Source organism: Rubrobacter tropicus (assembly GCF_011492945.1).
GTDB classification, from domain to species: domain Bacteria; phylum Actinomycetota; class Rubrobacteria; order Rubrobacterales; family Rubrobacteraceae; genus Rubrobacter_D; species Rubrobacter_D tropicus.
On record NZ_CP045119.1, the window covers coordinates 3,527,509 to 3,585,179 of the forward strand.

Consider the following 57,671-nt stretch of genomic DNA (forward strand, 5'->3'; position numbering starts at 1 on the left):
TCGGGGCCGTATACGCCGCCGGGGGCGCCGCGATGCTCGTCCCCGCCCTCTACGCCCTGCTCGTCCGCGACGGCAACGCCCTCTCTTTCGCCGCTCCCGCCCTCGCGACCGTGGTGGCCGGGGCGGCCGTCTTCTTTCTGACGCGCAGCGAGAGGCCCTACGTCTCCGGGCGGGACGTGTACATGATCGTGACGCTCGGGTGGCTCGGGGTGGGGGCGGTCGGCGCCATACCCTTCGTCCTCTCCGGGCTTATGGGACCCGTGGACGCCTTTTTCGAGTCGATGGCGGGCTTTACGACCACCGGGGCTTCGACGATAGGGACGCCGGAGGAGGTGGCGCCCTCTCTCCTTCTCTGGCGCAGCCTCAGCCAGTGGGCCGGGGGGATAGGTATCGTGCTCCTCTTCGTGGCCGTGGCGCCCCTAGTTGGCTTCGGGGCGACGCAGCTGTACTCCGCCGAGGCCGCGGACCCGGTCCCGGACCGGATGACCACCCGCATCGCTGACACGGCCAAGATCCTCGCCCTCGTCTACGGCTCCCTGACCGCGGGCGGCGTCGTGGCCCTCTTCCTGGCAGGCATGAACCCCTTCGACGCGGTCAACCACGCCCTCACCACGGTCTCGACGGGCGGCTACTCGACCCGCACGGAGTCCATAGCCGCCTTCGACTCGGTGGCGGTCGAGCTCGCCGTCACGGCCGGGATGGTCCTCTCGGGGGTCAACTTCGCCCTGTACTTCAGGGCCGCCAGGGGCCGGCTCGGCCTCGCCGTCGGCAACGCCGAGCTGCTCGTCTTTCTCGGCATCCTGGCGGTGTCGGCCCTGATGGTCTCGGCCTCCCTCTACACCGGGGGCGCTTCCCTCCCGTCTGCCGGGCGGGACGCGCTCTTTCAGACGGCGAGCCTGCTCACGGGCACGGGCTTCGTGACCGCCGACTGGAAGGCGTGGAGCCCGTTCTGCCAGGGCCTCTTGATGCTGCTCCTCACCGTCGGCGGCAGCGCCGGCTCCACGAGCGGCGGCCTCAAGGTGGTCCGGGTTATGCTACTGGCCCGTCACGCCTGGCAGCAGGTCTTCAAAATGGTCCACCCGCAGGCCGTAACCCTGCTCAGGTTCGGCCACCGCGTGATCCCGGAGAGGCTCCGTATCGCCTTTTTGGGCTTCTTCTTCGTCTACGTCCTCGCCCTCGTCACGGGAACCCTGCTCCTCACCCTACACGGCGTGCCACTCGGAGCCTCCTTCGGCTCCATCTTCGCCTGCATAAACATCGCGGGCACGGCCCTCGGCCCCGTCGGCGACGCCCCCTTCTTCGCCGGCCTGCCCGCCTCCGCCAAGGTCCTGCTCACCTTCTTCATGCTCCTCGGCCGCCTCGAGCTGTTCACGGTGCTCGTGCTCCTCACCCCCGAGTTCTGGCGGAGTTAGCACGCCGCCCTTCGGGCAGCTTGCCAGCACGCTACGCCCTTCGGGCTCCGCTCTCGGCACGCCTCGGGCCTTCGGCCCTCGCTCTCAGCCTGTCAGCTTTCTACCGCCCAAGGCCTGGCCGCGTTTGGCGTAGCGGTTTAGATGCCGGGAGGCGTAACGTGTACGGACGACTTGCTGACCGGCTGAAGTGCTGACCAGCTCTATCCGTCGAAGAGGGCCAGGAAGCCCGCGCGCTGCTCGTTGGTGCCGACGACGCTCACGGTGTCGCCGGGCTCCAGCGTGAGGTTTGGGCCGGGGTTGGTGAAGACCTCGTCGCCCCGGACGAGGGCGACGATGGAGGCGCCCGTCCTGGAGCGGACGTCGAGGTCCCCTATGGCGCGGCCGGTCAGGGCGCAGTTCTCTGGGATCTCGATCCAGTCGCCCTCTATCATCCTGGAGGCGCGGCGGAGCCGGGCGAGCCCGGCGTCGCTCCCGTCTCTTCCCTCGTCGTCGGAGATCGGGGCGTACAGCTCGCGGCGCACGCCGTCCGAGAAGCGCTGCACCTCGACCGCCCCGAAGCCCCGGCTCATGAGGGCCTGCCGGCCGAGCTCCAGGCCCGCCTCGAACTCCGGCTGGACCGCCTCGTAGACGCCGAGCCGGCCGAGGTCTTCTAGCTGCTCCTCGCCCGCGGAGCGGGCCACGATCCTGGCCCGCGGGTTGAGCGCCTTCGTCCGCTCGACCACCAGCCGCGCCCCAACCGCGTCGGGGATGGTCAGCACGACCATCCCCGCCTCCCTGATGCCCGCCGCCTCCAGCACGGGCTCCGCCGCCGCGTCGCCGTAGACTAGGGGTATACCCTCGTCCTTCGCGGCCTCGACCTTGTTTGGGTCGACGTCGACCACCACGAACGGCTGCTCCAGCCGCGCGAGCATCCTGGCGACGAAGCCCCCGACGCGCCCGAAGCCGACGATGATCACGTGGTCCACAAGCTCCCCGGCCGGCAGGTCCACCGTCCTCGGCGCCGGCGCCGGGAACCGCTCCCGCCACCGGGCGTAAAGCGGGGAGGCCGCGCGCGCGGCGAACGGGGTCAGGGCCATCGTTACGACGGCCGTGGTCAACGCGATGGAGTAGGTGCTCGAAGAGAGGACGCCCTCGCTCCTGCCGGAACGGGCGAGCAAGAAGGAGAACTCCCCGACCTGGAAGAGCCCCAGGCCGACGGCGAACGGGACTATGTTCACGTAACCGAAGGCGCGGGAGATGCCGGCGAAGATCAGGCCCTTGCCGACAAACACGACGAGGACGACGGCGAGGACGACGGGGGCGGAGGCGAGCAGGAAGGCGGGGTCTATGAGCATCCCGACGGAGACGAAGAAGAGCATGGCGAAGACGTCGCGCAAAGGCCCTATATCTGCGAGGGCCTGGTGGCTGTAGTCCGACTGGGAGAGGACGATGCCGGCGACGAAGGCCCCGAAGGCGAAGGAGAGGCCGAAGACGTAGGTCCCGTAGCCGACGCCGAGGCCGGTCGCGACCACGGAGATCAAAAACAGCTCCCGCGAGCCCAGCCGCGCGACCCGTCCCATCAGCCACGGAAAGACCCGCGTCCCGAAGAGCGCCATCGCCCCGACGAACAGGACGGCCTCGAGCGCGGCGATGCCCAGCGCCGAGAGCCCCCCCGCGACGTTCCCGAGCTCCGGCAGCAGGATCAGCAGCGGCACGACCGCGATGTCCTGGGCCACCAGCATCCCGATGATCACCCTGCTGGATAAAGTCCCGAGTACCTCCTGCTCAGAGAGCGTCTTCAGCACGACGGCCGTGCTCGACACGGAGAGCAGGGCCCCGAACCAGACCGCCTCGTGCCACCCGAGGCCGAGCAGGGAGGCCATACCGTAGCCGAGCGCGATCGTCAGGAGCATCTGGACGGGCGTGCCGATCAGGGCTATCTTCTTGACCGGCGCGAGCGCGCTCAACGGGAAGTCGAGCCCGATGGTGAAGAGGAGAAGAGCCACGCCTATCTCGGCGAGAAGCTCGATGTCGTGGGCGGAACTGACCGTGGGGCCGCCCGTGTTCGGCCCCACGACGACGCCGGCGAGGATGTAGCCCAGGATCAGGGGCAGCCCGAGGCGGCGCGCGACGATGCCGCCGACGAAGGCGGCGACCATGATGAGCGCGATGTCCCCGGCTATGCCCACGCTTTCTCTATACCAGACGAGGGACGGTTTGGTCGGAAGCAGGATCTCTGCGGCGCGCGCTCACGATTCGTCGACGGTCTGGCGGCCCTCCATCTTCTCGCCCTTCAGGTAGGCGGCGCGGGCCACGACGTGGGCCGAGACCGGGGTCGTGACGACGAGGAAGGCCGAGATCAGGGCAACCCGGAAGACGACCGCCGGGTTGCCCGTGACCGTCGAGGCGAGAAGCAGGGAGATCACGCCCAAAGAGACGATCTTGCTCGCGGCGTGCAGGCGGGCGTAGGTGTCCGGCAGGCGGATTATGCCGTAGACCCCGACGGTCATGACGGCGACGCCGAGCACCACGAGCGCGTCGGCGAGGTAAGGGAGGAATGGGCCCACTAGAAGATCTTCCTCTCGCCGTGGTAGAGCGCCGCCGCCACCGTCCCCACGAAGGCGAGAAGCGCGAGGATGAGCGCGGCGTCCAGGTAGTAGGGCGAGCGCACGGCGGCCCCGTAGAGCGCCAGCAGGGCCACCAGCACGAGCGTCAGCGTGTCGAGCGCGAGGATGCGGCCGGCCGTCGAGCGCACGTTTATGACGGTCGCGACCAGGACCGCGGCCAGCACGGTCATCCAGAGCGCCGCCAGGTAGAACACGGTCTCGTGCAAGGGGAACCTCCTCAGGGAAAGACTCTTCGTTGGTAGCGCCGGTAGAAATCTTCGTGGCGGCGCCGGATCTCCTCCGGGTCGGCCGCGTCTATGACGTGGACGAGCATCACGCCCCGCTCCCTGTCCACGTCCACCAATACCTCCCCCGGCGAGAGCGTCGCGACGAGCGCGCTGACCGCCACCCCCGTCTCGCTCCGCTCCCCGACGGGGATGGCGACGATGCCGGACCGTCCGAGCGGCCTGACGTGCAGCGTGATGAGCGCCACCTCCCACGTCCCGACCGCCACGTCGCGCGCCACGGCGGCCGCGAAGGGGAAGAACCCGACCACGCGCCCGAAGGGGCCGCCCGGCGCCGCCTCCCCGGGCAAGACGAAGGGGCGCAACACGAAGAGCAGCACGCCGGACAGGGCCGCGCCGAGGGCCAGATCGGCCGGTGAGAAGCTCCCGACAACCAGCGCGTAGACGAGGGTGAGCAGGAGAAGCGGAAGGACTATACGGCCCATCACGGGCCCTCCAGTAGCGCGCCGGCCGCCGCCTCACCGAGGACCAGCAGCGGCTCGGGCCAGAGCCCCAACGCCAGGACCAGGCCGGCCAGAAGCAGGACGAGGGCCAGGACGGGAGATGGGCTGGCCTTGCCCTTGCCGCCCTCCGGCGTCCAGTAGGCCCGCTGGTAGACCTGGAAGGCGTAGACGAAAGAGAGGGCGCCGCCCAGGAAGATCAGGGCGGTAAGCGCCACGCTCCCGGCCCCAACGCTCGCCCGGAACATCGCCAGCTTGCCGACGAACCCCGCGACCGGCGGCACCCCCACGACGCTGAACGCGCCGACCGCGAACGCCGCCCCGACGAACCTCCCGCCGGCGCCCGCCGCCAGGAAGAGCAGGGCCTTGTTGAGGGAGTTGATCACCGCGTAGACCACCGCCGCTGTGTACCCGACGGGCCCCCCGATGGCGAGGGCCACCAGGATGTAGCCGGCCTGGCCGATAGCCGAGTAGGCCAGGACCTCGACGATCTCGTGGCGCGAGATCGCCTGCAGCGCCCCGTAGAGGATGCTCGCCGTGCCGAGAACGAGAACGGCCGCCGTTCCTAGCTCCAGCTCCCGCGGCAGGACGTCCGCCCCGAAGCGCAGCAGGCCGTAGCCCCCTATGTTCGCCAGGGCGCCCGAGAGGATGGCGGCGACCGGGGCGTGGCTCCCGACGTAGACCGCCGGCAGCCAGAAATGGAACGGGAAGAGGCCGAGCTTTAGCGAAAAGGCCACGAAGACCGCGACGGCTATCGAGATGATCGAGCTCGGCCGCACCCTTGCGGCCCTCTCGGCCATCACCTCCATGTCCAGGGTGCCGGTTACGTGGTAGAGGGCCGCGACCGCTATCAGGAAGATGACGGACCCTAGAAGGTTTATGACGGCGAAGATAAAGGCCGCCCGCACCTGGTAGTCCTTCTCCCGGTAGCCGGTGAGCGCGTAGGCCGCGGTCATGGAGATCTCGAAAAAGACGTAGAAGTTGAAGGCGTCCCCCGTCAGGAAGAGCCCCGTGAGCCCGGCGGCCATAAACGCCACGAGCGCGGGGAAGGTCCGCGAACGAACCCCGCCGAGAACCTCGTAGACGAGGGAGACCAGGATCACACCCACCGAGACAGCCGAGAACGTCACCCCGAGGGCGTCCGCCCTGAGCGTTATGCCGACGCCCTCGGGCCACCCGCCGGCGACCATCTCCACGGGCCCGTTCCCGAGCACCGCGAAGGTCAGGCCGAGCACGCAGGCGAAGCCCGCGCCGAGCCCGGCCACGGAGACCCAGCCGACCAGCGGGCGGCGCCCGTCGGCGAGGGCGAGCGCGGCGGCCAGAACCCACGGGATCAGGACGGCGAGCGGGAGTAGCGTGTCGCCCGTCACCGCGTGTCCTCCCCGAGTTCCACGTCCGCCGGGCTCTCCTTCGGCTCCTCTTCCTTTTCCGGGTCATCGCCGCGTTCCAGCGCTTCGGCCTCGCGCATCTCGGCGGCGGAGACGTCCTCGATGTCCACGGAGTCGTGGGCGAGGTAGAGACGGTAGACCAGGCTCAGGAGCAGGGCGGCGACGCTGGAGCTGATCACGATGGCCGTCAGCGCCATGGCCTGCACCAGCGGGTCGGCGACGGGACCCTCGGGCAGGGGGTAGATCGGGGGTTCCCCGCGCGTCAGGCCGGCCGAGATGATGAACAGGTTCGCGGCGTTGGAGATGAGCACTATGCCGACCACCACCCGGAAGAGGTCGCGCTGCAGGATCAAGAACGCCCCCGACCCGAAGACGACCGCGATGACGAGCGAGAGGAAGAGGATCAAAGGTCTTCCCCCCCGTCCGCGTCTTCTATGGCGCGCGAGATCGCGCTGACCGTCCCGACGACGAACCCGAAGACGAGCAAGAATACGGCACAGTCGAAGAGCACGGCCGTTATGAACTCCAGCGTCCCGAGATGGAGCACCTTGGCCCCCGGCGGCGGGTAGTGCGTCAGGACCGAATCTCCCATTAGCAGCGGCACGACCGCGAGCCCGAGCGCCGCCAGCAGGCCCACGAACGCCAGCGTCCCCGCCTGGCGCACGCCCGGTATCTTCTCGGCTTCCTCGCGGCCGAAGACCATGAGCTGCAAAAGAACCCCCAAGGAGGCCACGACCCCGGCGGAGAACCCGTCGCCGGGTTGGGTGTAGCCCTTGACGAGGATGGCGAGGGCCGTCACGAGCGTTGGCAGCAGGAGGAGCCTCGCCACCATCCGGGTCATGGCGCCCGTCACCTGAGCCGTCCGCCTCGGAGCAAGGTTACGACGGCGAGCAGGACCAGGGCGACCACCGAGATCTCGCCCAGAGTGTCCAACCCGCGGAAGTCGGCCAGGATCGCCGTTACGGCGTCCCCGGCGTGGGCGTCGGGGGTGAGCCGGAGGTGCTCTTCCGAGACGCTCCTCTCGGCGGCGGGCCTGGAGAGCGTCGCCCAGACGACGGCGAAGGTCGAGGCGCCGGCCACGGCGGCGAAGAAGACCTTGCGCCACCGCCGCTCCGTCGGAAGCCCGGCCTGGCGGTGGAGCACCTCGTAGGGAACGAGCCGTAAAGTTCCGAGAAAGAGCAGCGTGAGCACGGTCTCGACCAGGACCGCCACGAGCGCCACGTCGGGCGCCCCGAAGAACGCGTAGACGAGGGCGAGCACGAACCCGGCGCTCGAGAGCACCAGGGCCAAAGTTACGTGGCGTTTGGTGAACGTGGTCGTGAGGGCCGCGACCGCGACCGGCACGAGGGCCAGCAGCAGCGGGATGTCCCGGGCCTGTATAGCCCCCACCCTGTAGGTCCCGCCGGTCGGCGTAACAAGGATGCCTATTCCGATGAGGATGCCTCCGGGCAGGAGTATCGCGGCCACCCGGCTGCGGAGGTCCCGCGCCTCGGCCCGGTGAACCCGGTCCGAGAGCCCGTTCAAACCCCGCAACCCGAGCCCGTACAGACGCTCCGGCCCAACCATCTCCCCGAGCCGCGAGAAGGCCCCCGCCGCCCCGGACCAGAGGGGCCTTGAGAGGACTATCGCCACCCCGAGCCCGTAGGTAGCGAGCGCCATCAGGTTCTCGGGTCTGGCGTCGAGGTGGTAGGCGGCACTCACGGAGGCCGCAGATCCCAGGGAGTCCGAGCCCGCCGCCAGGGCCAGCCCCAGGTACGGCCCGACGAGGACGCCGCCGAACAGCGCCAGCGCCCCGAGCGCCGCGATGGGCCAGACGAGGGTCCAGGACGGGCGCTCCGCCGCCCCCGGCCTTCCCGCAAAGATCCCACCCCAGAACCGCCAGGCGTAGGCGAAGGTCAGGGCGGCGCCCAGGACCGCGAGCCCGGCGAAGATGGGCCCCCGCCCGAGCGCGGCGGCGAAGAACAGCTCGTCCTTGAAGAAGCCGACGGTGAGCGGCAGCGCCGCCAGCCCCGCCGCGGCTACCCCGGCGGCGCCGGCGAGAAGGGGCAGGGACCCGTACAGCCCGCCGAGACGGGAGAGCCGGTCCTCCCCCGTCGCCTCCGTAACGGTACCGGCGGTAAGGAAGAGGGCGCTCTTGCACAGGGCGTGCGCGAGGACGTAGAACGAGGCGCCGACGGCCCCGTACTCCCCGCCGAGGCCGTACATCACCACCACGTAGCCGTACTGGCTTATCGTGGAGTAGGCGAGCAGCTGTTTCAGCACGTCCCGCGTCAACGCCAGCACCCCGCCTACCGCCATCGAGAGAAAGCCGACGACCAGAAGGGAGTCGAGCAGGAACTCGCTCTTCTGTATCAGCGGGTAGACCCGCCCGATTAGGAGCACCCCGGCGGCCACCATCGCCGCCGAGTGGAGGTACGCGGAGACGGGCGTCGGGGCGGCCATCGCGCGCGGCAGCCAGAAGTGGAAGGGCACCTGGGCGCTCTTGGCGAGGCCGGCGACCGCCATGAGCCCGCCGGCGGTGGTGAGCAGCGGCCCGGGCTCGACGAGTCCGGCCAGTTCCGGCACGGAGAACGTGCCGTGGGCGGCGTAGAGCATGACGGCCCCGATCAGGAGCAGCACCGCCGTCGCCCCCGTAACGAACAGGGCCATCAGCGCCGAAGCCCTGGAGTTTGGGTCGTGGCTGTCGAAGCCTATGAGGTAATAGGAAGCTACGGCCGTGAGGTCCCAGAAGACGAAGACCAGGATCAGGTCCTGCGCCATCGCGAGCCCCACCATGGATCCCATAAAGAGCAATATGAAGAAGTAGAAGCCCGTGCCGTCGGAGGCCGGCCTCTGCTGGTGTCCGAGGTGCAGCGGCAGGTACCGCGAGGAGTAGACGAGGACGGCGAACCCGATGCCGGTCGCGAGCAGAGCGTAGAGCGTGGCGAGCCCGTCGAGCTCCAGGTGGAGCCTGAGATCCCAACTCGGCGCCCAGGCCACATCCACCACACCGCCGCCCGAGGCCCACCCCCACAGCGTCGCCCCGAAGGCGAGCGCGCAGAACGCCGCCCCGATGGGCGCGGCCAATACCGGCCTCGCGGCCCCGAAGAGCGCGGCGGCCGGCGCGGCCAGCAGGGCCAGGGCCAGCGGCAAGAGAACGGCGAGCGCGCTCAACGGTGCCCTCCGGCCCCGCCGGAAGGACGCCACCCGCGCGCCTGATTTGTACCGAAACCCTTTGTTGGGAAGATAGACACGCCCTCTAGGCCGCCGACCGGGGCCGACAGCAGAGATCAGCCCGCACCAGTATATACCCCGCCCGGACGGCTTCCACCTGCCTACAGACTCAGGATCTCTGCTCGCGCCTCCCCATCCTCTACCCTCAACAACGCGAACGTGTGCTCCGGCTGCCGCCGCCTGTCCGTCGGGCTGCCGGGATTGAGGAGCATCAACCCGTCCGAGTCCTCCAGCCACGGAATATGCGAGTGCCCGAAGACGACGACGCGGGCCCCCGGAAACCGCCGCCGCATCCTGCCCCGGCGTCCCTTCTTGGGCCCCGCGTCATGAATCATGGCAACAGAGATGCCCCCGACCTCGAACTCCAGCGTCTCCGGCAGCCGCACGTCCCACCCGTCCACGTTCCCCTTGACGGCCCGCACCGGTGCGTACGCCTCGAGCTCGTACAACACGTCCTCCACCAGAAGATCCCCGGCGTGCAAGATCAAATCGGCCGACTCGAAATACGGCGCCAGCCCCTCCGGCAGCCCCTTGGCCCGCCGGGGAATATGCGTATCGGCGACAACGACGACCAGCACCTACGGGCCCGCGGCCTCTAGCTGATGCCTGATGCCTGCAACCTGAAGCCTTCTCGTCAAGCCGCCGTCCAGCCACCGTCCACCGTGAGCACGGTCCCCGTGACGAAGCTCGACGCCCTGGAGGCCAGGAAGACCGTCGGGCCGACTATCTCCCAGACCTCCCCGAACCGGCCTTGCGGGACCCGGCTCACGACGTCGTCGTACCAGGCTTCGTCCTCCATGATCTGGCGCACCAGCGGCGTCGTGAAGTACGCGGGCGCGAGCGCGTTGACCCGGATGCCGTATCGCGCGAACTCCAGCGCCAGCACCTTCGTCAGTTGCACCACGGCGCCCTTGCTGGAAGCATACGCGGCCTGGCGTTGCATGGCGACCAGGCCGAAGATCGAGGCCATGTTGATGATCCTGCCGCGCCGCTGCGGGACCATGAGCCCCCCGAATGCCTTGGCGCAGTGAAACAACCCCCGAATGTTCACGTCGAGCACCTCGGAGAACTCCGAAGCCTCCAGCTCCAATACCGGCTTCCTGCGGTTGATGCCGGGCACGTTCACGGCGACGTCGATGGTCTCCGAACGCGCCCGGACCTCTTCGGCGGCGGAACGGACGTCCTCCCAGTCCCGCACGTCGACCCGCACCGCGTAGCCCTCGCGCCCGAGCGCCGAGACCTCGCCGGCCGTCTTCTCGGCCCCTTCGATGTCTATGTCCAGGCAGGCGACGTCGGCGCCGAAGTGGGCGAACCCGAGGGCGATGGCCTTCCCGAGCCCGGAGGCGGCCCCCGTGACGACCGTCCTCTGGCCGTCGAGCCGGAAGATCCCCGCTACGTCCCCCGGCAACCCGGCCGCCCGCGCTTCTTCGGTCATGCGTCCCCCACCCTCATAGCCGAACCATCCGCCGAAACCCTATTGCCCCCCGCGCCCCCGGTCAACCGCCGGGCGAGACTCCGGCGCCGTACACCGCCTCCAGCATACCGCCCCGCTCCGCCGCGCCGATCCTGCGCGCGGCGAGCTCGGCGTAATCCCCTTCGAGCTCCGCCCCGACGAACGAGCGGTTCAGCTCCTTCGCCGCGACCGCGGTGGTGCCCGAGCCGCAGAACGGGTCGAAGACGAGGTCGCCCTCGCGCGTGCAGGCGAGCAGCGCCCGGCGCACGAGGCGCAGCGGCTTCTGGGTCGGGTGGCGGCCGTGGCGCTTCTCTCTCCCGGACGGCGGCGGTATGCGCCAGACGGAGCCGACCTGGGAGGCGGGGTCCCTGCTGTTTATAGCGTCGTAGTTGAAGGTGTGCCTGGCACCCCTCTTGCCCGCCCACAGCAAGGTTTCGTGGGCGTGGGTGAACGCCGTGTGGAGCGCGTTCGGGGGCGGGTCCGGCTTCTCCCAGACGACGGAGTTGATGACCCTGAACCGAAGGCTCTGCAGCGCGAACCCGATGCTAAAGATCATGTGGTGCGTACCGCTAACCCAGATGGTTCCGCCCGGCTTGAGGACGCGGTCCGCCTCCCCCAACCAACGGACGTTGAAGGCGTGGTCCTTCTCGAAAGAGCCGAGCGAACGGTCCCAGGCGCCTTTGTCCACGGAGCCCAGACGTCCGTTCTTGACAGTAATGCCGCCGGTCGAGAGCCGGTAAGGCGGGTCCGCGAACACGGCGTCAACGCTTCCGGCCGGCATCAGCCGCATAAGCTCCACGCAGTCCGCGAGGTAGACCATCGCCCCGGGCTCGCCGAAGGCCCCGAGTTCCCGTAGCTCCATCCCCTGTTTGTAGTACCGGAGGCCCCGAACCTTTAGGCCCTCTCGCAAGCGGCAAGAAGCTGATGGCTGAGAGCGGAGGCCTGCGGAGCAGGCCGCAGCGGTCTGATCGCCGACAGCGCGGCCGGGGAACCCGGCCGCCTACGCGCTCTGCTCTTTGCGAACGGCGAGGCCGCCCGTGGCGAAGCTCACCCCGAACATCACCACGAAGTTCACGAAGAGCGCGACGATGCCGATGTTCGTGTCGGCGAGCGCTTGCGGGAGGAACGGGAGGAGGTCCCCAATGGTCGTGCCGGCGACGGTGACGTAGGTAACGGTCGCCACACCCGCGGCGATGCCCGCGCCCGCGCCCCACTTGGTGACGAAGTTGTTGGGGAGGAGCGAGAGGGTGGCGGCGGGGAAGAGCTGGGTCACGAGGCTGTAGCCGAGAAGGAGCAGGAGCACGACGCCCTGGCCGCTCTGCTGGGAGAACCACAGGGAGACGAGCGCGACTACCGGAACCAGGATCCTCGCGAGGAGCGCTATGCGCCGTTCCTCCGTGTTCGGCGAGATCGCCCCGAAGACGTTCTTCGCGAGCACCGTGGCTGCGACCATGAGGATGATGGAGCCGGGCACAAGCGCCGTCAGGAGGCCCGTGGCCCCTATGAGGCCGACCACGAACGGGCTGAACTCCTCCTTGGAGATGATCAGGAGCGCCTGGTCGACCCTCTCACCTTCGAGCCCCGGCACCTGCAGGATGGCCGCGAAACCTATAAAGAAAACGAAGAGCAGGACGAGCTGGTAGAGGGGCAAAAAGATCGCGTTGCGCTTGAAGATCTTGGCGTTCTCGGCCGAGAACGCGGACGTGAAGTAGTGGGGCCACATGTAGAAGCCCAAAGCCGTCAAAAGCACCGTCGAGACGAACCACGAGACGCTGTAGCCCTCGTTCGGAAGCGCCAGGAAGCCCGGTCTCTGGGCCTGGATCTCCCTGAACATGTCCCCTACGCCGCCGTAGAGGGCGAAGGGAAGGTAGATGCCGAGCGCTACCACCACCACGAGCACCATCAAGTCCTTTATGACGGCCGTCCAGGCGGAGCCGCGGATGCCGCTGATCATGACGTAAATCGTCACCGAGACGGTGCCTATGATCGCCGCGAGCAGCGGAGAGATGGTCCCGTAAGAGGCCGACGACACGATAAGCCCGAGCCCCTGAAACTGTAGCGCGAGGTACGGCACCATGGCCACGACCGCGACCACGGAGACGAAGATCCCGAGCCCCTTGCTCTCGTACTTCTTCTCGAAGAAATCCGACTGGGAGTGGAGGCGGTGCTCCTTGGCGTAGCGCCACACGGCGGGGAGCAGCCAGTAGCTCATTATGTAGGCCAGACAGCCGTAGGAGAGGATGTAGAAGGCCGGCCCGCCCTCCCGTAGGCCCAGCCCGAGCCCCGAGGAAGGTGAAGGTCGTGTAGATCTCCCCGGCCAGAAGCAGGAAGACGAAGAGCGTCCCGAACCCCCTCCCCCCTACCGTCCACTGCTCCAGGTTCATGTCCTGACCCCGCCGCGCAAGGATACCCAAGAACAGCGCGACCGCGAGAAAGAAGAAGATGACTACGAGCGCGATGTTCATTCCCCGTCCTCCCTGTTCGCCGGGTCGAGCCTGTAGACGACGGCCATGATGACCGAGGTGAGAAGAACCCACGCCACGATCCAGAAAAGGATAAACGGCATCCCGAGCACGAACGGCTCGACCCTGTTCGCGAACCCGACTCCTACGAGTATTCCTAAGAACGGCAGCGCAGCCAGGACGTGTATGAGCTTCACGAAGTGCCTCCTCCTTTGCCGAGCATCCTCGTCGCGACGGCGAGGTGCATCTTTAGCCCGACCTCCAAAGCGTCCTCGTCTATGGTGAACCTCGGGTGGTGGTGGGGTGCCGTTATTCCGAGGCTCTCGTTGCCGGCCCCGACCAGGTAGAACGCCGCAGGGACCCTCTGCCCGTAGGCCGAGAAGTCCTCCCCGCCCATGTTCGGCGGCATGACTTCCACGTTCTCCTCGCCGACGACCTCGCGGGCGGCCCTCTCGATCTCTTGTGTCAGCCCGTCGTCGTTGACCACGGGCCTGTAGCCCCGGTCGTAGGAGAACTCGTAGCCGGCCCCGTGGGCCGAGGTGACGCCTTTTATTACGCGCTCCATGATCCCGGGCATCCGGTCCCGGACGGCCGGGTCGAGGGTGCGCACGGTCCCCTCCATCTCGACCGTACCCGGGATCACGTTGTGCGTCGTGCCGGCCTCGAAGCGCGTTACGGAGAGGACGACGTTCGCCAGCGGGTCCGTCTCCCTGGCGACGACGTGCTGCAGGTTCGTCACCACCTGCGCCCCGACGGCGATGGAATCGACCGTCTGGTGGGGCATGGCCGCGTGGCCGCCTTTGCCCTTCACGGTAACGTTGAAGATGTCGGGAGCCGCCATCATCGGGCCGTAGGTTACGCCGACCTTGCCGACCGGCGTCTGCGACCAGAGGTGGATGCCGACGGCGGCGTCGACGCCGTCCATGACCCCCGCTTCGACGAGTTCTTCGGCGCCGCCGGGGTAGAGCTCTTCCGCGTGCTGGAAGACGAAGCGGACCTCGCCGGCGAGCTCGTCGCGCATGCTGGATAAGACCTCGGCGGCCCCGAGAAGCATCGCGGTGTGCCCGTCGTGGCCGCAGGCGTGCATGGCTCCCGGGTTCTGGGAGGCGAACTCGAAGTCGTTCTCTTCCGTGATCGGGAGGGCGTCGATGTCGGCCCGGAGGGCGAGGGTGCGGCCGGGTTTGCCGCCGGTGAGGCGGGCCACGACGCTGTTTTCGGTCGGGCGCGAGATCTCCAACCCCCCGAACGATTCGAGCGTCTCGCGGATAAACCTCGCCGTCTGCTCCTCGTGGAAGGAGACCTCGGGGTTGCGGTGGAGGTGACGCCTCCACCCGACCATGCGAGCCCTCGTGTCTTCTACGAGCGAATCCAGCGTTGCGGTTGCGATGTCGTACCCCCTCAGGCCGAACTATGCCCTCTCTGCCAGGTCGAGCACTGTCAAATATAGGATCTTGCAGCCGGCTTCGCAATCCTCCCGGCTGCTCCACTCCTTCGGGTTGTGGCTGATGCCGTCTTTGGAACGGACGAAGATCATGCCCATGGGGCACAACTCCGCCACGTGCATCCCGTCGTGCCCCGCCCCGCTCGGCAAGGAGTGGGGCTTTATGCCTTCCTTCTCGCACGCGGCGGCTATGGAAGCCCTGATCTCCTCCGAACACGGCGCGGGCGGAAGCCGCTGCAACTCCTCGAAGGACAGGGCGACGCCGCGCCGCCCGCAAACCTCCCCGGCCCGCTCCCTGATGCGCCCCTCGACCCCGTCGCGCACGGCCTCGTCTATGTCGCGCAAGTCGAGCGAAAGCTCCACCCCGCCCGGAATTATGTTGATGCCGCCGGGCCTCGCCTCTATCTGCCCCACGGTCCCGACGGTCGAGCCGGTCGCGGATGCCTCCTCTTCCACGACACCGACGACTTCGGCCGCCGCGGCCAGGGCGTCGCGCCGTGCCCCCATCGGCGTCGTCCCGGCGTGTCCGGCCTCCCCGGTGAACGAGAGCCGCAGCCACGCGGGGCCGGCTATACCGGTCACCACGCCGACCGGCAGGTTCTCGCCTTCGAGCACCTTGCCCTGCTCGATGTGAAGCTCCAGGTACGCGGCCAGGGAATCGGGGGATCTCACGGCGTCGCCGATCTTCCCCGGGTCCAGGCCGGCGTCGCGCATCGCCTGTTCGATGGAGACGCCGTCCCTATCCTCGTGGCGCAGGTCTTCGGGCGAGAGCGTGCCCGTAAGCGCCCGGCTGCCGATCATGCCCAGCGAGAACCGCGCCCCCTCCTCGTCGGTAAAGGCGACCACCTCGACCGGACGCTCCGTCTCGACGCCCTCTTCGTTCATGGTTTGAAGTACCTCGATCCCGCCGAGCACCCCGAGCGGCCCATCGAAGTCGCCCCCGTTCAGGACGGAGTCGACGTGGGAACCTATCAGGACCGCCGGGACGTTCGGGTCCCTTCCCTCCCTGCGGCCGAAGAGGTTGCCCGCGACGTCCTCGCGGACCGAGAGGCCGGCCTCCTGCATGTACGAGGCGACGAGGTCCTTGGCGGCCCGCTCCTCCTTCGTAAAGGAGAGGCGGGCGACGCCGCCGTCTTCTTGTTTGCCGATCTCCGCCAGCTCAGAGAGCCTCTTCCACAAACGCCCGCCGTCTACCACGCCGTGTCCCTCCCGTTCGATCAGCCCGCCAGCCTTCACATGCTAACGTGGAGGGCCGGCGGTTTTCGGCTCTTTGTCCTTCTGGCCCTTGGTCGGCCTACGGATCGGACCGCGCGGGCCTCGCCCGTCCGGCCAGGGGCCGGGCCTCGTCCAGCGCGTCGAGGAGAGCGTCGGGCGCGAGGCCGCGGGCCGTGATGCCGTCGCGGCCCGTCACGGTGCCCGCGGCGAGCAGGGCGTTCAGGATCGCGGCTTCGGTCGCCTCGGCCGCCGCGTGGAAGAGCGGGGTCATGCGCTCGTTGGGCAGCATGCGGACGGGGACGGTCTGGGGCACGTCCTGCTCCAGAACGGCCCTTGGCAGGCCGCGGTTGCCCGTGGCGAAGGCGAGGAAGATGTCGCCGCTGCCGTCGTCCAGGCCGCCGCCCATCCGGGAGAGGCCGACGCCGGCCCGGATCGCCAGCCTGTCGCACTGGATCGGCAACAGCGGCGCGTCGGTCGCCAGGATCACGATGATGGAGCCGGTGCCGGGAGGCTGAGCGTTCTCCTCCTCGTCGAAAGGCGACGGCACCCGGTCCGTCGTCAGCACCCGGCCCACGGGAAGCCCGTCCACCCGCAGCGTCGGGCGGCTCCCGTAGTTGGCCTGGACCAGCGCGCCGACGGTCCATCCGCCCTGTTCGGCGGGGATCATCCTCGATGCGGTGCCGATGCCGCCCTTGAACTCGTGGCAGATCATGCCCGTCCCACCCCCCACGGAGCCCTCGGCCACGGGCCCGCCGGACGCGTTCTTTAGCGCCTCCCTGACGTGCTCGGCCCGGACGTGCTGGCCGTTGATGTCGTTCAGGGTCCCGTCGTAGGTCTCGGCCACGACCGGCAGGGACCAGTACTCGTCGGGGCTTTCTTCGAGCTCGGCTGCTATCAGGGCGTCGCGGACCACGCCGACGCTGTGGGTGTTCGTGATCGCCACGGGCGTCGTGAGGGCTCCCGCCTCCCGGATCCACTCCAGCCCCGTCATCTCCCCGTTGCCGTTGAACCTGTGGCACCCGGCGAAGACCGGCTCGTCCCGCGCGAGCCCTTCCCTGGGGCAGACGACCGTGACGCCGGTCCTGACGGGACCTTCCCCGACGACGAGCGGCCCGTCGCCGCGGATGATCGTCGCGTGCCCGACCCTTACGCCCTCGACGTCCGTGATCGCGTCGTTCGGGCCGGAGGGCAGGACGCCTATCTCGATGCCCAATTCACGCGCGCGCACGGAATTACCTAACTGCGGAGCGCGGAGACGCGGTCCATCTCTTCGTCCGAGAGCTCGAAGTCGAAGACGTCGAGGTTGGCGCGGAGGTGGTCCTCGCTCGTGGCCTTGGGGATGGCCGAGACCTTCTCTTGCTGGACGAGCCAGCGGAGGGCGACGTGGGCGGCCGTCTTTCCGTGGGCCTCGCCTATCTCGCGGAGGGTTGCGTCCTCCTCGACGCCGCCGCGGGAGAGGGGGCGGTAGGCGACGAGGAGGTAGTCCATCTTGCGGGCCTGATCCAGGACAGAGTCCTGCCCCCTGTAGACATGGTACTCGACCTGGTTGCAGAAGACTTCCACGTGCCCCGACGCTTCTTCGACCAGGTCCGGGGAGAAGTTGCTGACGCCCACGTGCCTGACGCTTCCCTCTTCCTGCAGCTCCCTCATCGCGCCGAGCGTCTCTCCGAGCGGGACGCCGTCCCCGGGCCAGTGCATCAGGAGCAGGTCCACGTAGTCCGTGCGGAGCTTTTGCAGGCTCTCGCGGGTGCGCCGGATCACACGCTCGTGACGGAAGTCGTTGGGCCAGACTTTGGTTGTCAGGAAGACTTCTTCGCGGTCCACGCCGGAGCCCTCGATCCCCCGCCCGACCTCGGCCTCGTTGCCGTACATCTGGGCCGTGTCCACGTGCCTGTAACCCATGGAGAGGGCGAGGCTCACGGCCTCCACGCACACCTCCCCGCCGAGCCGGTACGTGCCCAACCCGAGAGACGGGACCTTCTCACCCTTTATGTTCTGGTGCTCCACCACGGCCTCCTTCCGGGACAACCCGCCCCCACCGTAGCACGTCCGGCGTAGCGAAGGACTGCGCCCTTCCCCTCACGCTGTCAGCTTTCAGCCATCAGCTTTCAGCAAGGACAAAAAGCTGATAGCCGAGAGCGTAGGCGAAGCCGGAGCGGGCCGACAGCCGACAGCGCGGAGGCTAAGCCTCCGCGTCCCGCTCTAGCGCTCGGGTGGGGCGAAGTCGTCTTCCGGGCGGCCTTCGAGGGCTGCTACGGTCGAAAGAAACCAGTCGGGGCGGGGTTGGACCGCGTCTTTTACGGGGTCGAAGAAGACGTGGGCGGCGAAGCCTTCGGAGACGGTCTCGCCGGCTTCGAAAGACTCTCCGGTGCGGAGTTCGAAGTCCATGGCGTAGGAGCGGTTACCGACCCAGGGGACGGTCGCGGCGCCGTGGAGGGTGTCGCCGAAGAAGATCGGGGCCTTGAAGCGAACAGTCGTCTCCGCGATGACGTAGCGGGCGCCGGGGACGTCGCCTGCTTCCAGGTTCGTTATGCCCGCGAGGTCGGCAAGGGCGCGCCAGTAGGCGACACGAATCTGCTCGAAGTAGGCGAGGTAAATCGCGTTGTTGACGTGGCCGTAGGGGTCGAGGTCGGCGTAGCGGATCTCGAGCCGCGCGGGCGCGGGAGGGTTCTTCAATGCGTGGCGCCTTTCCTGTTCGTGTGCGCGGGGGATTGTACACACCCGTGGGGTTTCGAGGCTTCAGGTTTCGGGTTACAGGCATCGGGGGCGCGGCGGATCCTCGATTCCCCACCCCTGAAACCCGAGAGCCTCCGAAGGAGGCGACCCGATGCCTGGCGGTCCGCGGGCGGTCCGCGGTTTATCCGCACCGCTGTGATTTAATGGAGAGATGGACTACGAGGAGTATCTCGAGCAGGGCGAAACCCTCGCGAGCGAGGGCCTTATAGAAGAGGCCCTCTCCCGCTTCGAGCAGGCCCTGGAGGCCGCGCCAGAGAACCCGGAGGCGATCGAGGCGGTCGGGCGGGCGCTCCTGAACCTGGGACGCCTCGAAGAGGCCGAGGCGAGCTTTTTGGACGCTTTAGAGATCGACCCCGAGTGGGTGGCCCCGCGTATGGGCCTGGCGCTCGTGGCTTTGGGCAGGGACGAGCCGTTCAAGATAGTCCACCACCTGGAGCGGGCGATCGAGGCCGACCCGGGCTACCCCGAGGCCTACGTCGAGCTGGGCCGCTACTACGGCTACATGGGCGAACCCGCGCTCGCCAAGGCGACCTTCGAGCGCTGGACCGGGCGTCACCCCGAGGACGCGGACATGCTCATAAACGCGGGCCTGACCCTCTTCGACGCGGCCGACTTCGCAGAAGCCTACGCCTTCTTCGAGAAGGCGGTCGAGGCGGCCGCGGAGGTGGAGCAGCGCAGCGGGGCGCTCACTTTCAGGGCGAACGCGCTCGACATGCTGGGCCGCTACGACGAGGCCGTCGCCGCCTACGAGGAGGTCATCGCCGAGACGCCCGAGTGGTGGGAGGCCCACGCCAACCTCGGCATCTGCCACGCCCGCAACGGCCACCTGCAGAGGGCCGAGGCCGCCTTCAGGCGGGGCCTCGAAGATTGCCCCGGCTCGCCGGAGATAAGGGATGAGCTCGCGGCCCACCTGCTGTCGCAGGGCGGGGACCTGCAGGAGGCGTTGAAGCTCTCGGAAGAGGCGGTGGCGCTCGGAAGGGATGAGATCCGTCATCTCGTCACTTTAGGCGAGGTACGTCTCGCCCTCGGCGACGACGAGGGGACCGCCGAGGCCTACAGGACGGTGCTCTCGCTGGACCCCGAGAACCCCGACGCCCACCTGGAGCTCGGCATCCTGCACGAGCGGCGCGGCGAGACGTCGGAGGCCGAGGAGCACTTCATAGAGTCCCTCAAGGCCGACCCGGGGAACCCAAGGGCCCTCTACTCCTACGCGAGCCTGTACTACACCGCCGACGATCTGGAGACGGCCGAGGAGATCCTGGAGCGCGCCGTCGCCGCCGACGCGGGCTACTCCCCCGCCCTCTCGGCCCTCGCCAGCATCCGGGCCAGGCGCGGCGAGTACGGCGACGCCCTGGACTTCATAGAGCGGGCCGTCGAGGCCGGCGAGAGCGACGCCGACCATTTCAAGAGCGCCCTAGAGTTCGCCCCCCTCCACTCGGACCCCCGCTTTCGCACCCTGCTCTACCGCATGTCCCACGCGGGGAGCAACGGCGCAGAATAGTCCTCATGCAACCAACCATCGCCTTCGGCATCCTCCTCTCCCTCGTGGGCCTCGCCGCCCTCTCATTCTCCGTCTACGCCCTCCTCCGCGGCGGCAAGGGCCAGCGCGGCGGAATCGGGCCTATCTCCGAACGCGGCATCCACGTTATCGCGGGCATAAGGATGCTCCTGATAGGCCTCGCGAGCCTCGTCGCCGGCGTGTACCTGCTGTTGAGCTAGCCACACGCTACGCCTTTCGGGCTCCGCTCTCAGCACGCTCGGGCATCGTCTCCGCGCTCAGCCGTCGGCTTCTTCCTCTTCGCGGCCCGCCCCGTGGCGCCTGGCTGGAGCGAGCAGCGCGGCCTCGATCGAACGGTCCTCCGCGGAGCCTGCTTCCTCCTGGACTCTCTCGCTCCCGCACAGCGCCGCCCGTTGGGACCCGAGCGCGGCCTTGTGAAGCCGGTACGCCTCGGACACGGTGATCCCTGGCCGGTCGGCGGCTTCTTCGACCTTGAGACCCTCCCAGGATCGCAACCGCAGGGTCTCTTGCTTCCTCTGCCAGAGGGAAGAGAAGCTCGGGGGAGGCGCGCGAACTCCGGGCCGAGCTCGGCCACCCCAGTCTACCGGCGGCGTTCGCGCGGCGCATACGCCGAACGGGACAGACCGATCGACGCCGTGGCCGGCGTTCCAGAGGCACCTGGGGGCCTCCGGGTGGGGATCGCGGGAGGAGCGACTTCCCGCGTTCGGCGGAGGTACGCGGGGCCTGCCGGGAGCGGAAGAGCCCCGTCAGGTGAGGCAAGGCTCGCGGGCCCGTGCGGGAGGCGGGACGGGCGCAAACGGCGGCCCCGGCCGAGAACATCGGGCCGTCCGGCGGGGGCCGGGACCGTTATCTGTTAGATTGACGTCATGCACCGGAAGGCGGGGGACAGCTCGGCGTACAGGTGGGAGGTGGGACCGTGACCGTGCGCGGCGGAGGCGGGGCCGGGGAAGACCGCGTCAGGCTCCTCAGCCTGGTGGACGTCTTCGAGCCCCTCTCGCGGGAAGAGATAGACAAGATCAACTGGCAGAACCTCAACACCCGCCTGGAACCCGGCGAGGTCTTCTACACACCGATGGACCTTTGCGAAACCCTCTTCGTGCTCCAGAGCGGGCGGGTCCGCATCTACAGGGCGCTCCCGGAGGGGCGCGAGCTCACGCTGGCCGTGCTCGAGAGCGGGACCGTCTTCGGGGAGATGGCGCTCACCGGCCAGCGGCTGCGCGCCTCCTACGCCCAGGCCATGGAGGAGTCGGAGATCTCCGCCATGTGCCGCAACGACGTCGAGCGCCTGGTCCTCGACAAGCCCGCCGTGGGGCTTCAGCTCGTGCACCTCTTGAGCGAGCGGCTGGCCGCCTACGAGACCCGCATGGAGGGACTCGGCCTCAAGGAGGTGCCCGCGCGGCTGGCGGGTTTGATCCTGGAGCTGGTCGAGACCCAGGGCATCAGGGACAGCGCCGGCTACAGGATACCCACCCGCTACACCCACCAGCAGCTCGGGACCATGATCGGCGCCAACCGCGAGGCCGTCACCCGCGCATTTGCCCGGCTCCGGGAAACAGGGGCCGTGGAGGTGAGGCGCCGCTACGTCCACGTCGAAGACCTGGAAGCCTTAAAAGTGGCGGCGGCGGGTACCGTCCCGGAGTAGGCCCTGCACGTTTAGACCACGGCGTCACGCCAAGGAGATCGCGAGGAACGATGGAAAAGCATCTGCTAAGGCAGTTCCAGAGGGAAGTCGAGCGCCAGTGCCAGTTCACGATGATCGCGTTACAAGACATGGAAGAGGCGTCCACCAACGGGGACGGCAAGCTCTTCTGGTACTCGGTGCAGAACCTCGTGGTGGCGGTGGGAAGGATCTCGCGCCTCCTGTGGCCCTCCGACCCCCTCTTCCCGAAGCGGGGTGACGAGCTGCGGGATAGCCTCGGCGTCGGCGAGGACTCCCCCTTGAGGGCGCTGGGCTTCGTCGAGCATTTCGAGCACTTCGACAAGCGCCTGGAGACCTGGCAGGTGACCTCCGAGCACCACAGGTTCTTCGACTCGTACACGGAGCCGCTCGACGTGCTCGCCGAGACCGCCCCCGAGGACCGGATGCGCGGCTACGACATGGACAACGACGCCCTCCTCTTCAACGGGGAGGCCTTCGAGCTCGGGCCCGTCTCCCGCGCCGTGGAGGACCTGCAGCGCCGGGCGGAGGCTGAGATGATGAAGCCCCGCTTCCAGCTCGACGTCTGACCCAGTCCGGCATCCCGCCTTCCCGACGCTCCCGGCGTTCGGTGTCATAAGACACACAACGCCGGCGCAGGCCCGCGCTTCTCTGGCCAATCACCGTCCGACTGTGTCTCAGGACACCGTAATCGCTGCTGCAAAATCGCTTTCCAGGGTAGGGTCTTAGCAACCCGTTCGGCAAGGCCGCGGGCACAAGATCGTAGCAAAGCGAAACAAGGAGGCAGAGCGATGGAGAACCGCAGCGACGGTTTCACGGCGATAGAGGACAGGTACGCGGGCTACACCGTCTACGACAACTCCGGGAGCAAGATCGGCAAGGTCGACGACCTGTTCCTCGACGAGAACGACCAGCCCGAGTACTTCGGCGTGAAGATGGGCTTTCTGGGCACCAGCTCCACGCTGATCCCGGCCGACATCGCCACCACCGACGAGGCGAACAGCACGATCACCGTCTCCTCTGACAAGGACGCCGTCAAGAACGGCCCCGCCTTCGACGACGACCGGGAGATCACGCCCGAGTACGAGAACGAGGTCCGCTCCTACTACGGCCTCGGCGCCGCCCAGACCCAGAGCACCGGCTCCTATGACACCTACGAGGAGCCCCGTTCCGAGGTAACGCACGACGACGAGCTGAGGGTGCAGCGCTCCGAAGAAGAGCTCCGGGCGGGCACCCGCGAGCGCGAGGCGGGCGCCATGAGGGTCCGCAAGCGCGTGCGCACCGACCGCGAGCGCATCGAGGTCCCGGTCAAGCACGAGGAGGTCAGCGTCGAGCGGGTGCCCGTCTCCGGCGAGGCGACCGAGGCCCAGATCGGCGAGGAGGAGGTCTCGGTGCCGGTGACCGAGGAGGAGGTCGTCACCGACAAGCGGGCCGTGGCCAAGGAGGAGGTGCGCTTGCGCAAGGACGTGGTGGAGGACACCGAGGTCGTCGAGGACGACGTCCGCCGCGAGGAGATCGACGTCGAAGACGCCACCACGCGTCGCAACGTCTAAGGACCTCTCAGCAAATCTACCCGGGTTGGGCCCAGGTTTTCGCAGGCCCAACCCGGCTTTTAGTACGACGGAGTGGGTGTCGGCAAGCGTCTTTGCAGAGGGGCCAGTAGCCCCGTGGGCACGACGAGCGGCACGCATGAGAACCATGCGCGGGGCCTTCGGGTTCCGCCGACGAGGAGGTAAGAGGTGGCAGATAGAGGAAACCAAAACGCGCCGAAGGTCGACGAGCACGACGCGCGCTCCGGCGGAGGGACGGAGTCCGGCCCGCGCAGGGTGGGCGAGGCGCGCCGGGACCACGAGGCGGATCGGAACCGCAGGGAGAGCGAGCTGGGCACGAGTTGGACCAGCGTCGTCTTCGGTTGGCTCGCCGCGCTCGGGGCCGGCCTGATCCTGAGCGGCATCGTCGGCGCCATAGTCGGTGGCATCCTTGGCGCCATGGGCGTGCAGGGCGGCACCGAGGGCGGCGTCGCCGGCCTCGTGGGCCTGCTCCTCACCCTGCTTTTGGCCTTCCTGATCGGCGGCTACGTGGCCGGCAGGATGGCGAGCCGCTCCGGGCTCAAGCACGGCATCCTCGTGCCCGTCCTCTCGCTGCTCGTGATAATCCTGCTGGCCATAATCGGCGCCGTCGTTGGCGCGAGCTTCATCGACCAGCTCTCCGGCGTCGCGCTGCCGCAGGTTCCCGGCAGTGCCCAGAACCAGGTCCCGCAGCAGGGCCTCGGCACCATCCTCACCACCACCGGCATCGTAGCCCTGCTCGTGCCGTTCGTCGGCGGGGCGCTCGGCGGCCTCTGGGGCGCGAAGACCGGCCGCAAGCGGCCGTAACGTAGGCGAAGGAAGCGGGCGGGGGCCAAACCCCCGCCCGCCGTCATTCCGAAGCAAACCCAAAAGAACGGGAGAGAATCATGCAGTCTGTAACGCAGTCTTTGTCGCAGGGGCTCGGTGCCATAATGGGGGCCTTGCCGGCCCTCATCGGCGCCCTGTTAATACTCATCATCGGCTACATCATCGCCAAGGTGCTCCAGGGCATAACCACCAGGGTGCTCCAGAGCATGGGCTTTCAGGGCTGGATGGAGCAGGGCGGCATAAAGCAGTTCTTCGATAGATCCCAGACCCGGCAGACCCCGCTCTCCATCCTCGGCAAGCTGGTCTTCTGGCTCGTCTTCTTCATAGCCATCACGATGGCCGTAGACACCCTTGGCATCTCGGCGATCTCGGACGTCTTGGCGCAGTTCATAGCCTACATACCGCAGATCATCGCCGCGATCCTGATCCTGGTCCTCGCGACGCTGCTGGCCAACTTCGTGGCCGGGATAGTGCGGGGCGCCACCGGCAGCAGCGTCGCGGGAAGCGTCGCCCAGTACGGCATCATCGTGTTCGCGGCGTTCGCGGCGCTGACGCAGCTCGGGATCGCCGAGGAGCTGATAGCCCCGACGTTCCTGATCCTGCTCGGATCCGTGGCGCTGGCCGCGGCCCTGGCGTTCGGGCTGGGAGGCCAGGGCGTCGCCCAGCGGATAGTCGAGCAGGGCTACGAGAAGAGCGGCGAGGCCCGCCAGCAGGTCCAGCAGCAGCAACAGCAGAACCAGCAGCAGGACGGTTCCTCGAGCGGCTCCTCCTTTACGAGGGTCGACTCGGGCGGGGAGCCGACCCGGAGGCGCCGCTAGAGCGCCGCAACGGCGACCCCGAAGACCCGGACGACCGTCCCCCGGTGGGCCACACATCGCGGGGGCGCGTGCAGGCCGCGCCCCCGCGGCGCGAGTCACCACGAAGGAGCACGACCCGGACAACTCGATGTTAGGGAGGGATCACCGCGGGTGCTTCGCGGCCCGATGGGCCGCACCCCGGGCCGCGTGCAACAGGTCCTCGTCATCGGGGGCTACGAGCCGGAGTACGTGGAGGTTAGCCCGGGTCTGCTCGGGTTCCGGTCGGCCCTCACCCCGGTGCTGGGCGTCGCAGTGGACGACGAGAGGCGGGTGCTCACGCTTCAGTAGCCCGGGACCCGCCGCCCCGGAAGACGGCACGCGCCCCGAAGGGGCCTACGTGCGGCGCGAGCCGCATGGCAAAACACACGACGAAACCGGAGGACGCCAGTGAGCGACTTGCAAGGCAGACGGATACCCGGCGAGGAGAACTCGGGCCGCAAAAGGCCCGTACTCTGGATAGTCCTCGGCCTCATACTGCTGCTCCTGCTGGCCGTCCTGATCCCCTTCGCATGCCAGTCCCTGACGGGCGGCTCCGGCCAGCAAGGCGACGGCTCAGGGGCCCAAGGCGACGCCCGGGGTGACGCGCAAGACGGCGGACAGGACGTCCGGAACGGCGACGAAACCCAAAAGAACGACGCGGCGCAGGACGACGGGACCGGGAGCGCGGGGAACCAGGGCGGCGGGGACGACGCCGAACGATCCGGGACCGGCGAGCCGGGGGGCTCCCAGGGGGGCTCCGTGACGCGGCTGGAGGTCCGGGATCAGAGCGGGAGCGGCGCCGCGGTGACGGTGCCCGCGGCCACGCTCGAGGGCACGAAAGGATGGTTGGCCGTCCGCGCCGACGACGACGGCAAGCCGGGAAGGGTGCTCGGCCACGCGCCCCTGAAGGCGGGCGCGAATAGCGACGTGAGGGTGGAGCTCGACCGGCCGGTGGCCTCCTCGCAAAGGCTCTACGCCACGGTCCACGCGGAGGACCCGGCCGACGGGAGGTTCACCTTCCCCGCCGACGATCCGACCGCGACGCAAGGCGGGCGGGCGGCGGCCGAGCCTATCTCCTACACGGTGGAAGACGGCGCCCCCGGTCGGGAGAGCGCCGGCATCCGGGACGACGAGCTGCCCGAGAGCGGCGGGGTCCCCCCCGGGGCCTTGCTTGCGGCCGGTACGCTCCTGCTGCTGTCGAGCGCGGCTTGCCTGTCCCTGGCGCTGCGCCGGGGCGCCGCGGACGGAAGCTGATCGAGGGGGTTTTCGTGGAAGGACGGGGCGGACACAGGGCGCGCCTGGACCGCGGCGAGCGGGAAGGCTGGGGCGTGAGGCTGCCCGCCGCCGTGGCCAACGACCCCGCCTTCGGCGCCTGGGCCGGGGTCCGGTCTCTGACGGTCGTGGTGGGCAAGGGCCGCGTCGTCTTCCGGCCCGCCGCGCTCCCGGGAGGCCAGGCGGCGAACGACGCGGGGGACGAGATCGGGACGGCGAAGGAGGCCGGGCGCCTGAGATGGTTCGACGAGGAAAAGGGCTACGGGTTCATAGAACTGCCCTCGGGCGAAGACCGCTTCTTCCACCGGTCGGGCCTCTCGTGCGACCCCGACGAGCTCGAACCGGGCCTTCCCCTGGCCTTCGAGACGCGACCGGGGGCGCGCGGGCCCTTTGCCGTGGGGGTCGAGCCGCTGAAGTTGCGGCGGCCCGGGGATCGGCCGGCGTGAAGCGCGGGGCACGTCTCTCCCAGGCGCGCGCCGATCCCGAGCGTCCGGCCCGAGCACCGGGCCGCGCCCGGGCGCTTTGGCGGCCGTGCTCGTCGTCTGCTCCTTCCTGGTCTTCGTGCCCATCCGCCACGTGTACCCGACGCGCACGGTCGTCTTCCGCAGGATCTCGCTCACCCTCACCACGCTCTGGCCCGGGAGCTACGCCGTGATCCTGTGGCAGGTGCCAGATCCGCACCCCGCGACCCTGACCTTCTCGGTCCTCTACCTCTCGGCGAAGGCGCACATCCGCCCGAGCGCGGCAGGGGTCGAAGGGAAGGAAAAGTCGTGAAAGACGGGCACCGCATTCAGGTCGGTACGGTCGAATACGAGGACGGCCGGATAGTGTTGAGCGGCGAGTTCGACCTGCGGGTCCGGCAGGCATTGCGGGAGGTCCTCCGCGCTACACACCGGCGAGGCCGCAGGGTGCTCCTGGACCTCTCGGGCGTGACCTTCATGGACGTGGGGTGCGCCAAAGAGTTGGCCTTCTGGTGCCTCCTCGACCCCGAACTCCTGGTGCCCTTGGATCCCTCGTGGCAGGCGCGCGCCAGCGCCGTCGCCTGCGACCTCGGGGGAGAAAGGCACCTCAGGGTCGGCGAAGACGCGGGGACGGGGAGCGGGCCGTGGCCCGTCTAAAGCGGCGCCGGCAGGCTCTTTACGCAACGGGCGTCTCCTGCCGCGGGTTGCTGTGGCATTCCGGCACGTCGAAGGGACCGACGCGGTCTCGCTGCGCGCCCCGCCCACCGGGGGCGCTGAAGTCCGGGGTGGCCCAGAAGATCGTGCGGGTGCTCTCGGGGGACCGCCCCCGCTCTCCGGTCAACGAGCCGGCCGGGAGGGGACCCGACGGCTGAGGGCACGGCGGCGCCGGACCGGCGGTAAGTGACTTGTCGAGGGCAAGGACGATCGCCGCTCGGCGAACCAGCCACCGAAGAGGTCCGGGCAAGAACGATTCAGCTTGATCCCTATAACGCTCGATAATGGGATGCGAAGGCTTTGTCCTGTTAAGGAGTCCTAAAACTATGTAGGGGCGTCCCGAAACTCTGTCCTGTTCGAGCAGTCTCGGTAAACGGTGGCTGGAAGGTTTCGAGACGTGGTAGCTGTCGTGGGCCGCTAACCGGGCTTGCAGGGCCACGCGACGGACCCGGCGATCCTATTCATCGTAGTTCGGGGAGCACCCCTTCTCGGAAGTTCACTTGCAGGATCCTGCATAGGTACGGCCGCTACGGCCGTCGAGGGTCGGTTTTCGGGACGCCGGCGAGGAAGGACAGACCACAACATATCGTGGTGGCGGATAGAAATGCGTGTTCTTGCATGGTAATTGGGCGAATCTTGGTCAGACTCCGGCGGCGATGATGGGAGAACGCCGGGGTTCTGCAGAGGGATTGTACGGGACGGGCACGGCGTTCCTGACCCCATAAGCGGGGTGCTGGCGCGAGTCTGGCGTACGCGGCAAAATCAGGGGACGCGCAGTGCGATCGTGGCAGCGCATTCGTATAGAGCGTGGTGTGAGAACGGATCAGGTTCGGTAGGAGGACGCATGGCGACCTTCGCTAAGACCTTGGTCGAGGAGTGGATGAACCGCCGGGGGTACTTCACCGTACGCGGGACCAAGGTGGAACTGCTAAAGATGGACCTCCTGCGCGTCAGGTAACGCCTGATGCCCGACGGCACACGCCGGAGGATGGGCGGATGATATATAGGGAGGGATCGTGGATGACGAGGTGAGGCTGGGGACTGGTGGGGAGGAGGCTGGAACCGTCGCGAAGCGACGCCTCGTCCCGATGCGCGTGGGCGAGGCGTCGGTGTACATCGAGGTGGCTGGCGAGCCGCCAAGCATCGAGGGGGACGAGGAGATCTACGCTGCCGCTACAAAAGACCCAGTCGACGCCTTCAGATCTGCGGGCGAGGTCCTACAAGAGGTCGTGCGCACGGTAGGCGAGCAGGTAGCGGCGTTGGGCGAGGAGGTGAGACCCGATCAGGTGAGTGCGGAGTTTTCCCTCTCCTTCGAGGCGGGGGGCAAGGCGCAACTGATCCCAGTGCTGTTCACGGGCGAAACGAAGGCTGTCTCCGGGCTCAAGGTCACCGCTGTGTGGGAGACCTCTTCGCTAGGTCCCCGGGATGGTTGAAGGGGTCTAAGCATAACTGCCCACTCTGAGCGCGGCTTGCAAGCGGCACGGAGTGCCACCGTGGCCGTGTGCAGACCCCACGGCGAGCACAAGGGGCAGGGCCTGTTGCTCCGGCTTGGCGGCGCGGAGGGCAACGTGGTGCTTACCTGCCATCACGTCGTCGCGGCTGTGGAGCGCGAGGATCTGCGGGTGAGGATACCTTCTGCCGATGGGACGCTTGGGGAGCCGGTGGGGGTCACCTACGACGAGCAGCGCTCCAATCCTGAGCGGGACGCGGCTGTGCTGAGGGTCCGAAAGGATGCGAATCCCGTCGCGTCAGCGATGCCCCTGTTGCACGAACTCGACTCCGACACATACGAAGGCTCCCTCAAAGCGACGGTGCTTACGCACCTTATGCCCAACAGTTTCGACGCCATGGTGAGGCTGGGCACGATGATCGACCGCCGGGCTGACCCCGCTGCCCGTTGGCCAGAGGTCCCCGAGCGCTATCGCGTGCGCGCCTTCCGCCTCGCCAGTGCGACGTACTCCAAGCCAGGGTTCAGCGGCGGGGTAGTCTTCTGCGAGGGTGGTGTACTCGGCCTCGCTCACTTCGGCAGGAGAGAGACGGAGGAGCAGGCCCGGGAAGACTATCTAGTGCCGCTCTCCGAGTGGGCGGAAGGGTGGCCCGCTCTGAATGACGCGATAGAGCCCCTCGTCGACAGAAAGCTTAAGGGGTCCGCGACCGTAAGGCGCGCCGCGCACCTGTCCGCGGGGCTCGCGGCGGACGTAACCGTCGCCGGCTACCGCCCTGAGGTGTACTCAGAGCGGGAAGTGGACAGGTTGGCTCGGCGCACCCTAGAGGAGCGCGGGGGCGTGGTCGTGGTCGGCCGACCCCTGTCCGGCAAGAGCAGGCTGGTCGTAGAACTCCTCCGCGAAGATCCGCGCGCGGTGTTGGTTGTTCCGAGGCTCGACAGCCAGGCCCCTCCAGAGAGTTTCGAGGCGTCCGGGTTCCGCGGCCTCGATGTAGTATTGCTTTTCGACGATCTACACTACACCGCGCGCAGCTCGCGGCCCCTCGCCTGGGTTCAGGCTTTCGAGGAGGCAACGGGACGCCGATGCAAAGTGGTGTGTACGTCTAGGGACGGCGCGGAGTGGAGTACGCTGGAGGCCGAGCAGCAGCTCCTGCTTGAATTCTTGGGCAAGGAAGAGGCGAAGGTCTTCACTAGCAGGGTCGAAGGGTCGCGCCGCGTGACGGGCGAAGACCTCTCCGAGGAGCAGGGATGGGAGCTCGCGCAGGATCTGGGCATTGGGATGGCGGAGTTCGACCGGCGCTTCGACGGTACCCCTGGCTCCCTGCTCCTCGACCTCGACGAGATGGGCCGGCGTTACCGGTCGCTGCGCGACGAGCACCGCGGAGGGGTGTCCATGGGTCGCCTGCTCGACTCCGCAAAGATCCTCCTCCGGGCACGCCACCTCGGCTTCTCTCACGATCTGGTACGGGCCGTGGCCGAGCGCGTGCGCGGCAGGACCCCTATGGACGAGGAGACGTGGGAAGCCTTGATCCGACGGACGAGAGAGGAGGGTTTCGCTCAGCTCGACGAGGAAAGCGGGAGCATACGCTACTACACACCGTACCTCGAGCGGTGCGTGGATTACGAGCCCCGGCCCGCCGACTTGCACGTGCTCGAAACCCTCCTTCAGGAGCAAAAAGACGGCTTGGGTCTCTTCGCCCTGGTTGCGGTCTACGGCGAAGACCTGCGTGACCCCGAGCGTGCCCTCTCCTGCGCCGAGAAGGCGCTGGAGCTGAATCCCGACTCCGCCGGAACCTGGTACAACGAGAGCTACGCGCTGAACGGCATGGGCCGCTTCGAGGAGTCCCTCTCGGCCATCGAGCGGGCCTTAAGCCTGGACCCCGGGTATCACCCAGCTTACTATTCGAAGGGCTTCGCCCTAAGCGGGCTGAAACGGTATCGGGAGGCCGCCGAGGCCTTCCGGGAGGCCATACGGCTAGGCCAAGGCACGCACGAAGGCATAGTCAGCATGTACTTCCACGGACTCGGAAACGCCCTAGCGGACCAGGGCCTCTTCTACGAAGCTGTGTGGGCTACCATGCAGTCGCTACACCTCTACCCCCCTTACAAGCCCGCGCCGCGTCTCTTGCGCCGACTGCTGCTAGGGGAAGCAAGGTTACACGGATTCGCTCTGGAGGTTTGTGACTTTCTGTTGTCTCAGGACTCGGAGTGGGCGGAAGCTTGGTGCGCCAAGGGGCACGTTTTTCGGGAGATGGACCGGCAGAAGGAGGCCCTCGCCGCTTACGAACGCGCCATAGGGATACAGCCAAGCCTCACCGAGGCTTGGGCCGGTAAAAGCTTGGCTTTGCTGGAGACGAGCGACTCTGCGAGGGGCTCGGACAAGCTGGCGAAGTATTTGACCGAGCAGGGCGCGAACGAGGTGGCAAACGACCTTGCTTCGCGGGGATTAGAAGCGCTCGACAAGGCCATAAACCTGGGCGAGAACACCTTAGGCAACTACTCCAATAGGGCCGTTATGCTCTCCCGACTAGATCGAGACAGGGAAGCCCTCCAGGCCCACAACGTGGCCGTGGATTTCGACCCTGGGTCTACTCAAGCGCTGCACAACAGGGGCATGGTCCACGTCAAGATGCGCCATTATGGCGATGCTCTGAGAGATTTCAGGGAAGCGGTTCGCCTCGATCCGGACTTCGCGCCTTCTTGGTGGCAGATTGCTTCGCTGGCGAGCGGTCACTTCGATGAGCAGTGGGAAGCGCTTTTCGCAGCCGAGCAGGCGATCCGCCTTCGGCCGGGCGACGCGGCATCGTGGTTTGCTAAGGGGTGCATCTATACGAAGCTCGGCCGGCCCGACCTGGCGCGTTTCTGGTTTCGGTGCGCCAAGAGCCACGGAACCCTCAAGCGGTGGTCCCTCCTCGGGGGTCCAAGCGGGGGGCGACTGTCGTTCTTCGACTTTGCCGGCCCTGTGGAGCCCTGCCCAGACAAAAGATACCGAAGTATTGGGTCTCCCACTGTAGACCCGATGCAGGCGATGCGGAACTGCTTCCTACTAACGCTGGGCCCTAAGCATCAGGACGTGATGCGGGCGTTGAAGTTGCTTGCATTCGCGAGTATAGCGGAGCCGACATACCGCCAGCTACGGGCCGTGCTCGAGAGCAACCGCCTCTTCGGCCTGGAAGGTATCGAGCTAGGTGACCTCCTCAACACCCTCGCCCGACAAGCATTCGTCAATCTTGCTCCCGGCCAGAATCGGGTCCGGCCGGAGTACGCTTGCCTGTGGGAGGCGGTGAGCTACCGGACGGGACGGCGCATCGAACAGGACTTGGACGCTCTGTCGGAGGTTTTTTATACGGAGTTGGCCGATCACGAGGCCCTGTCCCAGTTAAGCGGCGCCTACGCTCAAGCTGTACGAGACTACGCCGCCGCCCTGGCCTGTGCGGACCGTGCCATCGCCCTCAAGCCGGACTACGCACCGGCGTGGGGCAACAGGAGCGCCGCGCTCGGAAACATGGGACGAGATGCCGAAGCTCTCGAAGCCATAGAGGAGGCCGGGAGGCTTTCGTCAGGGCACCCGACCGCCTCATACAACAGGGCCGTCGCGCTCAACAAACTCGGCCGCCACACCGACGCTCTGGCGGTTTTCGACGAGATGGTCGGGATCTGGCCTGACAACCCCGACGTTGTATTCGGTAGAGCCGAAGCTCTCGCTGGTCTCGGCCGCAAATCCGAGGCAGCGGCCGAGGCCGTCCGTGCGGGCGAACTGCGGCCCATCGACCCGGACCTCGCGTTGCGCGAAGGCCTGACGCTACTCGGGTACGGGAATCATGAAGGGGCGTTGCGTGCCGTCGATCGCGCCTTGAGTATAAACTCTGAAAATCACATCGCCTTCTTTGTGAAGGCAACAGCGCTCATGGCGGCAGACAGGAAGGACGAAGCAGTGGCTTGGCACCTTCAGGCGTGGTCCATGCGCCATAGATTCCCGGACGAAGGGGCCATGATCGCGGAGATGCTCGGAGACCTGGGCCACGATCCGCAACAGGAGGAGTCCTAGCGGTACCGCAACGAGTGCCGTACCAGTACAGACATTGCTCTGCGGCTCTTGGCAGCCTTTGTAATTCTACGTTCCTCGTGTTGCGCGAGACGTCGCAAGATGAAACACTTCGTTCAGTCATTTCGCTTCAAGGCAGCGAATAGCTCAGTGCGGTTCAACGGAGACAGGAGTGCGATATGGACCCCGTAACCATAGCCATACTAGCCGCCGTGGGCAGCACGGTAGCGCAGGGCGCGGGCCAAGCGGTCGGAGAGAACGTCGTCAACGACATCTACGCGAGACTCAAGCAAGCCCTTGCCAGCAAGTTCGGCCGCGACAGCGACGTTCTCAAGTCGGTCGAAACCATCGAAGCCAAACCCGACTCGAACGGCCGAAAGGTGATGCTCAAGGAGGAGGTGGAGGCTTCCGGGGCGAACCGCGATCCGGAGATCCAGAAAATATCCCAGGAGTTGCTCGACGCGGTAGCCGCGCAGCCTGGCGGGGAGCAGCATATCCAGAACGCGGAAGGGAACTACATAGCGCAGGCCGACCGGAACTCCACGGCCGAGGTCAGGGTCAACCGGCCTGACGAGGAGTAGGGTCGTGTCGGGACAGCAGGGGCCCCACCAGCACGGACAAGGAGACTACTGGGCACAGGCGGATCGGGGTTCTACCGCCATAGTGAACGTGATCCGGTACGAGCATGTTCGCCCGCAAGAGCCGGATCCCGCGCTGCTAGAAGATTGCAGGGCGCTCCTGGAAGACCTGCCGCTGGACCACGTGCCCGCGGCGGCCCCGCCTCCCCCCGGCTCGAAGGAGCCGCCCATCGACCCAAATCCGCTCTTCATCGGCAGGGAGGAGGACTTGAAGGCGCTCGCTGCGGAGGTGAAGGCCAGCTCCACCGCGGCGGGACCGGTGAAGACAGTCTGCGTCAGCGGCATCGGCGGCGTCGGCAAGACCCAGCTCGCCGGCGAGTTCGCCCACCGTTACGGGCGGTTCTTCTGCGGCGGCGTCTACTGGCTCAACCTCTCCAGGCCGGACGCGGCGGCCGAGGAGATCGCCAACTGCGGCGGGGCGGGGGCAATGGACCTTCGCGGCGACTTCGACCGCCTGCCGTTGAACGATAAGGTCAGGGCCGTCAAGGCCGCGTGGCTGAACGAGCTGCCGCGCCTCCTCGTGCTCGACAACTGCGAGGACGCGGAGGCGTTGCGGGCGTGCCGGCCGACTACGGGGGGTTGCCGGGTGCTGCTGACGAGCCGGGGGGTGTTCGGGGATCCCGCGCTCGCGGTCGTTGCTCTGGAGCTAGAAGTTCTGGATCGAGAGCAGAGCGTGGAGTTGCTCCGTAGCCGCTGTCCCGGTCTCGAACTAGAAGAGGACGATCTGGTGGCGGTGGCCAAGGAGCTGGGCGACCTACCGCTTGCTCTGGATCTCGCGGGCCGATTCTTGTACGAGTATCGGGACATCGTTTCCCCATCCGGCTACGTCGAGCAGTTGCGCGCCGTCGAGCCCGTAAACCACCCTTCCCTACGCCGGACCGAGGGCTACTCTCCCACGGATCACGAACTGGACGTCGGGCGGACCTTTGTCGTGAGCTACCAACGTCTGGACCAAGAAGACCCAACCGACCGCCTAGCGATCCGGCTGTTGGCGAGGGCCGCGCGTTTTGCACCAGGAGAGCCGATTGAGCGGGACCTCTTGCTGGCGACTTTGGGGGACTCCAACGGGTCGGATGAACCAACCGAGGGAGCGTCCGACGCCTACCGACGGATCGACGCCCTGCGGAGGCTCACGGGGCTCGGCCTCGTGAGGGAGTCCGAGGCCGGTCTGGTGAGTATGCACCGCCTGGTCGCCTCCTTCGCGCGCCGCGAGGTCGAGGACGGGGAGGCCCAGGACGACGTCGTACGGGCGGTCGCGAGGGAGGCAATCGACGCCGCCGAGGCCAATCGACCCTCCGTGCTGACGAGGCTGCTCCCACACCTGAGGCACGTAACCGGGGTCTTGGAGGATCGGCAGGACGAGACGGCGTACATGGCCCGCTTCGCGCTGGGTGCGTCCTTCCTCAAGTTGGGATCATACGCGGAGGCCGTGCCCCTTCTGGAGGGCGCCGTCAAGTACAACACCGCCCACTCCGGGCCCACGGCCTGGGTCACCATGCGCCAGCGTAGCGACCTCGGCGTAGCGATGAATAGGTCAGGAGATATAGACGGTGCCCTAGAAGTTTTCAATGCGGTCCTTACGGATCAGGAGAGAGAGCTCGGACCGAACCACATCGATGTGGCTTCGACGCTCAACAACATCGGCGCGTTGCTTAGGGATCAGGGCCGCTTTGATGAGGTACTGCCGATATACGAACGGGCGCTCGACATACGCATGAACGCGCTGGGGCGAGAGCATCGCGACACGGCGGAGAGCCTCCACAACATGGGCGCGCTGATGATGGATCTCGAGCACTACGAGGAGGCGTGGCCCTTCCTGGGTGCTGCCCTGGAGATAAATGAGAACGTTATGGGCCGGGATCACCTCGACAACGTCGGCCCACTGTTGAAGATGGGCTGGCTGTTGAGAAGAGCCGGGGATCTGAACAGGGCCCGTACTTTCTATGAGCGGGCGTTGAGGATCCGTGAGAACGAGCTAGGACCAGAGCATAGCCACGTAGGGGCGACACTCCATGACCTGGGATCACTACTGGCGGAGCGGGGCTCCCATGATGAGGCCCGCCCCTACCTGGAGCGCGCGCTCCAAATATCGCTCGACACGAACGGTGAGGACCACGCCGCCACCGGCATGAGGCTGGATTCCCTGGCCGAGGTCCTGATGGCCCAGGGTGACCTCGAGTCGGCGCTCTCCCTCTACCGCAGGGGATTAGCCGTCGCCGAAAGGATACTAGGCGACGGTGACCCCCAGACAGCGCAGTGCTTCGGCAACGTGGCGAACGTCCTCGTGCTACAGGGCCGCTACCCCGAGGCGCGTCCGCCTTTGGAACGGGCCCTGGCGATCTTCGAGGGTACGTTAGGAGAAGTCCATCCCGCCACGGCGCGCGCCCTAGACAGCCTCGCCAACGTGCTCAGCGCGCAGAAGCTTTTCGAAGAGGCCCGTCCCCTCTACGAACGTTCGCGGAACATTCGCCTGCAAATATTCGGGCCCCAACACCCCGAAACCGCTACCAGCGAGAATAACCTCGCCAACCTGCTGAGAGAACAGGGCAAGATCGACGAAGCGTTAACGCATCAGGAACGGGCCGTGGCCGCGTTCCGGGACACTTTAGGGGACCATCATCCGAACACGTCCACGAGCTTGCATCATCTCGCCGCCCTTCTGCGGATGCAAGGGCGTGACGAGGAAGCGCGTCCATACCTAGTACGTGCGTTTGCCGCGGCCGAGGCGGTCTTCGGAGCGGGACACCCGTTCACACAAAGAGTGCGGCAGGACCTGGAAGATTTGGACTTCGGGTAGGAAGAGAGTCGCGTAGTTTGCCGTGATGTCGGCAGCGCGGGCAGCTACGATCCAATATATGCGAACGTTCCGAACTTCGCATAATTGGCCTTCTGAGACCGTCTGAGAATTCCTACGCACGTGCCAACCTCCTCGCCATGAGCCGTGTCATCGCCGCGTGGATGAAGGCCTCCCCGGTGGCGCACAACCTTTCGTGGTCCTTGCTCATACGGCGGTTGTGGCTTATCCACGCGAAGGTCCGCTCCGCGACCCAGCGACGCGGCAGCTTCTCGAAGGCGGGGCGTTTCGGTAGCTTGCCGAGGTCCATCTCGTGCCCCTCCTTGAACCATTCCCTCGCCCAGATCCGCGAGACCTTCTCCGGCGGCGGCTTGGGGGTGCGGTTCACGACCTCGACCTCCACGCCGAGCGACTCCTCCGCCCAGTCCTTGCCCCTACCCCGGTAGCCCGCGTCGACCCACAGGTAGGAAAGGCGGCCTAGTCGTGAACGGGCCGGGTCGAGAAGACGACGGATGCCGTCCTGGTCGGGAACCCTGGCGCTGTGGACACGGGTTTCCACCAGCAGTCCCTCCGTGTCCACCAGGATGTGGCGCTTCCTGCCCCTCACCTTCTTGCCGCCATCGAAGCCCCTCTGCTCGCCCCCGACTCCCGTGGTCTTCACCGACTGCGCGTCGACGATGCCCGCGCTCGGCTCGGGATCGCGGCCCAGCCTCCCCCTCAGCCTTCGCCGTAACCCCCGGTTCATCCGTTCCCAGGTGCCGTCGATGCGCCACCTCCTGAAGTAGTGGAAGACCGTCTTCCACGGCGGGAACTCGTGCGGGAGCATCCGCCACTGGCATCCTGTCTTCAACACGTAGAAAACGGCGTCGAGGATCTCGCGTGGGCTGTGGACTCGCGGGCGTCCCCGTCGCTTCGGGGCCGGCATATGCGGCTCCAGCAGCGGCCACTCGGCGTCCGAGAGGTCCGTCTGGTATCTCTTGCTCGCCATGGGCCGGACCGTAGGCGATCCGGCGGCGCTTTTTCAGACGGTCTCTCTCGGCAGTCAACACCGTGGGCTTCGGAAACGTGAAAACTGCAGGGGTGGATCTCGCTGCCTAAAGAAGCTTCAGACCGGCCGTGGCGTTTCTGAGGTCCTCCATGAACTGGTCGGTCTCGTGGCCGCGGCGGTGGGCTATGTCCTTGCTCGTTTCGAGGATGAGGAGGTCGGGGATCTGGCGCCTCAGGCTCTCGGCGTGCCAGACGGCGGCACGAATGTCCGCCACGTCTTCCTCGGTGCCTACCATGGCGAGCACGCGGGAGAGGCCCACGACGCCGAGGTAGTCGAGGGCGACGGCGTCCTTGAGTAGGGTGGCCTCGGCCCCCGGGTTGGGGGCCGTGCCGGGCGGGTGGGCCTCGATGGCCTCCATGGCGGTCTTCGTGGCCTGCGGAGGGAAGTCCGCGTCGTTCAGGATGCGCTGGGCGACGATGGCCGAGCGCTTGGCGTGGTCCGCCGGCTCGCGCATCGCGTAGGCCTTGTACAGCCCGATGTCGTGGAGGAGCGCCGAGACGCGCAGGATCTCGGCGTCGTAAGAGATCCCCTCCGCCCGCGCCAGCTCCTCGGCCAGCGCGTGGACGCGCACGCAGTGGCCGTAACCCCAGACCGGGTGCGTCCCGACCCTGGCGACGAGCGCCTCGACCTCTTCGATGAGCGACTTCATCGGACAGAGTCTAGCGAACGCCGCGGCGCGGCGCGAGCCTCCCCGGCTACCGTGGCACCACGGACAGGCGCGAAGCGCTTCCGGCCGCGGGCGCGCCAGGGAACACCCCGGGGTGAAGGATACGGGCCAGGATCTCGACCCCCTCCACGAGCCGCGGCGCGGGCCGCGAGAAGAACGAGTTAGCGTCCACAATCCACACGCGGTCGTTTTTCACCGCCGGGAGTTCAGACCAGCCGGGCAGGGACGGGAGCGTCTTCGCCTCCCCGGCGGCGCGCGCCGCGTCGAAGCCGCAGGGCATGAGTATCAGGACCTCCGGCGCGGCCTCGAAGACGGCTTCCCACGTCAGGCGCACGGAGCGCTCGCCGGGGCCGGCGAAGAGCTCGCGTCCTCCCGCCAGGCGGACCATCTCGGGCACCCAGTGGCCGGCGGAGAACGGCGGGTCGAGCCACTCGATGCACCCGACGGCGGGGGGCCGCAACCCGGCGGCGGTCCGCTCGACGTCCCCCAGTCGCCTACGGAGGGAGTCGACGTCCCTCCTGGCTTCGTCGCCGCGGCCGACGGCCTCGCCGATCCTGATCGCGTCCCGCAGAACGTCCTCGAGGGAGGTCGGGTTGAGCACGAGGAGTTCAGGCTTGCTCCGTAGGCCGGAGACGGCTTCTTCCACGAGGCTCGTCGAGACGGCGCAGACGTCGCAGAGCCCCTGCGTTATTACGAGGTCGGGGGCGAGGCGCTCCAGGAGATCCACGTCAAGCGCGTAGATGCTCTCCTCGTCGGTGACGAGCCGGTTGACGGCGGCGTCAATCTCGGCGCCCGACTGGGTGGGATCTATTCTGGAGCTCGTGAGCCTCGGCAGCTCCTCCACGCCGGCCGGATAATCGCACTCGTGCGTGACACCGACGAGCGTCTCGGCTGCGCCCGCGAAGTGGACCATCTCCGTGGCACTCGGCAACAACGAGACTACGCGCAACCCGTCACCCTCCCAGAACCCCCACTACGAACACACTTCTGAAGCCTGAAACCTGAAACCTGATGCCTCTCCCCTACCTGCCTGGTTTGCGGAGGTTGCGCAGGAGGGCCGCCTGGCCGACGTCGTCGGTCGTGAGCATACCTACCAAATCGCCGTCCTTTACGACGGGGACGGCGCGGAGGCCGCTCTCCTGCAGGATGCGGTTGCCGTCGGTGAAGAGGTCGGCGTCCGGGGAGACGGTCGGAAACTCCGTCTTCATCAGGTCGCGCACGCTCGAGAAGCGCTCCGGGGAGTGGGCCGCGGCCATGATCTCACCGCGCGTAAGGATGCCGACGAGCCGCCCGTCCTCGTCCACCACCGGGAAGTCTTCCTGGTAGCCGTGAAGTACGGCCTCGAAGACCTGGCCGAAGTTGTGGTAGGGCGTGACGGTCTCCGTGCGGCGCTTGGTGCCCATCACGTCGGAGACGAGCAGCCCCCGCATCGTCTCCCTCTGGCGGACCATCTGGGCCTCGCCGCTCGCCCCGAAAAAGATGAACAGGGCGACGAAGGCGAGCAGGAAGTTGTTGGTGGTAAAGGCGAGTATGAAGAAGCCGACGGCGAAGACCTGTCCCACGGCGGAGGCGATGTCCGTCGCCCGCACGGCGCCGAGGTTCGTGGCGAGCAGGCCGCGCAGGATGCGGCCCCCGTCCATCGGGAAGGCCGGTATGAGGTTGAAGACCGCGAGCGCCACGTTCATGAGGCCCAGGTAGGCGAGCACCTGCCCCACGGAAGTGGCCCCCTGCAAGACGTTCACGGAGCCCAGGAGGTCCGCGCCGAGCAGGAGGGCGGCGCCGAAGAAGATCGGGGCCAGAACCACGTTGACCAGAGGGCCGGCGATGGCGATCTTGACCTCGTCCCACGGGTTCTCCGGCAGCGTCTTGAGCCGCGCCAGGCCGCCTATGGGAAGGAGCGTTATGTCAGGGACCTCGATGCCGAGCCTCTGGGCGACCAGCGAATGACCGAACTCGTGCAGCAGCACGCAGAAAAAGAGCGCGACGATGATCCCGGACGTCACGAGCGCCGCGCCGACGTTGCCGCCGCCGCTGAGCCCCAGGTAGAAAAAGAAAGCGAGCAGCAAAAAGAAGGTCCAGTGGACCCTGACTTCGATCCCGAAAACCCGGCCTATCTTGAAAGATCCGCCCACGGTTTGGATTTTACCCCACCCCGGTCTCCGCTACGTGATCCCTGTCCCACCCCTGCTAGAATCCGACGATGGAGGAAAAGACCGCGAACTACACGCTCGTCACGGACCCGAAAGAGCTCCCCAGGGTCGTAAACGCGCTTGAAGAGGCTGGGGCCGTCGGCGCCGACACGGAGACCACGAGCCTCTCCCCTAGAGACGGCGAGGCCCGTCTCCTCCAGCTGGCAACCCCGGACGAGACCTTCATCATCGACCTCTTCGAGGTCAGGGACATCTCGCCCCTCAAGGAGGTACTCGAAGGCGGCCCGGTCAAGATCTTCCACAACTCAAAGTTCGATTTTCAGTTTCTGAAAGAGCTGCACGGCATCTCCGCAGCCCCCGTCTTCGATACGATGCTCGCGGCGCAGCTTCTGGACGGTGGCCGGCAGGGCGCGGCCTACGGGTTGGATGCCGTCGCGGAACGCTACCTGGACGAGTCGCCGGACAAGTCCGAGCAGCGCAGCGACTGGTCGGGGAAGCTCACGGGGCGCCAACTGGAGTACGCGGCGCGCGACGCGGCCGTGCTCTTGCCGCTTCGCGAGAAGCTTTTGGAGGCGCTCGAAGCGGAGGAGCTGGTACGGGTCTCGAAGATAGAGTTCGCGGCGGTCTCGTCCATAGCGGAGATGGAGCTTGCGGGGGTCAAGCTCGACGTCGGGCGGTGGAAGGAGTTGGAGAAGACCGTCAGGGAGCGGCGCGACGAGGCGGCGCTGGCGCTTGAGGCCCATTTCCCCGAGCCCGAGGGCGTGTTGCCGCTTGAGGGGTTGGGGCCCCGGCTCAACCTGAACAGCCCGCAGCAGATCACGGACGCTTTCAGGTCCATCGGCATCGAGCTGGCCGACACGAAGGTCTGGACGCTCCTGAAGGTGGACCACCCGGCCGCGAGGGATCTTCTCCGCTACCGCGAGCTCCAGAAGAAGCTCGGCACCTACCTCGAGACCTACCCGAAGTTCATCCACCCGAAGACCGGGCGCATCCACGCCAGCTTCCTGCAGTGCCGGGTGCCCACCGGGCGCCTCGCGTGCGCGAGCCCGAATATTCAGCAGATCCCGCACGAAGAAGAATTCCGCCGCTGCTTCGTCGCCGAGAACGGCTACACCCTGGTAATAGCCGACTACTCCCAGATAGAGCTTCGTATCCTGGCGGAGGTCTCGGACGACCCGGCCTTCGTGAGCGCCTTCCAGAAGGGCGAGGACCTGCACAGCCTCACGGCGGCGACGATGTACGGCGTGTCGATGGAGGAGGTAACCAAAGACCAGCGCTCGGACGCCAAGCGCATAAACTTCGGCCTGATGTACGGCCGCGGCGCCAAGAGCCTCTCGGCCCAGCTCGGCACCGACGAGGCCCGCGGACGCCAGCTCATAGACGAATACTTCAACAACTACCCCAAGGTCCAGCGCTACCTGCAACGCACCGCCAACCGGGCCACCAGGGACAGAACCTTGCGGACCCTCGCCGGGCGCGTTAGAAAGTTCAGCAACGACCCCGTCGAGGACGACCGCGGCGCGATGAGGCGCGAAGCGATGAACTACCCGATCCAGGGTAGTTCAGCCGACATAGCGAAGCTCGCCCTCGCGTACATAAGCCGCGATCTGCGGGGCCTGGACGCCCGCCTCGTCAACTCCATCCACGACGAGTTCGTCGTCGAGTGCAGGGAGGAGTTGGCCCCGGAAGTCTCGGAGAAGATGCGGGGCGCGATGACGCGCGCCGGGGAGCGTATCCTGGAGAAGGTGCCGGTGGAGGTCGAGGTCGTCGTCTCGCGGGAGTGGACGAAGTAGCCGATAGCTAACCCCGTTCCGGCACGGTCTCCGGTCTTCTTCTCGCTTTGGTCGTGAAGAGCAAGACCACCAGGGCGCACACCGCGCAAAGGGCGCCGGTCCACCCGAGGGTGGCGAGCGAGCCGTGGCCGAGGGCCAGGGCACCGAGGCCGGCGCCAGCTCCCTGTCCGAGGTAGATGGCCGAGGCGTTGAGGGACAGGGCTATGTTGCGGGTTCGGGGCGCGAGCTGGGCGACGCGGTACTGCTGCAGGGGGTTTAGGGCGAAGCCGGCGACACCCCACACCGCGAGCGCGGCGATTGTGGCGGGCAGGACGAGCGCGGTACCGGCGAGCGCGACGAGGAGCGAGAAGCCGAGCAGGGAGAGGGCGAGCAGGGCCAGTATCGTCGCCATGAGCGGGGCGTAGCCGATGTGGTCCGCGCCGTAGCCCCCGAGGCCGTTTCCGAAAAGGGCCGCGACCCCGAACAGGAAGAGGAGTCCGCTCACGCCGGCGCCGCCGAAGCCCGTGATCTCGGCGAGCAGCGGGCTCACGTAGGTGAAGACGACGAACCCGCCCATGAGCCCGAGCGTCGTCAGGCAGAGGGCCGCCACGACGGCAGGCTGCTTCAGCGCGTCGATCCTCTCGCGCAGGCTGACGACCGTCTGGGCCTCGACGGGCGGCAGAAGAGACCGGATGCCGACCATGGCGACGACGCCGAGGGCCGCCACCATCACGAACGTCATCCGCCAGCCCGCGTAGGTGCCTATGATCGAGCCCAGAGGAATCCCGAGCACGAACGACACCGTGAGCCCGCCCGTTATGAACGAGATCGCCCTCCCCCGCCCCTCCGGCGGGGCCAGACCGGCCGCCACCGCGAGCGCCGTCGGCGTAAAGACCGCCGCCCCGAACGCCGCGAGCACGCGGCAGGCCAGCAAGAGCCCGAAGGTCGGGGCGAAGACCGCGGCCGCGTTCGCCAGCGCGAACACGGCCATCGCCGCCACGAGTATCCGCCGCGGCGCCACGCCGCCGGCCAGGGTGACGAGCACCGGCGAGCTTACCGCGTAGGTCACCGCGAAGACCGTCACCAGGTTGCCCGCGGCGCCCACGGAGACGGAGAGGTCCCTGGCGACGCCTTCGAGCAACCCCGCGAAGACGAAGCTCCCCGTCCCGAGCGCGAACGTCCCGAGCGCGAGCACGAGCAGACGGAGCCTCACGCGGGTAGTCCTTTCCCCCGGTTCGGACGAAAAGCCGCGGGCCTAGACGGCATTCTACTTCCGCTTCTTCTTTGTTCTCGGTCCGCCGCCGGCGTCCATGCGCACGATCTTCGGGTGAACCTCCCGACGAGATCCACGAGATCCCCTGCAGCGAAACGACGGTCTCGACGTCCTTGTACGCCATCGGGGCCTCGTCCAGGGAGCCGCCAACTAATGTGATCCCACGCTCCGCCAGATACCCCCTCCAGCGCTCTTCGGAGAGCGTCTTGAACGCCCGGGTGCGGCTCATGCGCCTGCCGGCGCCGTGGGCCGCGGAGTTTATGGAACGCTCGTCCCCCCTGCCGCGCACGACGTAGCCGGAATCCCCCATCGAGCCGGGGATCACACCCATGACCCCCCTGCCCGCCGGCGTCGCCCCCTTGCGATGGACGAGCACCTCCTTGCCGCGCCACTCTTCTACCCAGCAGTAATTGTGGTGGTTCTCGACCTTCGCCAGAACCTGCTCGCCGAGGGCGCGCGAGACCTTGTCGTGGATGACGGCGTGGTTGGCCGAAGCGTACCGGCCCGCGAGTTGCATGGAGAGCCAGTATTCCTCGCCCTCCTCGCTTCTGAGGTCGAGCCAGGCGAGGTCTGCGACGCTCTTGTCGAGCGTCGGGTGCCTGTCTTTGGCTATCCTGGAGTAGCGGTTGGCGATCCTGAACCCGACCCCCCGGCTCCCCGAATGCGAGAGCAGCGCCAGGTACTCCCGCCCCGGCGCAAACACGCCCCCATCGTCCTCTTCGAGCGCCTCGAAGGCCCCAAACTCCACGAAGTGATTGCCCGACCCGGAGGTGCCGAGCTGCGCCACGCCGGTGTCCTTCAAACCCCGCAGAAAAGACGTGGCCTCCCACGCCGGGTCGTCGAGAACCTCGTGCTCGGGACGGCGCCCTTCCTCGTACTTGGAACCGGCCCCGAAGTTAGTGTTGCGGAGCAGCACGTCGGTGAGGTCGTCCCTTCTGTCTTCGATGAGGTCGGACGATATTTCGTATACGGACAAACGCATGCGACATGCGATGTCCACGCCCACGGCCCAGGGTATGACGGCGCCCTCGGTGGCGAGGACGCCGCCGACGGGGAGGCCGTAGCCGAGGTGGGCGTCGGGCATGAGGGCGCCGCCGACGGAGACGGGGAGGCGCATGGCGTTCTCCATCTGGGCCGCGGTGCCCGGCTCTATCAGGCCTGCGCCCCAGACGCCGTAGGACAGCGGCTCGTCCCGCAACTCGTCGTTCGAAGCCCTGGTCTCGGCCTCCTGGAGCCCGATCAGCTCGCGGGCCAGTGGTTCGAGGGCGGGGTCCGTGGCCGCGTCGGGGGCGGCGCGGGTCTTCTCCAGCTCGCGGAGGATGGAGTCGTCGTCCATGCCGGCCGCGCGGAGTTTTTTGGCGGCGGCGAGGGCGAGGCCTATGGCCGGCCCCTCGGGCCAGCCGAGGTCTATCAGGCTCTTTCCGCTGATCATGATCCCCCTTTCGCGAAGAGCGAGGCCCCGGCGGCGGCCACGGTGACGAGCCCGATGGCGACGACGGCGCGGATGCCGAGCAACTCGTCGAGGACCAGGAAACCGACGAGGGCGGCCACGGCCGGCTCCAGGCTCATCAGGACGCCGAAGACGCGGGTCGGGAGTTTTCTCAGGGCTTCCAGTTCGAGGGAGTAGGGAACCGCGGAGGAGAGGAGCGCGACGCCGAGGCCCGCGAGCAAGAGCTTCGGGTCGAGGAGGGCGTATCCGCCGTCGGAGATGCCTATGGGAAGAAGCAAGAGCGTTCCTACGCACAGTGAGATCACGAGCCCCGTACCGCCGGGGAACACCCCCCCGACTCTGGCGCTCAGAAGTATGTAGGAGGCCCACAACACCCCGGCGAGTAGCGCGAAAGCGACGCCCACGGGGTCGAGGTCGTTACCACCTAGCACGTCGAGGGGCGCGAGAAGGACGATGCCCGTGGCTGCGAAGACTACCCAGAGCCCGTCGAGCAGGCGACGCGACCCGGCGACGGCCACGCCCAGGGGACCCAAAAACTCCAGCGTAACGGCTACGCCGAGCGGTATGCGGTCGATGGCGAGATAGAGCGAGAGGTTCATCCCCGCGAGCACGACCCCGAAGAGGGCGGCGAGCGCGTACTCCCGCCCGGCGTAGCCGCGCAGGTTCGGGCGCCACAGGAGGAGCAGGACGAGGGCTGAGAGTGAGATCCTGAAAAGCACCGTCCCGCCGGGACCTACGGCGTCGAAGAGCCCCTTGGCGATGGCGGCCCCAAACTGCACCGACCCGACGGAGAGCAGCACGAGGACCGTCGGCGGGATGCCCCGCGACCGCTTCGCAGGGTCGGCTGTCGGGTCCTTCTGCAAGACGGGGTGGGCCTCTCGGATCGCTTCCGTGAAACGGAGAGTCTAGCACCGGCGCAATAAACGTCCCCCTATCCGGGTAACGTAGACCCCAGGCCAGATGAGAGGAGATCCAATGACGGACCAGACCAACCCGCGGGGCGAGGCGGAACCCCTGAACTGGGCCTGCACCAACTGCGGCTACCGGGTCGAAGGCGAACCTCCCCCCGAGAAGTGCCCCGACTGCGGCGCGGACAGGGAGATGTTCGACGAGGTGCCCGTACCAGGGTTCTAGTCAGCACGCTGCGCCCTTCGGGCTCCGCTTGTCAGCCCGGCGCTTCGCGCCTCATCAGCATTTCAGCCTGTCAGCTTCTCTCGGGTGTGGCGGGGATTTTAGGCGGTCACGAGGACGGTTGTACTGGGTTTGCGCGTTGGATAGGATGGGGCTGTGGATCTGGTGACCCTGGCGCAGATCGTCACCGCGGTGACCAACGGGTTCTTCGTGATCGTGCTGGCGGCCGGCTACTATTTTACGTGGCGGGTGAGCCAGCAGACGCTTCGCGAGATGCGGGAGCAGCGCACGGCGATGGGCCGGCCGCTCGTGATCGTGCAGGAAGACTACGACGGCCTGCCCGAGCTCGACGTGACGATCCGGAACGTCAGCGAGGGCGCGGCCAAGGACATAACCTTCGAGTTCTCGGCCCCGATAGAGAACTCTGGCGGTTTCGTCATCTCTGAGTTGCCGTACTTCAGGGACGGCCTGGACTTCCTGCCGCCGCACGGCGAGATCTCCTGCTACTGGGACGACCTGGACGCCCTGATCCCATACCTCAAAGAGAAGGACCTCGGCGCCGGCATCCACGTAATCGTCCGCTACAAGGACCTCTCCGGCACGCCCTACGAAAGCCGCTGGCGCCTCAACCCCTTCCTCTACAAGGACACCCGCCTGGTAAAGCGCAAGGGCATGGCCGACCTCGTAAGGGCCGTGGAGAAACTGCATCGCCCTTCGGGCAGCTAGTCGCCCTGCGGGCAGCTTGTCAGCTTTCAGCCGTTCAGAACCTGACCGGGCCGCGCACCGCGCGGCGGTGCGGGTACCGGAAAACGTGGCGCGTTCAGACGACTGGCTGACTGCTGAAAGCGAGGGCCGAAGGCCCGAAGCGTGCTGACGAGGCGCGAAGCGCCGGGCTGAAAGCCTGCGAAGCAGGCGCGCGGCGAGCGAAGCTCGCCTAGAAGCTCCAGTCGCGGGCGAGGCGGTCGCGGAAGACGTCCGCGTCGCCGCCGCCGGCCTGGGCGTCTTCGAGGCGGGATATGACCTCGGCGACCGTCTCGTCCGTCTTCGCCATGCGTTCGGCGAGGGTGCGCCCGATCTCGAAGACGAGCTTGCACGCGGCGGGCGAGTCGTCGTCGAGCATCTGGAGCAGCCTGTCCCTGTCGATACCGTGGGCCTCGACGGGCGTAACGGCCTCGACGGTGGCGGCGGCCCGGGGCTCGGTGAGGAGGCCCATCTCGCCGACCACGGTCGGCGCCGGGACGGTCGCCAGGTGCTGGCGACGCCTGCGCAGGATCTTCTTGTGGACCTCGACGGTGCCCGACGTGATGACGTAGAGCCTCTCCTCCGGGCCGCCCTCACGGAAGATCTGCTGCCCCGCGTCGAAGTACGCGGGCTCCATCAACCCTTCGAGCTCGGCCCTCTCTTCGTCGTCCAGGTGCCGGAAGACCGGCACCGCCCCGAGGTCTGGCGTCTCCTGCACTCCCACTCCTCCCCTACACGGACCAGTCTGTTATCAGCCTGTCGCGGAAGGCCTCCACGTCGGTCTCCCCCCGCCGCTCCAGCTCCCTTATCGCCTCGACTACCTCCTCGTCCAGGCGCGTGAGCCTACGGGCAAGCGTGCGGGCGATGCGGTAGGAGAGCTTGAAGGCCGCGGGACGCCCCTCCTCCACCATCCGGCGGAAGGTCTGGCGCGGGATCTTGACCCCCCTCACGTCGCCCACGGCCGTCACCGTCGCAGACGCCCCGCTCTCCCCGAGCAATCCCCTCTCCCCGACCACCGTGGGCTCGTCCCCCGCCTCTATCTCGGCCAGCAGCCGGTCCCGATCCCCCGCCAGGCGTTTCCTTACCTCGACCTTTCCCGAAGAGAGCACGTACAGACTCCCAGGCTCGGCCCCCTCAGAGATGATCGTATCCCCCGCCCCGAAAGACACGGGCTCGGAGACCTCGGCGAACTCCTCCCTCTCTTCTTCGGTCAGGAACTCGAAGAACCTGACCCCCTGCAACCCGTCGTCCACCGTCCCTCACCCTTTCCGAAGCCTCCGCCTGCGCATTATATGCCCGCCGCCACCCCGGCGAAAATACCGCAACCAAAAAGGGAGGGAGCGGCGATATCGCCGCTCCCTCCCGGGAACCTCGGATGGTTCGAGGCCCTACCCGATGACCTGAACGTCAACGTAATCCACGCCGGCGTAGGTCAGGCCGATCTCATCGGCCGCCGCCTGTGACAGGTCGAGCTCCCGCCCTCCCGCGTACGGCCCGCGGTCGGTGACCTCCACGACCGTGGAATAGCCGCCGTAGCTGACGAGCAACTCCGTACCGAACGGGTACTGCAGCGAAGCAGCCGTGTACTCGGTGTACGGCTCGAAGACGTCGCCACTCGCGGTGAGGTTGCCTTCGAGGCCCGGCCCATAGTAGCTCGCGAGCTGGGTGTCGGCCGCGGCACTGTCTTGCAGGGCAGCCAGCGAAACAACCATCACGCCAGCCACCATGATCATCTTGAGAAAAGACTTCACTAGGAGTCCCCCTCCAGATTGCTTGCACAACAGCCCAAGACCCTACTAGCAATAGTCAGAGTTACAAGCTAGTACAAGTTGGTTTTAATCTGATTTAGGGGGTATTTGTGAACTCTTTACATCACCCGCATAGGGTATTTTCGAGGCTTCTGACACTACATGTTGTGGTTTTTCGCGGGGCTCCCCGCGCGTTTCCAGACGCGAGGGTCACGAGCAATCGGCGGGGGTATGGGGGTTGTGGCCAAAGCGGTCTGCAAACAGGGTGAACCTGTCTGTGAAGCTCTCAGTTCTCAGCCGTCAGCTTTCAGCCATCAGCTTTCGGCCGAAGACAAATTGCTGACGGCTGATAGCGAAGGCCGTAAGGCCGAAGCGGGCTGACTGCTGACGGCGCGGTTTTCAGAAGCTGATTGCGCTCCTGAAAACCGCTCTAGGCGGGGTTCCGGTAGCGGTCGGCGCGGGCCTGTATCTCGGGCGTCTTGCGATCGGCGCGGCGTTGGGCGCCGCGGGGCATCTTTCCCGAGGCGGCGAGCCTCAGGAAGGCTTCGCAGACGCGGAGGGCTTCGGCGTGGTCGCGGCGGCGCTCGTAGATGGAGGCGAGCCGCTCGTAGGGGTGGCTGCCCACGAAGCCCTCGGCCACGCTCTTTTCGTAGAGGGCGATTGCCCGCTGGGGGTCGCCGTTCTGTTCGGCCCGCTCGGCCTCCTCGTTGCGTTGCATGGCCGCGTCGAAGTTGCGGAGGGGGTCGTCTTCGGTGCCGATCCTGGCGCGTTCGTCGGGATCCAGGCCGTACAGGGGCGAGGGCTCCTTCTTGGCCGGCTGTTCTTCGCCGCCGAAGATCTTTCGCAGGCGTCTGAAAACCAGGGCGTACCTCCGGATCTCTTGTCCGCCAGTATAACCGGGTTCGGGTGGTCCGGGCTGTGCTTTAATCCGGCTTCCGTGGAGTAAGAAGGGAGACGCTTTGGCCTACGAGTTCGGCAGGTATCTGAAGATCCGGGGCGCGTGGGGCGCGAGCTGGTCGCCGGACGGCCGCAGGGTCGCTTTTTTGACCGAGATCACGGGCATCCCTCAGGTATGGGAGGTCCCCGCGAAGGGCGGCTGGCCGGAGCAACTCACCTTCCACGAGGAACGAGTCTCGGGCGCCGAGTACTCCCCTACGACGAACGGGCTCCTCTTCGGCATGGACGCGGGCGGCAACGAGCGCTCCCAACTCTTCCTGCTGAACGGCGGCGAAGAACGCGACCTCACGCGGGACCCGGGCGCCATCCACTACTCCGGCGGCTTCTCCCCCGACGGAGAACGCGTTGCCTTCGCGGCCACCCGCCGCAACGGGACGGACTTCGACGTCTACGTGCAGGGGCTCCCCGATGGAGATCCCGAACTGGTCTGGGAGGTCTCCGGCTACCACACCGTCTCGCGCTGGAGCCCGGACGGCTCGTTTCTAATAGTCTCCCGCCACCACTCCAACGTGAACAACGACCTCTACAGGTTGGATCTCGCAAGCGGCGAGGCGGCGTTGTTGACGCCGCACGAGGGCGACGCCCGCTTCGGGTCGGCAAACGTCACACCGGGCGGTGATTCACTGTACCTGGCGACGGACCGGGACGGGGACTTCGTCAGGCTCGCGCGGCTCGACCTGTCCACGCTCGGCATCGAGTACCTCACCCCCGACGACCACGACGTCGAGGAGGTCGAGCTCTCGCGGGACGGGCGTTACCTCGCCGTGACCCGCAACGTCGGGGGCTACTCGGACCTACTGCTCTTCAACGGCCGCGGCGGGCGGATGCCAGACCCGGACGTCCCGCGCGGCATCGTCGGCGGCCTCGCCTTCTCGCCCGACTCGAAAAAGGTGGCCTTCACGCTCACGGGGCCAGCCCGCAACCCGGACGTGTGGACCCTGGAGCTCCCGGACGGGGAGGCCAACCGTCTGACCCGGTCCTCCACGGCCGGTATACCGCCGGGAAGCTTCCGCCGGCCCGAGCTCGTGCGCTACCCGAGCTTCGACGGGCGCGAGATCCCGGCCGTCTTCTACGAGCCTGACGAAGCCGGGGAGAACGCGCCCGTGATCGTAAACGTCCACGGCGGCCCCGAGAGCCAGTCGCGGCCCGCGTTCGCCCCCGTTACGCAGTACCTGCTCGGCCGAGGCCACGCCGTCTTCTCCCCCAACGTGCGCGGCTCGACCGGCTACGGCAAGGCCTTCACGCATCTCGACGACGTGGGGCTCAGGATGGACTCCGTGAAGGACCTCGCCCACGCCGCACACTGGCTGCGGGGGAGGGGGCACGAGAAGATAGCGGTCATGGGCGGCTCCTACGGGGGTTTCATGGTGCTCGCGGCGCTCACGGAGTACCCGGATCTGTGGAGCGCGGGGGTGGACATCGTGGGCATCGCCAACCTCGTCACCTTCCTGGAGAACACCGGCTCTTACCGAAGGGCGCTGCGCGAGCCCGAGTACGGTTCGCTGGAGAGAGACCGCGAGTTTCTGGAGTCCATCAGCCCCATTCACAAGGCCGACAAGATCACGGCCCCCCTCATGGTCATCCACGGCAAGAACGACCCGCGGGTGCCGGTGGGCGAGGCGGAGCAGATCGTGGAGAAGGTCCGCGAGAACGGCGGCGCCGTCGAGTACCTGCTCTACGAGGACGAGGGGCACGGCCTCGCCAAACTAAAGAACCGCCTCGACGCATACCCGAAGATAGCCGCATTCCTGGACGATCACCTCAAGGCCCCGGTATGAGCTGACACGGCGGGGCTTTCGACCACCGTAGACGCGAGGACGGGACAGCCGCGATCCCCCACGGAGGCCGCCCCACTGCACGCATCTTCAATCACATTGACTCACAGAACACGTGTCTGTAGACTTTGCGCTTACCTTTACAAATCTCTCGGGGGAAAGGTAAAGCATGGTTTCTAGGTTTGGCCCTCTGGGCGTCTGGTCCGTGGCGGGTGGGATGCTTTTCGGGTTGCTGCTCGTGGCGCTCGCGCTGCCGGCGGGGGCGCAGACGGGACCGGTAGACGACGGGCCCTCGCTCTCCGTAAGCGATCGCCTGGAGGACCGCCGGTACGTGGCGACGGGGTCGAGGGGGTACGTCGTCGGGACCGAAGACGGGCGGTTCCCGGCCATGGGGTTCCATACCAGGGGCGAGATGGGCGGGGTGTGGACGCCCCCGATCAAGCTGCTCGACGGCCTCTGGTTCGGTATAGGAGAAGACTGGATCGGGCCCGCCGAGAAGTTCACGGGCGGCTACGGCCACGTCGAGATGGAGCTGCCGGGCCCGGACGGCCTCTCGATACGGAGGACGGACTTCGTCCCCGACGGCAAACGCTCCGTCCTCGTCGGCCTCACCTTCGAGTCGGAGGGCGCGCGGACCGTCGACCTCAAGATGGACGCCCACTCCGAGCTGATGGGCGCCTACCCCTGGGGCGAGACCACCCCGAACCAGAAGACGTTCAACCTCCAAGACGAGGTTTCCGTCGAGGGCGGCAGGCTCGTCTTCCGCGAGCAAGGGACGCCGCCGGCCGAGAACGCGCTTCCGCACGACTGGGCGGCCGTCGTCGGCTCCAGCCTGACGCCGACGGGGAGCGAGACCGGCGAGGACTACAGGGGACCGCAGGACCCGGCCGAGGTCTGCCCCGCCCCGCCCGCCCCGAACGCGGAGCCACCGGGCGGCTGCGACGACACGGAGTTTGGCAAGGGCAAGGGCGGCCAGCTCCGCTACGAGGTGGGGCTGGCCGCCGGCGAGGCGAGGACCGTCTGGTTCGCCGTCTCGGGCGCGGACTACGACGGTGAAAACCCGGCCGACGCGAAGGCGGCGGCGCTCTCGGCAAACGAGGCAGCGCTGGCCGACCCGGACGCCCTGCTCGAGGAGAAGGTCCTCTCGCGGACCGGGCTGGCCGAGAACACCAGGCTCTCGTTGCCCGACGACCGCAGGCTGCAGCGGAGCATCGAGTGGAGCAAGCAGAACCTCGCGGACTCCGTGCAGACGGCGAGGGACCTGGAGATCCGGGAGACCAACGCGGGCGCAAACTACCCGGCGCCCGAGGGCGACCTCGAGAAGATGCGCTTCCTCGGGGCGGGCTTCCCGGACTACCAGTGGCTCTTCGGGACGGACGGGGAGTACACCGCCTTCGCGAGCGTCGGCGTCGGGCAGTTCGGGCCGATCAAAGACCACCTCAGGGCCCTGCGGGACGTAAGCCTCATAGACAACGGCCGCTCCGGCAAGGTCGTCCACGAGGTAGTCACGGACGGGACGGTCTTCTTCGGGTCGAACGCTGACGACGGCAACACCGACGAGACCTCCAAGTTCCCGAGCGCGGTCGCCCTGCTGTGGCGCTGGACCGGCGACGACGCCTTCCGCGACGAGATGTACGGTTTCACGAAGCGGAATATGGAGTACGTGTTCCGCGAACTCGACGAGGACGGGGACCTCTGGCCGGAGGGCCTCGGCAACGTCGAGCGGGCCGGGATGGGCGAGGAGAAGCTCGACAACGCCGTCTACACCATCCGGGGCCTCTATGATCTCGCGGACATGGCGAGGAGCAAGGGCGACGGGGAGACCGTGAGGTGGGCGACCTCGCGCGCAAGAGTCATGGAGCGGCGCTTCGAGGACGCCTGGTGGTTCGGGCGGGAGGGTGCTACGCAGTACGCCGACTCGCTCGACCGTTCGCCCGTCGGCGGTGCCAACGAGAAGATCTTCCAGCGGCACTGGATCGGGGGCACCCCCATGGACGTGGAGTTCCCGTCGGGCAGAGGGGAGGTCCGCCCCGGCCTCGCCTCGCGCGCCCACGGCAACGCGGCCCTCGACGAGCGCGAGCTGGACTGCTACACGGGCCGCTTCGGCATGTTCCACACGGGCACTGGCCCAACCAGCGCGGAGGGCGGCAACAGGGGCGCGAGTTGCGACAGGCACCTCTCTGAGGTGCAGAGCGAGCGAAACATCTTCACGCTCAACACCGCCATCATGGCCGTCGGAGAGGGCAACTACGGCAGGCTCGGCGAGGACCAGCAGCAACACTACGCCGACGCCAACGCGGATCTGCAGCTCATCCCGGACGAGCAGCCGGGCGCCATGCCAGAGATAGCGCCCTCCCCGGACTACGCGGCGGGCGGCTCGAAAGACAGACCCTTCAACGAGCGGGCGATGGTGCTGCAGGCGTGGGGTGCCTACGGCACGATCTGGCCCGTCGTCCACCAGTGGCTCGGCGTCCGTCCGGACATGGGCCGCGGCGAACTCGCCGTCGTCCCCCAGGTCCCACCCGGCTCCCCCGCCATCTCGGGTAGGAACATAAGGCTCGGAGGCGGCTCCGTCCGCGTCGAGGCAGAGGCCGAAGGCAGGACCTACCGCACCACCGTCCGCCCGAACGTGGCGCTGGACGGGCTGACCCTCGGGCATACCGTCCCGCGCTCGGAGTCGGTCCGCTCCGTCACCCTGAACGGTGAGAGGGTCCGCTACAAGGTAAACACCACAAACCGCGGCAAGGAGGTGCTAGCCGGGGCCCCGACGCGCGGGGAGCAGGAACTGATAATCAAGACGTCCAGGTAGGGCTAGACCGGGGGCGGCCCGTTCGGGCCGCCCCGCCGACCGTAGATTTAACGCAGAGTTTTCTGGCCTTTAACCTATGCATGAAGATGCCTCCCTATACTTCTGCCGGTCGTTAGGTAAGCGGGGCCCCAGCCTCGCTGCGGAGAAACGGAGGGAAGCGTCTTGGACGTAAAGGGCAAACCGGGTCGGGTCAGCCGCAAGCAATTTCTCGGGGCAGGAGGGGCGGGCGCGGCGGCGTTCGTGCTGGGCGCTTTGGGCACGCAGAGCGGGCCTCTGGGCGCCCTGGGCGCTCGCGGCGCGCTGGGGCAGGAGGCACCGCGCACGGAGGGCTACGGGCCGCTCGGGCCGTCCAACGGGCCGGATCTCCTGCTGCCCCAGGGCTTCCGGTATAGGGTGATCTCCCGCCAGGGCGAGCCTATGAGCGACGGCAACCCGACGCCTGGCATCTTCGACGGCATGGGGGCGTTCCCCGGGCCGCGGGGGACCACCATCCTGATCCGCAACCACGAGAACCGGCGGCGTCCCGGGGAGATCCCGGTCGTCGTGCCGGCGGACAAGCGCTACGACGCCGACCCGACCTACACGGCCGGGGACACCAAGGTCGTGCTCGACCGCAGGGGCAACGTGACGAGGAGCTTCGCCATCCTCGGCGGCACCGACACCAACTGCGCCGGCGGCGAGACGCCTTACGGGACTTGGATCACCTGCGAGGAGGTGGTCAACCGCTCGGCCGCGGGCGTCAAGCACGGCTACATCTTCGAGATCGACGCCTACGCCGAAGGTCCCGTAGACGCCGTGCCGATCCGGTCCGCCGGCCGCATGTCCCACGAGGCGGTCGCCTACCTCGACGGCATCCTCTACGAGACCGAGGACCGAAGCATCTCCCGCGATGGCGGCGCCTGCTTCTACCGCTACATCCCCGAGGGCGACGACGGTGACGACCGCGGCCGTGGCAGGGACGACGATGATCGCGAGAGGCTCCCCGACGGGGGCAGGTTGCAGGCGCTCAAGCTGAGGGACGAGGACCGGGCGAACATGGACACGGGCAGGCCCGTCGGGCAGGCGTACCCCGTCGAGTGGGTGGACGTGCCGGTGCCGGACCACGACGACGACACCGACCAGCTCAGGAGTGGGCCGGACAACCTGCTTCCGACGCGCTTTCAGGCGCAGAACCGGGGCGCGGCCCTCTTCGACCGCGAGGAAGGCATCTGGGTCGGGGACGGCAAGATCTACTTCGACTGCACCTTCGGCGGCGCCCAGAACCTCGGCCAGGTCTGGGAGTACGACCCGAACGAGGAGACCATCACCCTCATCTACGAGTCCTCCGACCCGACCGCGCTCCAGAACCCGGACAACGTCGTGATCGTGCCGAGGACCGGCGACATCTTCCTGCAGGAGGACGGCCCCGACGAGGACGGCCAGTTCGTCCGCGGTCTTACGGAGGACGGCGAGATCTACGACTTCGCCCGCACGGTGACGAATAGCACGGAGTTCTGCGGCGGCTGCTTCTCCCCGGACGGCAACACGTTCTTCCTGAACCAGCAGGGCGAGCGTGGAGGCCCCGTCAGCGACGGCGGCCAGCCCGTCCCGAACGCCGTCACCTACGCCATCACGGGCCCGTTCGCCAGGAGGAGGCGCGGCGGCAACGGTCGCAACGACGACTAGAAGCGCCCGGTCCCGTACGGATCGCGCGGTCGGCGCCCTCTGCGCAGAGGGCGCCGACCTGTTTTGCGTCTTTGTAGTGGCGCTCCCCGCCGCGCGCCTCTGGGAGCCTTGCCCTGCCAACCGGCCCGCGCCGCCGAAGTTCGGCGCGTTTTTACGCAAAGTTTACCCGCGTGTAACCCACGCCCTTTCACTTGCCCGTAAGCTCTACGACGGTTGTCCGGCGGTCATTCGGAGGAGAGATTAGGTTGGGTCTCTACAGACGCAAAGTCCTGACGACAGGGTCCGCGGCAGTAATCGGCACGGCCGCCCTGGCCCTACTCCTGGCAACCTCCGCGGCGCTCTTCGTCTTTCAGGACCAGGCAACCGCCGCCCGTCCGGGCGCAGAGACTCCAGACTGCGCCGCCGGGGTGGACTTCCTCGGCTTCTCGGACGCCCTGAACAAGCAAGCCTACGAGGGTACCAGCGTCGGTGGGCTCTCCGCACTGGCGTACACCGGACGCCGGGACATCTACTACAGCCTCGTGGATAACGGCCCGACCACCACCTCCGAAGCCCGCTTCTACACGCTGCAGATCCCGGAAAAGGATCGACTCGGCAAGCCCGAGATCGTGGACGTCACCACCCTCAAGGACGCCTCCGGCCAGCCCTTCACGGCCTCCGACTTCGACGGCGAGGGCCTGACGCTAACCCGCCGCGGCGACCTCCTCGCCTCCTCCGAGACGGAGCCCTCGATCCGGCGCTTCGACCCCGAAGGCAACCTCCTCGAGAAGCTGCCCGTGCCCCGGAAGTTCATGGTCGCGCCGGAGGGCCAGGCGCAGCGCAACCAGACGTTCGAAAGCCTGGCCCTCGCTCCCAACGGGTGGAGCCTGTTCACGGCGGTCGAGGGTCCGCTCGCGCCCGACGGCCGGACGGCCGAGGGCGAGAACCGCATTCGCATCCTGCGCTACGAGGACCGCGGACCGGGCGGCTTCGAGCCGGTCGAGGAGTTCTTCTACCTGACCGAGCCGGGCCAGGGCGTCGTCGAGATCGTGGCGCTCTCCGAAGACGAGCTGCTGGTGCTTGAGCGGGGCTTCCAGTCCGGCGTCGGCAACACGGTGCGGGTCTTCAGGGTCTCTCTCGACGGCGCCGAAGACGTCTCCGGCGAGCCGAGCCTCGCGGCGCCGGGACTGGAGCCGGTCGAGAAGGAGTTGCTGGTGGACCTCGCCGACTGCCCATCGGGCGGCGCGACGACGCCGGGGACGCAGCCGAACCCGCTGCTGGACAACTACGAGGGCCTGACGCCCGGGCCACGTCTGCCGGGCGGAAGACGGGCGGTGCTCTTGCAGAGCGACGACAACTTCAGCGCCGGCCAGGTTACGCGGGTGGTCGCGCTGGGCGTGGAGAACGGGCGTCTGCGGTGAGTCACGGGGCGCCGAGGACGGAGGGGCCACGAGGTCCCTGTCCCGAAACTAACAGAGAGTACCTGTAAAGCGACGCGAGAGGATGGAAACATGCGAAGGGAACACACCACGGCCGCGCGGGTTGGCGGGGCTTCTATCATGGTCGGCTTGCTCGCGGCAGGGCTCGCTGCGCTGATGGCGCTGATGACGCTCGTCGCCCCTGCGGAGGCGGCCAAGAAACCGGCGGAGACCGCGCCGGTGTTGAACGTCGGGCACAGGGGGGCCTCCGGGTACGCGCCGGAGCACACCATCCCGGCGTACGACCTGGCGCTAAAAATGGGCGCGGACTACATAGAGCAGGACCTCCAGTTGACCAAGGACGGCGTGCTCGTGGCGCTCCACGACGAGACGCTCGACAGGACGGCGCGGCCGACGGCCGAATCCGCGCCGGGCGACTGCACGGGCCTCGTGCGGGAGAAGACGCTCGCCCAGATCAAGACGTGCGACGTCGGCAGCTGGTTCAACGAAACGTATCCCCAGTACGCCAAGCCGGAGTACGTGGGGCTCAGGATCCCGACGCTCGAAGAGGTCTTCCAGAGGTACCGCAAGAGCACGAACTACTACATCGAGACCAAGAGCCCCGAGTCCGCGCCCGGTATGGAGGAAGAGCTGCTGCGGCT

The 57,671-nt window shown here is 67.5% G+C and carries 54 protein-coding genes and 2 pseudogenes (2 of these 56 only partly in view); 26 read left to right on the plus strand and 30 right to left on the minus strand.

Features of this window, described 5'->3' with window-relative positions; genetic code table 11:
* Nucleotides 1-1,412 carry the 3' portion of a TrkH family potassium uptake protein gene (locus GBA63_RS17760; protein ID WP_166178246.1) on the plus strand. Its footprint begins 28 nt before the window's first position, so the window shows 1,412 of its 1,440 coding nt (coding positions 29-1,440); the start codon falls outside the window, past its left edge; the stop codon is at nt 1,410-1,412.
* A gap of 200 nt (nt 1,413-1,612) precedes the next feature.
* On the opposite strand, the gene GBA63_RS17765 is transcribed toward GBA63_RS17760, so the two are convergent.
* The 18 genes and pseudogenes from GBA63_RS17765 to GBA63_RS17850 form a co-directional block, all read right to left on the minus strand.
* Nucleotides 1,613-3,580 carry a cation:proton antiporter domain-containing protein gene (locus GBA63_RS17765; RefSeq protein WP_166178248.1) on the minus strand — a complete coding sequence of 656 codons (1,968 nt, stop codon included), beginning with the start codon at nt 3,578-3,580 and terminating at the stop codon, nt 1,613-1,615.
* A 60-nt stretch (nt 3,581-3,640) separates the two neighbouring features.
* A complete protein-coding gene (gene mnhG / locus GBA63_RS17770; RefSeq protein ID WP_166178250.1) occupies nt 3,641-3,958 on the minus strand; it encodes a monovalent cation/H(+) antiporter subunit G in 318 nt (105 codons plus the stop codon).
* On the minus strand, nt 3,958-4,224 hold the full coding sequence (locus GBA63_RS17775; protein ID WP_166178252.1) for a monovalent cation/H+ antiporter complex subunit F: 267 nt from the start codon (nt 4,222-4,224) through the stop codon (nt 3,958-3,960). The genes mnhG and GBA63_RS17775 overlap by 1 nt, the downstream gene beginning before the upstream one ends.
* An 11-nt stretch (nt 4,225-4,235) precedes the next feature.
* Nucleotides 4,236-4,727, minus strand: a complete 492-nt coding sequence (locus GBA63_RS17780; RefSeq protein WP_166178254.1) for a Na+/H+ antiporter subunit E — start codon at nt 4,725-4,727, stop codon at nt 4,236-4,238.
* On the minus strand, nt 4,727-6,112 hold the full coding sequence (locus GBA63_RS17785) for a complex I subunit 5 family protein (protein ID WP_166178256.1): 1,386 nt from the start codon (nt 6,110-6,112) through the stop codon (nt 4,727-4,729). Before GBA63_RS17785 ends, GBA63_RS17780 begins: the two co-directional genes overlap by 1 nt.
* Nucleotides 6,109-6,537 carry a sodium:proton antiporter gene (locus GBA63_RS17790; RefSeq protein ID WP_166178258.1) on the minus strand — a complete coding sequence of 143 codons (429 nt, stop codon included), beginning with the start codon at nt 6,535-6,537 and terminating at the stop codon, nt 6,109-6,111. Before GBA63_RS17790 ends, GBA63_RS17785 begins: the two co-directional genes overlap by 4 nt.
* Entirely contained in the window at nt 6,534-6,983 is a 450-nt protein-coding gene (locus tag GBA63_RS17795) for an MnhB domain-containing protein (protein WP_228282157.1), read from the minus strand. Before GBA63_RS17795 ends, GBA63_RS17790 begins: the two co-directional genes overlap by 4 nt.
* A complete protein-coding gene (gene mbhE / locus GBA63_RS17800) occupies nt 6,980-9,283 on the minus strand; it encodes a hydrogen gas-evolving membrane-bound hydrogenase subunit E (protein ID WP_228282158.1) in 2,304 nt (767 codons plus the stop codon). The genes GBA63_RS17795 and mbhE overlap by 4 nt, the downstream gene beginning before the upstream one ends.
* A 161-nt stretch (nt 9,284-9,444) precedes the next feature.
* A complete protein-coding gene (locus GBA63_RS17805) occupies nt 9,445-9,921 on the minus strand; it encodes a metallophosphoesterase family protein (RefSeq protein ID WP_166178260.1) in 477 nt (158 codons plus the stop codon).
* A 56-nt stretch (nt 9,922-9,977) separates the two neighbouring features.
* Nucleotides 9,978-10,778 (minus strand): SDR family NAD(P)-dependent oxidoreductase, encoded by an 801-nt coding sequence (locus tag GBA63_RS17810; protein ID WP_166178262.1) that lies wholly within the window; start codon nt 10,776-10,778, stop codon nt 9,978-9,980.
* 61 nt (nt 10,779-10,839) lie between these two features.
* Nucleotides 10,840-11,706, minus strand: coding sequence for a DNA-methyltransferase (locus GBA63_RS17815; RefSeq protein WP_228282159.1), 867 nt, complete (start codon nt 11,704-11,706; stop codon nt 10,840-10,842).
* Between the two features lie 90 nt (nt 11,707-11,796).
* Nucleotides 11,797-13,261: pseudogene (locus GBA63_RS17820) on the minus strand (sodium:solute symporter family protein).
* The gene (locus tag GBA63_RS17825; protein WP_166178264.1) at nt 13,258-13,455 is read right to left on the minus strand and encodes a DUF3311 domain-containing protein; all 198 of its coding nucleotides are present in this window, start codon (nt 13,453-13,455) and stop codon (nt 13,258-13,260) included. The pseudogene GBA63_RS17820 and the gene GBA63_RS17825 overlap by 4 nt, the downstream one beginning before the upstream one ends.
* The gene (locus GBA63_RS17830; protein WP_166178266.1) at nt 13,452-14,597 is read right to left on the minus strand and encodes a M20 family metallopeptidase; all 1,146 of its coding nucleotides are present in this window, start codon (nt 14,595-14,597) and stop codon (nt 13,452-13,454) included. The genes GBA63_RS17825 and GBA63_RS17830 overlap by 4 nt, the downstream gene beginning before the upstream one ends.
* Before the next feature lie 69 nt (nt 14,598-14,666).
* Nucleotides 14,667-15,896 carry a Zn-dependent hydrolase gene (locus GBA63_RS17835; RefSeq protein ID WP_166178268.1) on the minus strand — a complete coding sequence of 410 codons (1,230 nt, stop codon included), beginning with the start codon at nt 15,894-15,896 and terminating at the stop codon, nt 14,667-14,669.
* A gap of 97 nt (nt 15,897-15,993) precedes the next feature.
* Complete coding sequence (locus tag GBA63_RS17840; protein WP_166178270.1) at nt 15,994-17,142, minus strand: DmpA family aminopeptidase; 1,149 nt, start codon at nt 17,140-17,142, stop codon at nt 15,994-15,996.
* 8 nt (nt 17,143-17,150) lie between these two features.
* Nucleotides 17,151-17,921 carry an aldo/keto reductase gene (locus tag GBA63_RS17845; protein WP_166180356.1) on the minus strand — a complete coding sequence of 257 codons (771 nt, stop codon included), beginning with the start codon at nt 17,919-17,921 and terminating at the stop codon, nt 17,151-17,153.
* A gap of 195 nt (nt 17,922-18,116) precedes the next feature.
* Entirely contained in the window at nt 18,117-18,590 is a 474-nt protein-coding gene (locus GBA63_RS17850) for an acyl-CoA thioesterase (protein WP_166178272.1), read from the minus strand.
* A gap of 211 nt (nt 18,591-18,801) precedes the next feature.
* Between GBA63_RS17850 and GBA63_RS17855 the strand changes: the two genes are divergently transcribed.
* The gene (locus tag GBA63_RS17855) at nt 18,802-20,151 is read left to right on the plus strand and encodes a tetratricopeptide repeat protein (RefSeq protein WP_166178274.1); all 1,350 of its coding nucleotides are present in this window, start codon (nt 18,802-18,804) and stop codon (nt 20,149-20,151) included.
* Nucleotides 20,152-20,156: 5 nt separating this feature from the next.
* On the plus strand, nt 20,157-20,369 hold the full coding sequence (locus GBA63_RS17860; protein ID WP_166178276.1) for a hypothetical protein: 213 nt from the start codon (nt 20,157-20,159) through the stop codon (nt 20,367-20,369).
* A 57-nt stretch (nt 20,370-20,426) separates the two neighbouring features.
* Here GBA63_RS17860 and GBA63_RS17865 read toward each other — a convergent pair whose 3' ends face one another.
* Nucleotides 20,427-20,663 (minus strand): hypothetical protein, encoded by a 237-nt coding sequence (locus GBA63_RS17865; RefSeq protein ID WP_166178278.1) that lies wholly within the window; start codon nt 20,661-20,663, stop codon nt 20,427-20,429.
* A gap of 422 nt (nt 20,664-21,085) precedes the next feature.
* On the opposite strand from GBA63_RS17865, the gene GBA63_RS17870 reads away from it, so the two are divergent.
* The 15 genes from GBA63_RS17870 (at nt 21,086) to fxsT (ending at nt 36,429) form a co-directional block, all read left to right on the plus strand.
* Entirely contained in the window at nt 21,086-21,811 is a 726-nt protein-coding gene (locus GBA63_RS17870; protein WP_166178280.1) for a Crp/Fnr family transcriptional regulator, read from the plus strand.
* 50 nt (nt 21,812-21,861) lie between these two features.
* The gene (locus tag GBA63_RS17875) at nt 21,862-22,395 is read left to right on the plus strand and encodes a hypothetical protein (RefSeq protein WP_166178282.1); all 534 of its coding nucleotides are present in this window, start codon (nt 21,862-21,864) and stop codon (nt 22,393-22,395) included.
* A 222-nt stretch (nt 22,396-22,617) separates the two neighbouring features.
* Complete coding sequence (locus GBA63_RS17880) at nt 22,618-23,379, plus strand: DUF2382 domain-containing protein (RefSeq protein ID WP_166178284.1); 762 nt, start codon at nt 22,618-22,620, stop codon at nt 23,377-23,379.
* A 186-nt stretch (nt 23,380-23,565) separates the two neighbouring features.
* Nucleotides 23,566-24,201 (plus strand): hypothetical protein, encoded by a 636-nt coding sequence (locus tag GBA63_RS17885; RefSeq protein WP_166178286.1) that lies wholly within the window; start codon nt 23,566-23,568, stop codon nt 24,199-24,201.
* 80 nt (nt 24,202-24,281) lie between these two features.
* Complete coding sequence (locus GBA63_RS17890; protein WP_166178288.1) at nt 24,282-25,040, plus strand: mechanosensitive ion channel family protein; 759 nt, start codon at nt 24,282-24,284, stop codon at nt 25,038-25,040.
* Between the two features lie 150 nt (nt 25,041-25,190).
* Nucleotides 25,191-25,367, plus strand: a complete 177-nt coding sequence (locus GBA63_RS17895; protein WP_166178290.1) for a hypothetical protein — start codon at nt 25,191-25,193, stop codon at nt 25,365-25,367.
* A gap of 99 nt (nt 25,368-25,466) precedes the next feature.
* Nucleotides 25,467-26,312 (plus strand): DUF7282 domain-containing protein, encoded by an 846-nt coding sequence (locus GBA63_RS17900; RefSeq protein WP_166178291.1) that lies wholly within the window; start codon nt 25,467-25,469, stop codon nt 26,310-26,312.
* Between the two features lie 14 nt (nt 26,313-26,326).
* Nucleotides 26,327-26,776, plus strand: coding sequence for a cold shock domain-containing protein (locus GBA63_RS23355; RefSeq protein ID WP_207956889.1), 450 nt, complete (start codon nt 26,327-26,329; stop codon nt 26,774-26,776).
* Between the two features lie 76 nt (nt 26,777-26,852).
* Nucleotides 26,853-27,104 carry a hypothetical protein gene (locus tag GBA63_RS17910; protein ID WP_207956890.1) on the plus strand — a complete coding sequence of 84 codons (252 nt, stop codon included), beginning with the start codon at nt 26,853-26,855 and terminating at the stop codon, nt 27,102-27,104.
* A complete protein-coding gene (locus GBA63_RS17915) occupies nt 27,101-27,448 on the plus strand; it encodes an STAS domain-containing protein (protein ID WP_166178295.1) in 348 nt (115 codons plus the stop codon). The genes GBA63_RS17910 and GBA63_RS17915 overlap by 4 nt, the downstream gene beginning before the upstream one ends.
* A complete protein-coding gene (locus GBA63_RS17920) occupies nt 27,436-27,663 on the plus strand; it encodes a hypothetical protein (RefSeq protein ID WP_166178297.1) in 228 nt (75 codons plus the stop codon). The genes GBA63_RS17915 and GBA63_RS17920 overlap by 13 nt, the downstream gene beginning before the upstream one ends.
* A gap of 858 nt (nt 27,664-28,521) precedes the next feature.
* Nucleotides 28,522-28,938, plus strand: coding sequence for a CU044_2847 family protein (locus GBA63_RS17925; protein WP_166178299.1), 417 nt, complete (start codon nt 28,522-28,524; stop codon nt 28,936-28,938).
* 60 nt (nt 28,939-28,998) lie between these two features.
* Nucleotides 28,999-32,997, plus strand: coding sequence for a tetratricopeptide repeat protein (locus GBA63_RS17930; protein ID WP_166178301.1), 3,999 nt, complete (start codon nt 28,999-29,001; stop codon nt 32,995-32,997).
* Between the two features lie 176 nt (nt 32,998-33,173).
* Nucleotides 33,174-33,575 (plus strand): hypothetical protein, encoded by a 402-nt coding sequence (locus tag GBA63_RS17935; protein WP_166178303.1) that lies wholly within the window; start codon nt 33,174-33,176, stop codon nt 33,573-33,575.
* Between the two features lie 4 nt (nt 33,576-33,579).
* A complete protein-coding gene (gene fxsT / locus GBA63_RS17940) occupies nt 33,580-36,429 on the plus strand; it encodes an FxSxx-COOH system tetratricopeptide repeat protein (protein ID WP_166178305.1) in 2,850 nt (949 codons plus the stop codon).
* Nucleotides 36,430-36,541: 112 nt separating this feature from the next.
* Here the strand turns inward: fxsT and GBA63_RS17945 are convergent, their stop codons facing one another.
* The 4 genes from GBA63_RS17945 to GBA63_RS17960 all read right to left on the minus strand — a co-directional run bounded on the left by GBA63_RS17945 (nt 36,542) and on the right by GBA63_RS17960 (nt 40,273).
* Nucleotides 36,542-37,414 carry an IS5 family transposase gene (locus tag GBA63_RS17945; RefSeq protein WP_166178307.1) on the minus strand — a complete coding sequence of 291 codons (873 nt, stop codon included), beginning with the start codon at nt 37,412-37,414 and terminating at the stop codon, nt 36,542-36,544.
* A gap of 106 nt (nt 37,415-37,520) precedes the next feature.
* Nucleotides 37,521-38,123 (minus strand): HD domain-containing protein, encoded by a 603-nt coding sequence (locus GBA63_RS17950; RefSeq protein ID WP_166178309.1) that lies wholly within the window; start codon nt 38,121-38,123, stop codon nt 37,521-37,523.
* Nucleotides 38,124-38,169: 46 nt separating this feature from the next.
* Nucleotides 38,170-39,090, minus strand: coding sequence for a cobalamin-binding protein (locus GBA63_RS17955; protein ID WP_166178310.1), 921 nt, complete (start codon nt 39,088-39,090; stop codon nt 38,170-38,172).
* Nucleotides 39,091-39,163: 73 nt separating this feature from the next.
* Nucleotides 39,164-40,273 carry a site-2 protease family protein gene (locus GBA63_RS17960; RefSeq protein ID WP_166178312.1) on the minus strand — a complete coding sequence of 370 codons (1,110 nt, stop codon included), beginning with the start codon at nt 40,271-40,273 and terminating at the stop codon, nt 39,164-39,166.
* A gap of 68 nt (nt 40,274-40,341) precedes the next feature.
* On the opposite strand from GBA63_RS17960, the gene GBA63_RS17965 reads away from it, so the two are divergent.
* A complete protein-coding gene (locus GBA63_RS17965; RefSeq protein ID WP_166178314.1) occupies nt 40,342-42,084 on the plus strand; it encodes a bifunctional 3'-5' exonuclease/DNA polymerase in 1,743 nt (580 codons plus the stop codon).
* 7 nt (nt 42,085-42,091) lie between these two features.
* Here the strand turns inward: GBA63_RS17965 and GBA63_RS17970 are convergent, their stop codons facing one another.
* From GBA63_RS17970 to GBA63_RS17980, 3 genes and pseudogenes are all read right to left on the minus strand, one after another.
* Nucleotides 42,092-43,276, minus strand: a complete 1,185-nt coding sequence (locus GBA63_RS17970) for an MFS transporter (RefSeq protein ID WP_166178316.1) — start codon at nt 43,274-43,276, stop codon at nt 42,092-42,094.
* A 205-nt stretch (nt 43,277-43,481) separates the two neighbouring features.
* A pseudogene (locus tag GBA63_RS24495) lies at nt 43,482-44,768 on the minus strand (RtcB family protein); the annotation flags it as partial.
* Entirely contained in the window at nt 44,765-45,649 is an 885-nt protein-coding gene (locus GBA63_RS17980; RefSeq protein WP_166178318.1) for an EamA family transporter, read from the minus strand. The gene GBA63_RS17980 and the pseudogene GBA63_RS24495, both read right to left, overlap by 4 nt.
* Nucleotides 45,650-45,761: 112 nt before the next feature.
* On the opposite strand from GBA63_RS17980, the gene GBA63_RS17985 reads away from it, so the two are divergent.
* Both GBA63_RS17985 and GBA63_RS17990 read left to right on the plus strand, forming a co-directional pair.
* Entirely contained in the window at nt 45,762-45,920 is a 159-nt protein-coding gene (locus GBA63_RS17985) for a rubredoxin-like domain-containing protein (protein ID WP_207956891.1), read from the plus strand.
* A 153-nt stretch (nt 45,921-46,073) separates the two neighbouring features.
* Nucleotides 46,074-46,643 carry a hypothetical protein gene (locus GBA63_RS17990; RefSeq protein ID WP_166178320.1) on the plus strand — a complete coding sequence of 190 codons (570 nt, stop codon included), beginning with the start codon at nt 46,074-46,076 and terminating at the stop codon, nt 46,641-46,643.
* 208 nt (nt 46,644-46,851) lie between these two features.
* Here GBA63_RS17990 and GBA63_RS17995 read toward each other — a convergent pair whose 3' ends face one another.
* The 4 genes from GBA63_RS17995 to GBA63_RS18010 form a co-directional block, all read right to left on the minus strand.
* The gene (locus GBA63_RS17995; RefSeq protein ID WP_166178322.1) at nt 46,852-47,376 is read right to left on the minus strand and encodes a cyclic nucleotide-binding domain-containing protein; all 525 of its coding nucleotides are present in this window, start codon (nt 47,374-47,376) and stop codon (nt 46,852-46,854) included.
* 13 nt (nt 47,377-47,389) lie between these two features.
* Nucleotides 47,390-47,911, minus strand: coding sequence for a cyclic nucleotide-binding domain-containing protein (locus GBA63_RS18000; protein WP_166178324.1), 522 nt, complete (start codon nt 47,909-47,911; stop codon nt 47,390-47,392).
* Nucleotides 47,912-48,046: 135 nt separating this feature from the next.
* Nucleotides 48,047-48,409: a septal ring lytic transglycosylase RlpA family protein gene (locus GBA63_RS18005; protein WP_166178326.1), complete on the minus strand. Its 363-nt coding sequence runs from the start codon at nt 48,407-48,409 to the stop codon at nt 48,047-48,049.
* Between the two features lie 427 nt (nt 48,410-48,836).
* Complete coding sequence (locus tag GBA63_RS18010; RefSeq protein ID WP_166178328.1) at nt 48,837-49,124, minus strand: tetratricopeptide repeat protein; 288 nt, start codon at nt 49,122-49,124, stop codon at nt 48,837-48,839.
* Nucleotides 49,125-49,365: 241 nt separating this feature from the next.
* Here GBA63_RS18010 and GBA63_RS18015 point away from each other — a divergent pair, with 241 nt between their 5' ends.
* From GBA63_RS18015 to GBA63_RS18035, 5 genes are all read left to right on the plus strand, one after another.
* Nucleotides 49,366-51,141, plus strand: a complete 1,776-nt coding sequence (locus GBA63_RS18015) for a S9 family peptidase (protein WP_166178329.1) — start codon at nt 49,366-49,368, stop codon at nt 51,139-51,141.
* Between the two features lie 166 nt (nt 51,142-51,307).
* The gene (locus GBA63_RS18020) at nt 51,308-53,947 is read left to right on the plus strand and encodes a glucosidase family protein (RefSeq protein WP_228282160.1); all 2,640 of its coding nucleotides are present in this window, start codon (nt 51,308-51,310) and stop codon (nt 53,945-53,947) included.
* A 162-nt stretch (nt 53,948-54,109) separates the two neighbouring features.
* Entirely contained in the window at nt 54,110-55,612 is a 1,503-nt protein-coding gene (locus tag GBA63_RS18025; protein WP_166178331.1) for an alkaline phosphatase PhoX, read from the plus strand.
* Between the two features lie 245 nt (nt 55,613-55,857).
* Nucleotides 55,858-57,012, plus strand: coding sequence for an esterase-like activity of phytase family protein (locus GBA63_RS18030; protein WP_166178333.1), 1,155 nt, complete (start codon nt 55,858-55,860; stop codon nt 57,010-57,012).
* 90 nt (nt 57,013-57,102) lie between these two features.
* Nucleotides 57,103-57,671, plus strand: partial view of a glycerophosphodiester phosphodiesterase gene (locus GBA63_RS18035; protein WP_228282161.1) — the 5' portion only. Its footprint extends 448 nt past the window's final position; only the first 569 of its 1,017 coding nucleotides appear in the window; the start codon lies at nt 57,103-57,105; the stop codon falls past the right edge of the window.

Coding starts and splice junctions, on each gene's coding strand:
- GBA63_RS17810 (WP_166178262.1), bottom strand. CDS start 10,778: ATGACCGAAGAAGCGCGGGCGGCCGGGTTGCCGGGGGACGTAGCGGGG.
- GBA63_RS17855 (WP_166178274.1), top strand. CDS start 18,802: ATGGACTACGAGGAGTATCTCGAGCAGGGCGAAACCCTCGCGAGCGAG.
- GBA63_RS17950 (WP_166178309.1), bottom strand. CDS start 38,123: ATGAAGTCGCTCATCGAAGAGGTCGAGGCGCTCGTCGCCAGGGTCGGG.
- GBA63_RS17860 (WP_166178276.1), top strand. CDS start 20,157: ATGCAACCAACCATCGCCTTCGGCATCCTCCTCTCCCTCGTGGGCCTC.
- GBA63_RS17875 (WP_166178282.1), top strand. CDS start 21,862: ATGGAAAAGCATCTGCTAAGGCAGTTCCAGAGGGAAGTCGAGCGCCAG.
- GBA63_RS17965 (WP_166178314.1), top strand. CDS start 40,342: ATGGAGGAAAAGACCGCGAACTACACGCTCGTCACGGACCCGAAAGAG.
- GBA63_RS17890 (WP_166178288.1), top strand. CDS start 24,282: ATGCAGTCTGTAACGCAGTCTTTGTCGCAGGGGCTCGGTGCCATAATG.
- GBA63_RS17830 (WP_166178266.1), bottom strand. CDS start 14,597: ATGGTCGGGTGGAGGCGTCACCTCCACCGCAACCCCGAGGTCTCCTTC.
- GBA63_RS18010 (WP_166178328.1), bottom strand. CDS start 49,124: ATGCAACGCAACGAGGAGGCCGAGCGGGCCGAACAGAACGGCGACCCC.
- GBA63_RS17780 (WP_166178254.1), bottom strand. CDS start 4,727: ATGGGCCGTATAGTCCTTCCGCTTCTCCTGCTCACCCTCGTCTACGCG.
- GBA63_RS17985 (WP_207956891.1), top strand. CDS start 45,762: ATGACGGACCAGACCAACCCGCGGGGCGAGGCGGAACCCCTGAACTGG.
- GBA63_RS17880 (WP_166178284.1), top strand. CDS start 22,618: ATGGAGAACCGCAGCGACGGTTTCACGGCGATAGAGGACAGGTACGCG.
- GBA63_RS18020 (WP_228282160.1), top strand. CDS start 51,308: ATGGTTTCTAGGTTTGGCCCTCTGGGCGTCTGGTCCGTGGCGGGTGGG.
- GBA63_RS17945 (WP_166178307.1), bottom strand. CDS start 37,414: ATGGCGAGCAAGAGATACCAGACGGACCTCTCGGACGCCGAGTGGCCG.
- GBA63_RS17935 (WP_166178303.1), top strand. CDS start 33,174: ATGGACCCCGTAACCATAGCCATACTAGCCGCCGTGGGCAGCACGGTA.